The sequence below is a fragment of the Roseburia amylophila genome (assembly GCF_025567465.1).
Taxonomy (GTDB): domain Bacteria; phylum Bacillota; class Clostridia; order Lachnospirales; family Lachnospiraceae; genus Roseburia_C; species Roseburia_C amylophila.
This window is the reverse complement of record NZ_JAOQKI010000019.1, coordinates 1-50,236: the sequence shown is the minus strand read 5'-3', so window position 1 is coordinate 50,236 and position 50,236 is coordinate 1. Positions and strand designations below refer to the sequence as shown.

General features: G+C 40.6%; 44 protein-coding genes, 1 tRNA gene and 1 pseudogene. 7 read left to right on the top strand and 39 right to left on the bottom strand.

Annotated features, from left to right (window positions below; genetic code table 11):
* Positions 1-110 precede the first annotated feature (110 nt).
* The 5 genes from aspS to OCV43_RS11350 form a co-directional block, all read right to left on the bottom strand.
* Positions 111-1,934 (bottom strand): aspartate--tRNA ligase, encoded by a 1,824-nt coding sequence (gene aspS, locus OCV43_RS11370; RefSeq protein WP_022244371.1) that lies wholly within the window; start codon positions 1,932-1,934, stop codon positions 111-113.
* 64 nt (positions 1,935-1,998) lie between these two features.
* Entirely contained in the window at positions 1,999-3,255 is a 1,257-nt protein-coding gene (gene hisS, locus OCV43_RS11365; RefSeq protein WP_262624138.1) for a histidine--tRNA ligase, read from the bottom strand.
* 108 nt (positions 3,256-3,363) lie between these two features.
* Positions 3,364-4,857, bottom strand: a complete 1,494-nt coding sequence (hemZ, locus tag OCV43_RS11360) for a coproporphyrinogen dehydrogenase HemZ (RefSeq protein ID WP_262624137.1) — start codon at positions 4,855-4,857, stop codon at positions 3,364-3,366.
* Positions 4,858-4,866: 9 nt separating this feature from the next.
* Positions 4,867-5,499 carry an MBL fold metallo-hydrolase gene (locus OCV43_RS11355; RefSeq protein ID WP_262624136.1) on the bottom strand — a complete coding sequence of 211 codons (633 nt, stop codon included), beginning with the start codon at positions 5,497-5,499 and terminating at the stop codon, positions 4,867-4,869.
* A 74-nt stretch (positions 5,500-5,573) separates the two neighbouring features.
* On the bottom strand, positions 5,574-7,889 hold the full coding sequence (locus OCV43_RS11350; RefSeq protein ID WP_022244367.1) for a RelA/SpoT family protein: 2,316 nt from the start codon (positions 7,887-7,889) through the stop codon (positions 5,574-5,576).
* Positions 7,890-8,061: 172 nt separating this feature from the next.
* Between OCV43_RS11350 and OCV43_RS11345 the strand changes: the two genes are divergently transcribed.
* A complete protein-coding gene (locus OCV43_RS11345) occupies positions 8,062-8,436 on the top strand; it encodes a DUF3783 domain-containing protein (protein WP_022244366.1) in 375 nt (124 codons plus the stop codon).
* On the opposite strand, the gene OCV43_RS11340 is transcribed toward OCV43_RS11345, so the two are convergent.
* From OCV43_RS11340 to OCV43_RS11330, 3 genes are read right to left on the bottom strand one after another with little or no spacing between them, the layout of a single operon-like run.
* Entirely contained in the window at positions 8,433-9,296 is an 864-nt protein-coding gene (locus tag OCV43_RS11340) for an aldose 1-epimerase family protein (protein ID WP_262624135.1), read from the bottom strand. The genes OCV43_RS11345 and OCV43_RS11340 overlap by 4 nt on opposite strands.
* Positions 9,280-9,873: a M48 family metallopeptidase gene (locus OCV43_RS11335; protein ID WP_022244364.1), complete on the bottom strand. Its 594-nt coding sequence runs from the start codon at positions 9,871-9,873 to the stop codon at positions 9,280-9,282. The genes OCV43_RS11340 and OCV43_RS11335 overlap by 17 nt, the downstream gene beginning before the upstream one ends.
* Positions 9,874-9,929: 56 nt before the next feature.
* The gene (locus OCV43_RS11330) at positions 9,930-10,379 is read right to left on the bottom strand and encodes a hypothetical protein (protein ID WP_022244363.1); all 450 of its coding nucleotides are present in this window, start codon (positions 10,377-10,379) and stop codon (positions 9,930-9,932) included.
* 111 nt (positions 10,380-10,490) lie between these two features.
* Here OCV43_RS11330 and OCV43_RS11325 point away from each other — a divergent pair.
* A tRNA-Gly gene (locus OCV43_RS11325) sits at positions 10,491-10,563 on the top strand.
* A 336-nt stretch (positions 10,564-10,899) separates the two neighbouring features.
* Here OCV43_RS11325 and OCV43_RS11320 read toward each other — a convergent pair.
* From OCV43_RS11320 to hisA, 5 genes and pseudogenes are all read right to left on the bottom strand, one after another.
* Positions 10,900-11,286 (bottom strand): annotated as a pseudogene (locus tag OCV43_RS11320) (GH36-type glycosyl hydrolase domain-containing protein); the annotation flags it as partial.
* A gap of 474 nt (positions 11,287-11,760) precedes the next feature.
* Positions 11,761-12,975: an LL-diaminopimelate aminotransferase gene (locus OCV43_RS11315; protein WP_262624134.1), complete on the bottom strand. Its 1,215-nt coding sequence runs from the start codon at positions 12,973-12,975 to the stop codon at positions 11,761-11,763.
* Positions 12,976-13,031: 56 nt separating this feature from the next.
* Positions 13,032-13,580 (bottom strand): ANTAR domain-containing response regulator, encoded by a 549-nt coding sequence (locus tag OCV43_RS11310; protein WP_022244360.1) that lies wholly within the window; start codon positions 13,578-13,580, stop codon positions 13,032-13,034.
* Positions 13,581-13,613: 33 nt separating this feature from the next.
* A complete protein-coding gene (glnA, locus tag OCV43_RS11305) occupies positions 13,614-14,942 on the bottom strand; it encodes a type I glutamate--ammonia ligase (RefSeq protein WP_262624133.1) in 1,329 nt (442 codons plus the stop codon).
* Between the two features lie 19 nt (positions 14,943-14,961).
* Positions 14,962-15,741 (bottom strand): phosphoribosylformimino-5-aminoimidazole carboxamide ribotide isomerase, encoded by a 780-nt coding sequence (hisA, locus tag OCV43_RS11300; protein WP_262624132.1) that lies wholly within the window; start codon positions 15,739-15,741, stop codon positions 14,962-14,964.
* A gap of 202 nt (positions 15,742-15,943) precedes the next feature.
* Here hisA and guaB point away from each other — a divergent pair, with 202 nt between their 5' ends.
* Entirely contained in the window at positions 15,944-17,401 is a 1,458-nt protein-coding gene (gene guaB / locus OCV43_RS11295; RefSeq protein ID WP_262624131.1) for an IMP dehydrogenase, read from the top strand.
* A 124-nt stretch (positions 17,402-17,525) separates the two neighbouring features.
* On the opposite strand, the gene OCV43_RS11290 is transcribed toward guaB, so the two are convergent.
* The 3 genes from OCV43_RS11290 to spoVAD all read right to left on the bottom strand — a co-directional run bounded on the left by OCV43_RS11290 (position 17,526) and on the right by spoVAD (position 19,456).
* Complete coding sequence (locus OCV43_RS11290) at positions 17,526-17,936, bottom strand: hypothetical protein (protein ID WP_227709921.1); 411 nt, start codon at positions 17,934-17,936, stop codon at positions 17,526-17,528.
* Positions 17,937-18,015: 79 nt separating this feature from the next.
* A complete protein-coding gene (spoVAE, locus tag OCV43_RS11285; RefSeq protein ID WP_117947683.1) occupies positions 18,016-18,372 on the bottom strand; it encodes a stage V sporulation protein AE in 357 nt (118 codons plus the stop codon).
* 70 nt (positions 18,373-18,442) lie between these two features.
* On the bottom strand, positions 18,443-19,456 hold the full coding sequence (gene spoVAD / locus OCV43_RS11280) for a stage V sporulation protein AD (RefSeq protein ID WP_227709922.1): 1,014 nt from the start codon (positions 19,454-19,456) through the stop codon (positions 18,443-18,445).
* Positions 19,457-19,524: 68 nt separating this feature from the next.
* Between spoVAD and OCV43_RS11275 the strand changes: the two genes are divergently transcribed.
* Positions 19,525-20,418, top strand: a complete 894-nt coding sequence (locus OCV43_RS11275) for an ATPase (protein ID WP_262624130.1) — start codon at positions 19,525-19,527, stop codon at positions 20,416-20,418.
* A gap of 453 nt (positions 20,419-20,871) precedes the next feature.
* Here OCV43_RS11275 and OCV43_RS11270 read toward each other — a convergent pair whose 3' ends face one another.
* From OCV43_RS11270 to OCV43_RS11215, 12 genes are all read right to left on the bottom strand, one after another.
* The gene (locus OCV43_RS11270) at positions 20,872-21,396 is read right to left on the bottom strand and encodes a SpoVA/SpoVAEb family sporulation membrane protein (protein ID WP_117841809.1); all 525 of its coding nucleotides are present in this window, start codon (positions 21,394-21,396) and stop codon (positions 20,872-20,874) included.
* A gap of 111 nt (positions 21,397-21,507) precedes the next feature.
* On the bottom strand, positions 21,508-22,569 hold the full coding sequence (locus OCV43_RS11265) for an iron-containing alcohol dehydrogenase family protein (protein WP_022244351.1): 1,062 nt from the start codon (positions 22,567-22,569) through the stop codon (positions 21,508-21,510).
* Positions 22,570-22,756: 187 nt separating this feature from the next.
* Entirely contained in the window at positions 22,757-25,000 is a 2,244-nt protein-coding gene (locus tag OCV43_RS11260; RefSeq protein WP_262624129.1) for a methyl-accepting chemotaxis protein, read from the bottom strand.
* A 132-nt stretch (positions 25,001-25,132) separates the two neighbouring features.
* Positions 25,133-27,091, bottom strand: a complete 1,959-nt coding sequence (locus OCV43_RS11255) for a GGDEF domain-containing protein (protein ID WP_022244349.1) — start codon at positions 27,089-27,091, stop codon at positions 25,133-25,135.
* Between the two features lie 11 nt (positions 27,092-27,102).
* The gene (locus OCV43_RS11250) at positions 27,103-27,420 is read right to left on the bottom strand and encodes a DUF3837 domain-containing protein (protein ID WP_262624128.1); all 318 of its coding nucleotides are present in this window, start codon (positions 27,418-27,420) and stop codon (positions 27,103-27,105) included.
* A gap of 140 nt (positions 27,421-27,560) precedes the next feature.
* Positions 27,561-27,989 (bottom strand): stage V sporulation protein AB, encoded by a 429-nt coding sequence (locus tag OCV43_RS11245; protein WP_022244347.1) that lies wholly within the window; start codon positions 27,987-27,989, stop codon positions 27,561-27,563.
* A complete protein-coding gene (locus OCV43_RS11240) occupies positions 27,979-28,623 on the bottom strand; it encodes a stage V sporulation protein AA (protein WP_262624127.1) in 645 nt (214 codons plus the stop codon). Before OCV43_RS11240 ends, OCV43_RS11245 begins: the two co-directional genes overlap by 11 nt.
* Positions 28,620-28,775 carry a hypothetical protein gene (locus OCV43_RS11235; protein ID WP_022244345.1) on the bottom strand — a complete coding sequence of 52 codons (156 nt, stop codon included), beginning with the start codon at positions 28,773-28,775 and terminating at the stop codon, positions 28,620-28,622. The genes OCV43_RS11240 and OCV43_RS11235 overlap by 4 nt, the downstream gene beginning before the upstream one ends.
* A gap of 64 nt (positions 28,776-28,839) precedes the next feature.
* Complete coding sequence (locus OCV43_RS11230; RefSeq protein WP_022244344.1) at positions 28,840-29,715, bottom strand: PfkB family carbohydrate kinase; 876 nt, start codon at positions 29,713-29,715, stop codon at positions 28,840-28,842.
* A 17-nt stretch (positions 29,716-29,732) separates the two neighbouring features.
* The gene (locus OCV43_RS11225; protein WP_227700321.1) at positions 29,733-30,716 is read right to left on the bottom strand and encodes an SIS domain-containing protein; all 984 of its coding nucleotides are present in this window, start codon (positions 30,714-30,716) and stop codon (positions 29,733-29,735) included.
* A gap of 18 nt (positions 30,717-30,734) precedes the next feature.
* A complete protein-coding gene (locus OCV43_RS11220) occupies positions 30,735-31,979 on the bottom strand; it encodes an MFS transporter (RefSeq protein WP_262624126.1) in 1,245 nt (414 codons plus the stop codon).
* Between the two features lie 13 nt (positions 31,980-31,992).
* Entirely contained in the window at positions 31,993-33,549 is a 1,557-nt protein-coding gene (locus OCV43_RS11215; RefSeq protein WP_262624125.1) for an amidohydrolase, read from the bottom strand.
* Positions 33,550-33,794: 245 nt separating this feature from the next.
* Here OCV43_RS11215 and OCV43_RS11210 point away from each other — a divergent pair, with 245 nt between their 5' ends.
* The gene (locus OCV43_RS11210) at positions 33,795-34,520 is read left to right on the top strand and encodes a GntR family transcriptional regulator (RefSeq protein ID WP_262624123.1); all 726 of its coding nucleotides are present in this window, start codon (positions 33,795-33,797) and stop codon (positions 34,518-34,520) included.
* Between the two features lie 107 nt (positions 34,521-34,627).
* Here OCV43_RS11210 and OCV43_RS11205 read toward each other — a convergent pair whose 3' ends face one another.
* From OCV43_RS11205 to OCV43_RS11175, 7 genes are all read right to left on the bottom strand, one after another.
* Complete coding sequence (locus tag OCV43_RS11205; RefSeq protein WP_117699203.1) at positions 34,628-35,224, bottom strand: ECF transporter S component; 597 nt, start codon at positions 35,222-35,224, stop codon at positions 34,628-34,630.
* Between the two features lie 291 nt (positions 35,225-35,515).
* Positions 35,516-36,559, bottom strand: a complete 1,044-nt coding sequence (locus OCV43_RS11200; RefSeq protein ID WP_117699200.1) for an electron transfer flavoprotein subunit alpha/FixB family protein — start codon at positions 36,557-36,559, stop codon at positions 35,516-35,518.
* A gap of 27 nt (positions 36,560-36,586) precedes the next feature.
* Entirely contained in the window at positions 36,587-37,369 is a 783-nt protein-coding gene (locus OCV43_RS11195; RefSeq protein WP_022244337.1) for an electron transfer flavoprotein subunit beta/FixA family protein, read from the bottom strand.
* An 81-nt stretch (positions 37,370-37,450) separates the two neighbouring features.
* Positions 37,451-38,605, bottom strand: coding sequence for an acyl-CoA dehydrogenase (locus OCV43_RS11190; protein ID WP_022244336.1), 1,155 nt, complete (start codon positions 38,603-38,605; stop codon positions 37,451-37,453).
* A gap of 27 nt (positions 38,606-38,632) precedes the next feature.
* Positions 38,633-39,505, bottom strand: a complete 873-nt coding sequence (locus OCV43_RS11185) for a 3-hydroxyacyl-CoA dehydrogenase family protein (protein ID WP_022244335.1) — start codon at positions 39,503-39,505, stop codon at positions 38,633-38,635.
* Positions 39,506-39,637: 132 nt separating this feature from the next.
* Positions 39,638-40,822: an acetyl-CoA C-acetyltransferase gene (locus OCV43_RS11180; protein WP_227709926.1), complete on the bottom strand. Its 1,185-nt coding sequence runs from the start codon at positions 40,820-40,822 to the stop codon at positions 39,638-39,640.
* 176 nt (positions 40,823-40,998) lie between these two features.
* Positions 40,999-42,279 carry a cell wall hydrolase gene (locus tag OCV43_RS11175; protein ID WP_262624122.1) on the bottom strand — a complete coding sequence of 427 codons (1,281 nt, stop codon included), beginning with the start codon at positions 42,277-42,279 and terminating at the stop codon, positions 40,999-41,001.
* Between the two features lie 192 nt (positions 42,280-42,471).
* Here OCV43_RS11175 and OCV43_RS11170 point away from each other — a divergent pair, with 192 nt between their 5' ends.
* Positions 42,472-43,689 (top strand): HD-GYP domain-containing protein, encoded by a 1,218-nt coding sequence (locus OCV43_RS11170; protein WP_262624121.1) that lies wholly within the window; start codon positions 42,472-42,474, stop codon positions 43,687-43,689.
* 127 nt (positions 43,690-43,816) lie between these two features.
* On the opposite strand, the gene OCV43_RS11165 is transcribed toward OCV43_RS11170, so the two are convergent.
* The 4 genes from OCV43_RS11165 to OCV43_RS11150 form a co-directional block, all read right to left on the bottom strand.
* Positions 43,817-44,647 (bottom strand): AraC family transcriptional regulator, encoded by an 831-nt coding sequence (locus OCV43_RS11165; RefSeq protein ID WP_262624120.1) that lies wholly within the window; start codon positions 44,645-44,647, stop codon positions 43,817-43,819.
* 24 nt (positions 44,648-44,671) lie between these two features.
* Positions 44,672-45,625, bottom strand: a complete 954-nt coding sequence (locus OCV43_RS11160) for a beta-galactosidase small subunit (RefSeq protein WP_262624119.1) — start codon at positions 45,623-45,625, stop codon at positions 44,672-44,674.
* The gene (locus OCV43_RS11155) at positions 45,609-47,510 is read right to left on the bottom strand and encodes a glycoside hydrolase family 2 TIM barrel-domain containing protein (protein WP_262624118.1); all 1,902 of its coding nucleotides are present in this window, start codon (positions 47,508-47,510) and stop codon (positions 45,609-45,611) included. Before OCV43_RS11155 ends, OCV43_RS11160 begins: the two co-directional genes overlap by 17 nt.
* A 76-nt stretch (positions 47,511-47,586) precedes the next feature.
* Entirely contained in the window at positions 47,587-48,957 is a 1,371-nt protein-coding gene (locus OCV43_RS11150; protein WP_262624117.1) for an MFS transporter, read from the bottom strand.
* A gap of 216 nt (positions 48,958-49,173) precedes the next feature.
* Here OCV43_RS11150 and OCV43_RS11145 point away from each other — a divergent pair, with 216 nt between their 5' ends.
* The gene (locus tag OCV43_RS11145) at positions 49,174-50,031 is read left to right on the top strand and encodes a helix-turn-helix domain-containing protein (protein ID WP_262624116.1); all 858 of its coding nucleotides are present in this window, start codon (positions 49,174-49,176) and stop codon (positions 50,029-50,031) included.
* Positions 50,032-50,236: the final 205 nt, after the last annotated feature.

The following is a 50,236-nucleotide window of genomic DNA, read 5'->3' as shown; positions in this document are numbered from 1 at the left end:
AGATTAAACCGCCTTCAGCCCTTTATTTTCAAGGCTTGAAAGCGGTTTTCATCAACACATTTTGTCCTATAACTCTTTATTTATGTGAGAAACATGCTTTATCTGTTTCTTTATTTTTCTGCAGCTTCTTCTGCTTCTTTTTCTTCTACTTCTTTCTCATCCACTTTGATGCACAGTTCCTCTAACTGCTTCTCATCTACGATATCCGGGGCATTGGACATAAGGTCGGATGCATCCTTTACTTTCGGGAAGGCGATGACATCACGGATGGAATCTGCATGTACCATATGCATAACCAGACGGTCAAGACCATAAGCCAGTCCTGCGTGTGGTGGTACACCATAGGAGAATGCATCCAGAAGGAATCCAAACTGCTCATGTGCTCTCTCTTTTGTAAAGCCAAGAACCTCAAACATTTTCTCCTGAATATCACTCTGGTGGATACGGACAGAACCACCGCCTAACTCGGTACCATTTAATACGATGTCATATGCTTTGGCACGTACTGCACCCGGATCTGTATCAATCTTATCCCAGTCCTCTTCCATTGGCATGGTAAACGGATGATGCATTGCCATATAACGATTCTCTTCGTCTGACCACTCTAACAATGGGAACTCTGTAATCCAGAGGAAATTATACTGGTTCGGGTCTAAGAGGTCTAATTCTTTGGCAATTTCAAGACGAAGTGCACCTAATACATTCCATACAATTTTATTCTTGTCTGCTGCAAATAAAAGCAGGTCTCCCGGCTTTCCGTCCATTGCTGCTACCAGATTCTTCAATTCCTCTTCTGTCATGAATTTTGCAAAGGATGATTTATAGCTGCCATCTTCCTGTACAGAAAGATAAGCAAGTCCCTTTGCTCCATAGCCTTTTGCAAACTCTACCAGCTTGTCAATCTTCTTTCTTGGCATTGCGCCCTGTCCTTCCGCATTGATACCACGGACAGAACCACCCTGCTCTAACGCACTGGTAAATACACCAAAACCGCAATCTTTTACAATATCAGATACATCCTTTAATTCCATTCCAAAACGGGTATCCGGCTTATCAGAACCAAAACGATCCATTGCTTCCTGCCAAGGCATTCTCTTAAGTGGAAGTTCTACATCTACACCGATGGCTTCTTTGAAAATGTATTTTAACAGACGCTCATTGACATCTAATACATCATCAATATCTACAAAGGAAAGCTCCATATCTGCCTGGGTAAATTCCGGCTGACGGTCTGCACGTAAATCCTCATCACGGAAACATTTTGCAATCTGGAAATAACGGTCATATCCGGATGCCATCAGAAGCTGTTTGAAAAGCTGTGGTGACTGCGGCAATGCATAAAAGCTGCCCGGATGTATACGGCTTGGCACCAGATAATCTCTTGCACCTTCCGGTGTAGACTTACAAAGAATCGGAGTCTCAATCTCTAAGAAACCCTCTTTTGCCATAAAATCACGCATCAGATATGCTACTTTACTACGCAGCATCAGGTTACGCTGGATATCCGGTCTACGTAAATCAAGATAACGATATTTTAAACGAATCTCATCTTTGGTCTGGCTGTTCTCTTCAATCTGAAATGGCGGTGTCTGTGATTCTGAAAGAATACGGATACTCTCAGCAATTACCTCAATATCACCGGTCTTTAAATTCTCATTAACTGCTGCAGAACGCTTCTGCACGGTTCCTTCGACTGCAATAACAAACTCGCTACGCAGTGTTCCCGCTTTGGCAAAGCCTTCGCTTCCTACCTTTGGCTCGTCGAATACAAGCTGCAGAATTCCGGAACGGTCTCTTAAATCTATGAATATAAGACTTCCTAAATTTCTTCTTTTCTGTACCCATCCCATGACGGTAACTTTTTCTCCAATATTGGCATTGGATACTTCTGTACATCTATGGGTTCTGTGTAATCCCTGCATGGATTCTGACATTTTCTTATCCTCCTAAAAATCTTATCAAAATTATTCCATTTTCTGCTTCTTGCAGAAAAACAGACTATCTGTTAAAAAACTCCACAAACTCTTCATAACCCTCTGCCGTAAGCTTCTCCTTCTGGAACTTCTTGTTCTTATTCATACGAACCACTAATACCTGGGTTCCTTCGGAACGTTCCTTCTGAGCCTGTGCAATTACCTCCTGCAGCTTGTCAGCCGGATATCCCTTTTCGATGAGATATGCCTTCTTCGCTGCCTGTCCCGGAATCTTAAATCCGCCCTCTAAGAGCAGAAGAATGATTCTTTCAAAACCGATGGAAAATCCACATGCAGGTACATCGTTGCCGGTAAATCTTCCAACCATCTTATCATAACGACCACCTCCGCCACAGCTTCCGCCGAACTCCGGCATAGCTATTTCAAAAATAGTTCCTGTATAATAACCCATGCCACGCACTAAAGTCGGGTCAAATACCATTTTAAAGTCTGCTGCTTTGGTTGCTTCTACGCTGTCGATAATCTCTGTCAGGTTCTGCTTTACTTCTTCCTCTAAAAATCCAGCTTCAATTAATGTATCACATAAGGTAACCAGTCCGTTTTCGGTACCTTCTGCTTTTTCAAATAAGGATAAGTACTTATCGACCGCTTCTTCTGCAAAGCCTTCCTTTTTCAGTTCTTCTGCGACTCCGTCCAGCCCAATCTTGTCCATCTTGTCTAAGATGATAAATACAAGGTCGTAGCTTTCTTCCGGAAATCCGCTGTAAGCTGCCATTGCTTTTAAAATGCGGCGTTCATTGATTCGGATTTCAAAATTCTTAAATCCAATCTTGCCGAGGGTTGTAGTTGTTGCAAGAATCAGCTCAATCTCTGCCAGATTGGACGGCTCTCCTAAAATGTCAATATCGCACTGCATGAACTGACGATAACGCCCTCTCTGAGGACGGTCAGCACGCCACACATTTCCCATCTGTAATGCCTTAAACGGGGATGGGAGCTGGTTACTGTTATTGGAATAGAATCTTACCAGCGGAACGGTAAGGTCGTAACGCATACCAAAATCCACTACATCTTCTTCTTTTTCTGCTGTCTCTAAGTTCAGCTTTTCACCACGTTTTAATACTTTGAAAATGAGTTTTTCATTTTCTCCACCCTGTTTGCTGGTGAGGTTTGCAATATTCTCCATACAAGGAGTTTCAATTGGTGTAAATCCAAAACTCCGGTAGGTCTCTTTGATTACATTCTGCACATAATCACGAATCTGCATCTCCTCCGGTAAAATATCCTTCATGCCTGTAACCGGCTTCTTACTCAATGCCATGAAATTTCCTCCATTTTCCGAGATAAGCATTTTATCTATTTTTCTTATTATATATTTGTATTCATACAGAACTATTATATTTTTCGTGTTCTGATATGTCAACCGCTTTTATTCCTTTGTAAAGAGCCGGCTCTTCCGTTCAATCATCTCATCAATCCTTGTGATATACTGTGCCACATCCTTGACATTCTCGGCACGTTCAATCCGGTGTGTGCCATCGGGATTTGGCTGTACCCAGACACGCTTCGTGGATGCACCAGCACCACAGGCTACAATACTCTGTTTCTCTTCCATAATAAGAACATTGTATACACCGGCTTTTCCCGGTGCTGCATAGCCTACGTTTTCAAAATTGCCTGCCATATTCTTCTGGCGGTATAAATAATATGGGAAAAGGCCCATTTCTTCTGCCACTTTCGAAGTCAGTGCGATATGGTCTGCGGTATTGACAATTTCAAAATCCTGATAACGCTCTCTTTGTATATTCAGCCTTGCTGCACGCTTAATGGCAAGTGAGTGAACCGTCAGATTATCCGGTGCTAACTTCCGGATTACTTCCATGGTATCTGCTACATCCGAAAGACTTTCTCCCGGAAGTCCTACGATTAAATCCATATTGATATTATCAAAGCCTAATTCTCTTGCCAGATAAAAGCTGTCAATGGTCTGCTGTACGGTATGATGCCGTCCAATCAAATCCAGAGTTTCCTGTTTCATGGTCTGTGGATTAATGGAAATTCTGCTGATATCATGATTGCGAAGCACCATAAGCTTCTCTTTTGTAATACTGTCCGGTCTTCCGGCTTCCACTGTAAATTCCACTAAATCAGATAAATCAAAACTACATTTGATTTTTCGAATCAATCTGTCTAACTGCTTTGGATTTAATGTGGTCGGTGTTCCACCACCAATATAAATGCTGTTTAATTTCTTATGTGCAAATTTGACCGCTGTATAATCCAGTTCCTTTTCCAGTGCACTTAAGTAGTCATCCATGCGGTTTTTCCAGGCTGACATGGAATAAGAAGTAAAGGAACAGTAAAGGCAGGTCGTTGGACAGAATGGAATTCCAATATAAAGGCTGTAGCCTTCTTCGTAGTCTAATTTGTGTAAAAGTTCCAACTCCCGCTCTGCAATTTCAATACTGAGCTTTATCTTCTCATCGGAGGTAAAATACGTTTCCTTCATATAGCGGGCAATTTCTTCCTCGCTCTTACCCTCTTCTAAAAGTGCCATCGGAATCTTCGTCGGACGGATACCGGTAAGATTTCCCCACGGAAGCTCCACTCCGGTATATTCTGACAATAACCGATACAGTGTCCGCTTTAAACTGTTCTTGGTCTCCTTGCGGTTTGTATAATCTACTGCTACACATTTTGTAATTCCGTTCTGATTCGCATTGTCTTCCGAAGCCTCCACCCGTTTCCAGGAAAAAATGATTTCTTCCGGTGCAAACTGTACATCCATGTGATAATGTACCGGCTCTTCTTTTTTCTCCTTATCCTTCGTGGAAACATATACCTCTTCCTTCGGATAAAATGCCTTTACCAGCGAATGGATATCATATTCAAATTCTGCTTTATCTAATAATACTGTTATCATGGTTCGTCCTTATAAATACGGATTATGCATCCGCTCATAGCCTATTAAAGTGCTTTCGTCATGTCCGGTATACACGGTCACATCATCCGGCAGCGGCATCAGTTTTTCTCTGATTGCCCGGATTAAATCCGATGCACTTCCTCTTGGGAAATCGGTTCTTCCCACAGATTCCTGAAACAGCGTATCTCCGCTGAAAAGAATCTTCTCATCTGCAATATAATAGCAGCATCCGCCAATGGTATGCCCCGGTGTAAAAAATACACGGATGGAAAATCCTGCAAGATTTAATACTTCTTCGTCTTTTACGAAAATATCTGCATGATAGACCTTATGCTCTCCTATCATCCCGCAAAGGTTAAGTCCCGGGTCTTCCAAGGTCTCCCTCTCTGCCTCATGGGCATAAATGGAAATCTGGTATTTATCTGCAAGTTCTTCTGCTGCTCCTGCATGGTCAAAATGTCCATGGGTCAGAAGGATTGCCACCGGTTTTGCCCCGGTTTTCTCAATCTGCTTTTCAATCAACTGTGCCTGGTCTCCCGGGTCTACCACAAGAAGTTCTCCTGTCTTATGATTTACCAGAAGATAGCAGTTGGTGCAGACCGGTCCCACAATATATCGTAATACTTCTGTCTGTTCTGTCATAATTTTCCTCTTCTATAATAATAACTGACTTTGACTTTTTTCATAAATCAGCAATTTATTTTGCTAATGCTCTATCAGCCGGTAGTACGTTCAATATCAATCACGCTCTCTACCTGACGGATTTTTTCTATTAAGCTGCTCAATTCCTCTTTGCCTTTGGTATTAAAGGAAATAGAAATGGTCGCAACTCCCTGTTTGCTGGTCTTGGAATTAATGGAACTGATATCGATTTCCCGCTCAGTGAAAATTCTGGTAATATCTACTAAAAGTCCGGTACGGTTGTTACCAAATATTTTAATCTCAGCAAGATAAAGTCCATTGTCACCCTGCTCTGCACCCTGCTGCCACTCTGCATCAATCAAACGCACTTTTTCCAGCTCGGAAAGGTTCATGATATTAATGCAATCGGTACGATGAATAGAAACACCACGGCCTCTTGTGACAAATCCTACAATTTCATCTCCCGGCACCGGGCTGCAGCATTTGGAAAAATGCACTGCCACATCATAAAGTCCTTTTACAATGATACCACTCTTGGATTTCTGTGGAACTGCCTTATCCTTATTCTCGGAAGACACATTGTTCAATACATCCTCATCGGTAAGCTGGATTGGGTGGTCTTTCCGGTATTCCTCCAGCATCTTATTCACAACCTGGCCTTCTTTCAGTCCGCCGTGTCCTAAGGTTGCCAGTGCGGAATCCCAGTCATGGAATCCATATTTCCGCATAACCTTACTCTGATATTCCGGTTTGTTAATATCCGTAAGATTAATGGATTTTGCCTTACAATACTGGGCAATCAGTTCCTTGCCCTTTACGATATTTTCTTCTTTTAACTCACTCCGGAACCACTGGTTAATCTTATTTTTTGCCTGTGTACTCTTAACAATATTTAACCAGTCACGGCTCGGTCCCTTGGAATTCTGGGACGTGATAATCTCAATACGGTCACCGTTCTGAATCTCGTAATCAATTGGAACTAATTTACCATTTACCTTGGCTCCAATCATCTTATTTCCAACTGCCGAGTGGATACTGTACGCAAAGTCTACCGGTGTGGAACCCGTTGGCAGGTTCTTTACATCTCCGGACGGAGTAAAGCAGAATACCGTATCGGAAAAGAGGTTCAAATCACTCTTTAACAGGCTCATGAACTCTTTATTATCTGACATGTCTTTCTGCCATTCCAGAATCTGGCGCAGCCAGCTTAACTTCTCTTCCTCTGATTTGGTGGTAGCCACTGTGCCGCCGTTATTGGCAGCTTCCTTATATTTCCAGTGGGCAGCGATACCATATTCTGCGGTACGATGCATCTCAAAGGTACGAATCTGAATCTCAAACGGCTGTCCGGTCGGTCCAATCAGTGTGGTGTGGAGGGACTGATACATATTCGGCTTTGGCATAGCGATATAATCTTTAAAACGTCCCGGGATTGGTTTATACATCTCATGGATGACACCCAGTGCTGCATAGCAGTCCTTGACATTATCCACGATAATTCTTATGGCAAATAAATCATAAATCTGGTCTAAGGTCTTATGCTGATTGACCATTTTCTTATAAATGGAAAAGAAATGCTTTGCTCTTCCGTCAATCTGTGCCTTGATTCCTGCATTTTCAATATGTTTACTCACTTCTTTTACAAGGCTCTGCACATAATCATCACGGACACTCTTACGAAGTGCAACCTTTTCTACCAGATCATAATATGCTTCCGGCTCCAGATACTTTAAGGAAAGGTCATCTAATTCGATTTTAATTTTAGAAATACCAAGACGCTGTGCAATCGGCGCATAGATGTCCATGGTCTCTCTCGCTTTTTCCTTCTGCTTCTCCGGTGTCATATATTTTAACGTACGCATATTGTGCAGCCGGTCTGCCAGCTTGATTAAGATAACACGGATATCCTTTGCCATGGCAAGGAACATTTTTCTTAAGTTCTCTGCCTGAACCTCGACTTTATCCGCATCATAAGATAACTGACCCAGCTTTGTAACGCCATCCACCAAAAGGGCAATCTCTTCTGAGAACTCTGAAGCAATTTCCTCTACTGTCATGACGGTATCCTCTACGACATCATGAAGCAGTCCGGCTACGATAGTCTCTTTATCCAGCTCCAGCTCCGCTAAAATAATTGCCACACACAACGGATGAATGATATATGCTTCACCGGATTTTCGTACCTGTCCCTTATGTGCCGTATCCGCTGTCTTATATGCCTTTTCAATCAAAGAAATATCTGTCGACGGGTGATATTTCTTCACGCTTGCAATCAGCTCCTGATACAGGCTCTCCGGACTGACGAATTCCTGCATGGTCTTTATGTTGTCATCCTTAGACACCACTTCATTTTCTAATTCTTCTAATTCTTCTGTTGTAATATCTGCCATAATTCACACCAACTTTTTTGCGTTTTATCCCACTTTTAACTATGATTTTTCATTATAATAAAAAATATATAAAAATGCAATCTTTTATACTTGCCATTTTCCCCCGGAAACCTTATACTTTATGGCTGAATGGCAGATATTTTCTATCTCTTTTAGAAAGGAGTTTTCCCTTATGCATCCAGTTATATTATTTTACAATTTAGAAAACAGCAAAGGCAGAACATTAAAAATGCTCTGCCTCCGGTTAAAAATAAAAATCCGTATTATCACCAAAGAACAATATAACCAGACTTTAGGTGCCCTCGCAGGGATTGATGGCTTCCCTTTGAAAGAAGAGGTCTATACCGGCGATGGTTTCACCGACGAAATGCTGGTATTCAAAGGCTTTGATAATGCTCTTTTAGACCGTTTCCTGGTGGAATTTAAAAAGCTTCATCTTACCAGAATCGGACTGAAAGCCGTTCTCACGGAGCACAATATCAACTGGGATTCCATTGCACTTCATGAAGAACTCTTAGCGGAAGATAAGAAAATGCATGAAAATTAATCTTCTCCTGCAATTTCTATGGTGTATGCTGCCTGAAAGCATGCACCCTGCGCTAACGCATGTCCCCATTCCCTTTCTTCCAAGCTTCCGTTAAAATCCTCTTTATCGCATCTTCCAAACCAAGGTTCAATGGCTGCATATGGTGCATTCTTCTTCTCTGCTGACCAGAGTCCAAATAACGGAGCTTCCGGGAAATACACATTTAAGTAATTCTTTCCTTCCGGATCACGCAAGGATACTTCATGAGTCTGGTTATTCTCTATCACATAAGCACCATTGTCAAAGAAATCCTTCGTAAATGCTGCAAATCCATTTTCTAACTTAAGCTCACTTTTGCTGTTTAATGCCAGTCCGGATTCTACGTCAAAATCACGACAGATGACATTTCCATTCATATGCATGTCATAGCCATAACCGCTCTTGTCCGCTTCGCCATGTACCGGGCAGGAGAAGCATGGATGGAATCCACAGGAAAAATACATTTTTTCCTTGCCGGTATTCTTAATGTTCCATGTGATTTCCAGTCTGTTGCCATTCATATGATAGATTAATTCCATCTCATAATCGAAGGGATATTTTTCTTTTGTTGTATCATCGGACTGATGGGTAAAAACGAGTGTGTTTTCATCTTTTTTCTCCACCTTCCACTCTACATCACGGACATAGCCGTGCTGTCCCATCTTGTAAGACTTTCCCTGATAATGATAGACTCCGTCTTTTAAGCTTCCAACAATCGGAAACAGGTTTGGTGCACTCCGTTTGTAATACTCCGGATTGCTGCACCACATGTACTCAATGTTACTTTTCTTTCCAAGCACAGATTTCAGTTCTGCCCCAAGGGACTCAACTTCCACCTTCATGCTCGCGTTTTCCATGGAATAACGCATATTCTCTCAACCTCTTTTCTCGTATTCTATGATCTGACATCACAGTATCCAGCACCTGATAAAATCGTCTGCTGTGATTTGCTTCTACCAGGTGTGCCAGTTCATGAGCAGCAACATATTCTGCGCATTCTAACGGAAGGTCTGCCAGTACTTTATTCAAAGTAATGGATGCCTTTGCCTTGCAGCAGCTTCCATAGCGGCTGGTCATGCTGCGGAATCTGACCGTTGGCATAGAAATATGATAAGCCCGAAACAGTTCATACTCCTGCAGCAGTATATCTCTTAAATACTGCTCTTTCTGCCGGTTCCACTCCAGTGCATCCACATCTATCCTCTGCTGATTTGCAAGCTTCTTTTGCATCATGCGGATCCACTCCGCCTTGCTCTGCACAAATGCATCCACTTTCTTTTTGCTCATGCGATAGGGCATCGTTACTGCTACTACGCCATTGGCTTTTACCCGGATGATAATATTCTTTACTTTTTTTGGTGTCAGTTCATATTGTATTGTATTCTCCATTTCATTATTATAGCTTTTTGGTCCCGGCACTGACAAGCCTTTTTCTTGTTTTCCTTTTGCTATTTCTGTCGTATCATTTTATACTGTTACTCCGCCTCTGTCTCCGGGGCAGCCGCTGCTTTTTCCAGGGCATCATCAATGGCGTGAATCAGCACCATGGACGTATACTGGTTATCATCGGAATAGCTGAGATTATCCGTTGACTGATTTTCATATATCTGTTCTTTCAAATTATCCAGTGCCGGCTGCATCAACGGATACATTGCGGTTACAGTTTCATCGAGATTTACCAGAGAAATGGAATTGATTTTATTCTCATCCACCACAACCTCCACATCCACGGTTTTATCATTAAATATGATGGAAGACGTATATACCCCTGCCACATATTTCATGGTCTCCCGGCTCTCCTCATCTTTATCCGGAGAAAACATATAGACCAACAATAATACCAGTAATATTCCAAGTACCGCAAAAATTCCTGTGTAAATCAGTTCCTTCATATGAAGCACTACAATCTTTGTCTTTGCACTCAAGGGAGTCCTCCTGCTTTCTTGCTTATTGTATTTTATGTGAAAACTTTTCTAATATTACACTTGACAAACCCTTTTTCTTATAGTATAGTAAATTTCGTGTTCAGCACAAATGCGATAGTGGCGTAGTTGGTAACGCGCGACCTTGCCAAGGTCGAGACCGCGGGTTCGAGCCCCGTCTATCGCTCTATTTTTTTGGATGCTGTAAGCCTTGATTTATGCGGGTTTACAGCATTTTTCTAATTCTTAAATTCTTGCTTTCTTAACCAGATTTTCGCTATTTTTGGTTAAGAAAATGTCTTTCATTTAATGCCTGTTTTGCAACCGCTAAATTTGTTCCTACATAATAGTTCTTTCCTGCAACCTTTGGTGTGTTTCCAAATATGGTTGATGCTAAAATAATGTTTCCGTTTGTCGCATTTATTACTTCCGTAAGAAGGTTTTTCAGGAAAAGAATACTTTGATAAAATTTTTAACCTTTCTGTCATTTCATGTGCCAATCGGACATCTTCGGGTAAAATTTTATCTTAACAACTAAGGTCTGCTCTGCTGCAATTCCTTTGTAATCACAGCTGTATTTGGAATAACTCATTCCATGACGGCAGGTATATTTTGCTTCATCCAGTGATTTGCCAACTGGCTGCCAGGAAACACTCCAGTAATCTCCGTCTTCTTCATCGCGGATATATACATAATGTCCCGGACGATCCATTGGAACTCCATTCGCCCGGAATCTTGTTACACGATGATACTCCGGTGTCTTGTAAAACATATAGCCCCCCCCCGCTGTATGATTTACAACCACACAGGTATCTTTTACGCCAAGGTAGTTTGTCCAGGATGCCGGCAAATCCACCCGGTCAATTACATATTCTCTTTTCTCATTGTCAAAATGTCCGTATTGCTTGATGGTAAACTGTCTTTCCAATGTTTGACAGAGGCACTGTATTGTTCGTCAACTACAGATGCATGATAAGGTCTGTTAGGGGCACTTAGAATTTCGTCTGTTATCCGGCAACGCTGGCACAGGGAAGTGCCAGCGAGGCGCATTTGAACATGGATGTGAATTTGCGCCGGTTGCCGGAATGGATACTATTTATAACGAAATTCTTAGTGCCCCTTGCAGATTTTATGTTGCATCCGTAGTTGACGGACAGTGCAGTGCCCCCGTCAAAGCAACGGAAAGACAGTTTACCATCAGGCAAAACCGATATTTAAGAACTGCTGGCATTCCAGTGCATATCATCCAGATGTTCTTAGATATCCAAACTTTTTAAAATAAATATATTTTTCTTCCCAATTGCCTGTTATATCGGATGCCAAAAAGAGACAGCAATTAAAATCGCTGTCCCTTCTATATTTCGTATATCCTTATGATACTGACTTATAATGCCTTAATTCTCTCTAATGCTGCAACTGAATTCTCATATGTTCCGAATGCTGTCAGTCTGAAGTATCCTTCTCCACTTGGTCCGAATCCGGATCCCGGTGTTCCTACTACATTGGCATTTTCTAAGAGGTAATCAAAGAAATCCCAGGATGTCATCTGCTCCGGTGTCTTTAACCAGATATATGGTGCATTTACGCCACCGAATACTTCGAATCCTGCTTCTTTAAGACCGGTTTTGATTACGCTTGCATTTTTCATGTAATATGCAACCTGTTCTTTCAACTGTGCTTTTCCAGCTTCGGAATATACTGCTTCACCGGCACGCTGTACGATATAAGGTGCGCCGTTGAATTTGGTGCCGTGACGTCTTGCCCACATATCATGTAAAGATACGCCATTGCATTTCAAATCCTTTGGTACTACAGTATATCCAAGACGTACTCCGGTAAATCCTGCATTCTTTGAAAAGCTCTTAATCTCGATGGCACAGGTCTGTGCTCCTTCACATTCGTAAATGGTATGAGCAACATCTGCTTCTGAAATGTATGCTTCATAAGCACCATCATAAATGATCAATGCACCTTCTTTATTGGCATAATCTACCCATTCCTGTAACTGTGCTTTGGTGATGGTTGTTCCGGTTGGGTTATTTGGCAGGCACAGATAAATTACATCTGGTGTCTCCTTCGGGAATTCCGGCACGAAATTATTTTCTCTGGTACATGGCATATAAATTACATTGCTCCACATCTGGGTATCCGGGTTATATGTACCGGTTCTTCCAGCCATAACATTGGAATCCACATATACCGGGTATACCGGGTCACATACAGCAATTCTTATATCCGGTCCGAATAATTCCTGAATATTTCCAGAATCACTCTTTGCTCCATCGGATACGAAAATTTCATCTGCTTCGATTGCACATCCTCTTGCCTGATAATCATTTTTTACAATAGCATTACGCAGGAAATCATATCCCAAATCCGGTGCATATCCATGGAAGGTTGCAGGATCTGCCATCTCATCAACTGCCTTATGTAAAGCCTCAATAATTGCCGGAGCGATTGGCTGGGTGACATCCCCGATTCCAAGACGGATGATATTCTTATCCGGATTTGCCTGGGTAAATGCATTTACCTTTTTGGCAATGGTACTGAATAAATAGCTTCCTGGTAATTTCTGGTAGTTTTCATTAATCTGATACATAATATCTCCTTTTCTTCTCTCTAAATAATCTACTATATTTAACCTATTTTTCATACTTATGCATGCATAAGGCTCAAAATCATCTGTGCCGTCTCGATGAGTCCGGTTCCATTATCCATACTTCGTTTCTGGATATACCGGTGTGCTTCTTCTTCACTCATGTTATTTCGTACCATCAGAAGTTCTTTAGCATCCTGTAACATGCGTTTTTCCTCTTCGCTCCGTACCTTCGGTTCCGTACGCCGTTTCTTACGCATTCTGGTAATAGTATAAGACATGGTCTCTACCGTCTGTATCAGTTCGTGCACTTTAAGCGGCATGGAAAGGCACATAATATCAGCAACTTCATGCTCATTACAGATATCCGGCGAAGCAACAAGAAGCATCTGAAATGTAGCAGGAATATATTCATGCAGTTCTGTATACATCATGTCCACAAATCTTGGACTGCAGACCAATATACCTCCATCTAACGAATTCGCATACTGCAATGCCTGAGCCCCTGTTGTGACTGCTGCATCTACATGAAATCCACTGCGCACAAGTATATTTTTTATACTTTTGGCATTTTCTATCTTAGGGAATGCAACAATAACATTAATCAAGTTCTTATCTCCTGTAGCATTTTCTTACATCTACTAAATCTTATACAGATACTCATCAATCTCCCACTGTGTCACCTGGGCTCTGTAGTCCGCCCACTCAGCCTTCTTGGCTTCTGCATATTTCTCTGTAATATGTGGTCCTAAAACCCCTTTGATATAATCATCGTGTTCAAACTCTTCGATTGCTTCCATTAAATCTCCCGGAAGTGATTCAATACCCTTTTCCGCTTTCCTGGAAAGTCTCATTTCAAATACATTTTCTCTTACCTCTTCCGGTGGCATAATCTTATTTTCAATTCCATCTAAGCCTGCTGCAAGGCATACTGCCAATGCCAGATATGGATTGGCTGCCGGGTCCGGACATCTTAATTCCACCCTGGTTCCTGCCCCTCTGGATGCCGGAATACGAATCAGCGGACTGCGGTTCGTTGCAGACCATGCAATGTAAATCGGTGCTTCATAGCCCGGAACCAGTCTCTTATAGGAATTTACCAGCGGATTGGTAATCGCTGACATGCCTTTCATATGTTTCATTATTCCGCCAATGAAATAATATGCTTCTTTGCTCAAACCAAGTTCACCGGATGGGTCATCAAATATATTTTTTCCATTCTGGGAAAGTGACATATTAATATGCATGCCGGAACCGTTGATTCCATATTTTGGCTTTGGCATAAAGCTTGCAAATAAGCCATGACGCTTTGCAATGGTCTTAACTGCCAGTTTAAAAGTCATAATCTTATCGGCTGTTGCCAATGCTTCATCATAACGGAAATCAATTTCATGCTGTGCCGGTGCTACTTCATGATGGGATGCCTCGATTTCAAATCCCATATCCTCTAAAGTCAGCACCATATCACGTCTCGCATTTTCACCTAAGTCTACCGGTCCTAAGTCAAAGTATCCTGCTTTCTCATGGGAAACGGTTGTGGGCTGGCCATTGTCATCGGTATGGAATAAGAAAAATTCACACTCTGGTCCTACATCAAAGGTATAGCCCATCTTTGCTGCACGCGTAATCTCTTTCCGCAATACGTATCTTGGGTCTCCTTCGAAAGGTGTTCCGTCTGCACAATAAACGTCACAGATAATTCTTGCAACTTTTCCCTGCTGTGGTCTCCATGGGAAAATAGTAAATGTGTCTAAATCCGGGTAAAGATACATATCGGACTCCTCAATCCGGACAAAGCCTTCTATGGATGAGCCGTCAAACATACACTGATTATTCAGTGCCTTCTCTAACTGACTTCGTGTAATTGCCACATTTTTTAAGGTTCCAAACATATCCGTAAACTGAAGCCGGATAAATTCCACATCTTCTTCATCTGCCATACGGATAATATCCTGTTTTGTATACTTCATACTGCCGCTCTCCTTTTCCTTATACTTGATTTATATACTGCAGAACCTCTTTATATGCCATTCTGCCGCCAAACAGGTCTAATGCACTGCCTATCGTCACATTAAGCCTGCCTTTTCCATGTTCTTTTAACCGCTTTAAATCTTCAAAACTGCCGACTCCTCCGGCATATGTAATTGGAATTCTGCCCCAGTCTCCTAACATTTCTGCCAGTGGGACTTCAATGCCGGATGCTTTTCCCTCTACATCTACTGCATGTACTAAAAATTCATCCGCATATTCCTTTAATTTATCTAATAACTCCGGCGTGATTTTCTCTTCGGTAAATTTCTGCCAGCGGTCTGTCACTATATAGTAGTCGCCATCTTTTTTCCGGCAGCTTAAATCCAGAACCAGATGCTCTTTTCCTACTGCTGCAAGAATTTTCTCCAGATTATTATAATTTACTTTTCCATCCTTAAATACATAGGATGTCACAATTACATGACTGGCTCCTGCCTCGATAAATTCTTTGGCATTCTCTGCATGAATGCCGCCGCCAACCTGCATACCGCCCGGATATGTGCGAAGTGCAAGCAGTGCCTGACGTTTCGTTTCTTTATAATAAGAACTGTCTGACGGATTCAGCAGAATGATATGTCCGCCACGAATCTTATCTTTTTTATAAAATTCTGCAAAATAAGCGGCATCCTGTTCCGCCACAAAATTCTCTTTTGCCTGATTTCCTTCATCCTTAAGACTTCCGCCCACAATCTGCTTGACCTTGCCATTATGGATGTCTATGCACGGTCGAAATTCCATCCTTTTTCCCCCTCTGTTTGAAAAAAGGACAACGTTCACCCTTGGTTGACCCCGTTGTCCGTCTAAAAGAATAACATATTTTTGTATAAAATGGAATAGTTGTTTTAACAATTGACAGTATATTATTTTTTTGCTAGAATTGAGAAATTAAAGGCTTTATTATATTACACACTTTTTAATAAGAAAGAGAGGAAACGAGAAAATGGGTAAAATTATCGGTGAAGGAATTACATTTGATGATGTTTTGCTGGTTCCTGCATATTCGGAAGTTACTCCTAATATGATTGATCTTACCACTTACCTGACTAAGAAAATCAAATTGAACATTCCAATGATGAGTGCTGGAATGGACACAGTAACTGAACATCGCATGGCAATAGCTATGGCAAGACAGGGTGGTATCGGAATCATCCACAAAAACATGTCTATCGAGGCTCAGGCGGAGGAAGTGGACAAGGTAAAACGTTCCGAAAATGGAGTTATCACAGACCCATTTTTCTTATCCCCAGATCATACATTAGCTGACGCAGAAGATTTAATGCACAACTTCCGCATTTCCGGAGTTCCTATTACAGAAAACGGAAAATTAGTCGGCATCATCACCAATCGTGATTTGAAATTCGAAACAGATTATACAAAGAAAATTAAAGAAAGCATGACTTCCGATGGTCTTATTACTGCTCCGGAAGGAATCACATTAGACGAAGCGAAAAAAATTCTCGCTAAGGCAAGAAAAGAAAAACTTCCAATTGTTGATAAAGATTTTCACTTAAAAGGTCTTATCACAATCAAAGATATTGAAAAACAGATTAAATATCCATTATCCGCAAAGGATGACCAGGGCAGACTGCTTTGTGGTGCTGCTGTTGGTATTACTGCTAACATGATGGACCGTATCGATGCACTGGTAAAATCCCATGTCGATGTAATCGTTGTAGATTCCGCACATGGACATTCCTTAAATATCTTAAATGCAGTTAGGAAAATCAAAGCTGCTTATCCTGATCTTCAGGTTATCGCAGGTAACGTAGCAACTGGTGAAGCAACCAAGTCTTTAATTGAAGCTGGTGCTGATGCTGTTAAGGTTGGTATCGGACCTGGTTCTATCTGTACTACCCGTGTGGTTGCAGGTATTGGTGTTCCTCAGATTACTGCTGTCATGGATGCCTTTGCAGTTGCAAAAGAATATGGTATTCCAATCATCGCCGATGGTGGTATCAAGTACTCCGGAGACATGACCAAGGCTTTAGCTGCCGGCGGTAATGTATGTATGATGGGAAGCATGTTCGCAGGATGTGACGAAGCTCCTGGAACCTTCGAATTATATCAGGGAAGAAAATACAAAGTTTACCGTGGTATGGGTTCTCTTGCAGCTATGGAAAACGGAAGCAAAGACCGTTACTTCCAGGAAGGTGCTAAGAAGCTTGTTCCGGAAGGTGTTGAAGGTCGTGTGGCTTACAAGGGAAGCCTTGAAGATACCGTATTCCAGTTAATCGGTGGTATCCGTTCCGGTATGGGTTACTGCGGATGTCCTACTATTCCAGAATTACAGGAAAGAGGCCGTTTCGTTAAGATTACTGCTGCTTCCTTAAAGGAAAGTCATCCACATGACATTCATATCACAAAAGAAGCACCAAACTACAGTATTGATGACAAATAAATTTTTCACCAAGAGAAACAATTTTATATGAGTCATCGTGGTACTCATATTATACAAAACAGGATTGAAAACTTTTCATTGAGTTTTCAATCCTGTTTTTGCATTTAAAAATCTTTATTCAAAACTATCTTGCTGTTTTTGCATTATTATTACCATTTCCATTGGTTCCGGTTGTCGCATCATCCACAGCATCTTTAATTCCGGTTCCGGCATCATCTACTGCATCATCTACACCATCTACAATATCTTCTGCGCCATCTACTACTCCATCTGTCACATCATTTACCACACCGTCGCCATTATCTCCATTGTTTGTAGTATTGTCACGATTATCCTTGTCGTTATCTGTGGTACCGTTATTCTTGTCATTTGTGTTATTCTTATTGTCTGTGTCATTCTTATTGGTGGTATTGTTACTTCCTGCTCCGTTTTCCGTGGTATTTTCCTCATTTCCATTCCTATTACCACAGGCTGCCATACTGCCAAAGAGGCACACTACCATCATGGTCAACACCAGTTTTCTTAATTTCTTCATGTTCAATATCTCCTTTTTATTGATTTCAAGTTTATTGTTTCCAACCTATCCTTTTCTATGCATCTTCTGTGTGGATTTTCTACTTTCTCATCTTTGGTTCAAATATCAGAGATGCCAGATAGGCAAATACCAATGCAGCAGAGATTCCTACCGCCGTTGCCGTAAATCCACCCATGAAGATTCCGATAAATCCATTGGTATCAACTGCTTCCTTAATTCCCTTAAACAGCGTATTGCCAAAGCCTAACAATGGCACCGATGCTCCCGCCCCTGCAAATTCCACGAAAGGCGGATATACACCGATTGCTCCCAAAACAGCTCCGGAACATACCAATAGCACCATAATCCGTCCCGGCTGCATTTTCGTCTTTTCCATTAAAATCTGGCAGAGGGCACATATCAGGCCTCCTACCCAGAATGCATTCACATAATCCATGTGTTCTTTTCCTTTCTTCCATCATTCTTATCAAAACTATTATTACTTTTTATTATCTACCAGGCTTTTGTTACGGCACATACTCAAGCATTACTCCATGGGCAATTCCCGGTACATTTTTCCCTTCGTTATAACTCACTGTGGAAAGCAATGCTCCGGTTGGCACAAATAACACCTTTTTCCATTCCCCTGAAATAATCTTCGGCAGATAATAGGCAGATAAAACAGAAGCACTGCAGCCACAGCCACTTCCGCCAGCATCCGTATCCTGTTCTTTTGCATCAAAAATTTCGATTCCGCAATCTGAATGATTGTTCTCGATGTCATAGCCCTTTTTCTTAAGCAAATCAAATAGGATTTCCTGTCCGACAGTTCCTAAATCCCCAGTTATAATACGGTCATATTCTTCCGGCTTGCTTCCAAAATCCGCAAAATGTGCTGCTATGGTATCTGCTGCTGCCGGAGCCATCGCTGCTCCCATATTTAAGGAATCATGAATTCCATAGTCCACAATTTTTCCGGTGGTGATTCCACTGATTTTTACATGAGTCCGTTGGGTGGACAATACATAGGCACCACTTCCGGTAACCGTCCAGGTAGCCGACATGGGACGCTGATTCCCATATTCCAACGGAAATCGGAACTGTTTCTCCGCGCTGGCAAAATGACTAGATGTAATCGTCAGGACATTTTCTGCAAATCCTGCCGCCACGCACATTGCTCCAAGTGACATGGATTCCCCTGCCGTAGAGCAGGCTCCATACACACCAAACAGCGGAATTTCAAAGTCGAGAAGTCCAAAGGATGTTGCTATAGTCTGACCCAACAGGTCTCCTGCAAAAATATAACGGATTTCTTCCGGCGTAAGCCCAGATTTTCCCAATGCCAGGGTTGCTGCTTCCTTCTGCAAGGTACTTTCTGCTTCCTCCCATGACTCACATCCAAATTTGTCATCATTTCCAATCACATCAAAATACTCTCCCAGTGGTCCTTCTCCTTCTTTCTTTCCGACCACCGATGCCGAATTTAAAATAAAAGGAGTCTTCGCAAAGCGAAGACTCTGTTTTCCCTTTACCTCAGACATGTCATCACTCCTTTTTGTGATTAGCATGTCCAGGTTCTGGCATTTTATGTATTTTTCAGAAATTTTTCATGTTTCTTTTCTTTACTTCTATCTACGGTTATGCTGTAATAAATCCATGGCAGCAATTAATTTCAACATTTTTCAATATTTCCATTGAACTTTTTGAGAAAGGAGAAACTGACATCTATAATAAACTATTATCTCATTATAAGAATCTTACGGAGCAAATCTCTGCCATTCAGGATGAACTTTCCACTCTGCCACCCGGCACTCTTTATTGTACCCACAATGGCAACTATACCAAGTGGTATCATCAACTTCTATCCCAACAGTTTTATATTCCCAAGAAAGAGAAAAATTTTGCTCAAGTCATGGCCCGGAAAAAATATTTAGAACTAAAACTGCAGTCCCTCTCTTTTGAGCGACAGACAATCCGCACCTGTATTGACACCCTTGCCTCACATCCTTCTAAAATTGAAACTCTTTTTCAAGAATCTTCTCCCTATTGTGAATTATTTCACACTGTCCTCCAACCCATTTCCACAGAATTAAATCAATGGATGAATGCTGATTTTGAATACAATATCAAATACCCGGAACAACGGATTCACAAATCTGCTTCCGGTCTGATGGTCCGTTCCAAATCAGAAGCACTGATTGCAACACTGCTCTCACATAACCGTATTCCTTTTCGTTATGAATGTGCACTGTGTTTAGGCGAAACTACCCTGCACCCTGATTTCACGCTTCGTCATCCTAAAACAGGAGCATTTTATTACTGGGAGCATTTTGGTCTGATGGATTTTCCTTCTTATCGAAAGAATGTCTTTTCCAAGCTTCAGTTTTACACCGCACATAACATTATCCCATCCATTCAATTAATTACTACTTATGAAACAAGTGAGCATCCCTTTGATTCTGCTTATGCCGAGCAATTAATTCATTACTATTTTGGGGATTAGCGGGAAGCTGACTTTGTGAATTTGTTTTTCTTCTCCTTTTGGGCAAAACACTCTTATTTCACAATGATTTTGCCCAATTTACCGCGGGACACGGCTCCTCTTCCTTGGTGAAGTCTTGCTTTTCTACTTCTTTTGGGCAAAATTCTCTTGTTTCTCAACGATTTTGCCCAATTTACCGCGGGACACGGCTCCTCTTCCTTGATAAAGTCTTGCTTTTCTACTTCTTTTGGGCAAAACACTCTTATTTCACAATGATTTTGCCCAATCTACCACCGAACACGGCTCCTCTTCCTTGGTGAAGTCTCTCTTTTCTACTTCTTTTGGGCAAAACTCTCTTGTTTCTCAACGATTTTGCCCAATTTACCACGGGACACGGCTCCTCTTCCTTGGTGAAGTCTTGCTTTTCTACTTCTTTTGGCAAAACACTCTTATTTCACAATGATTTTGCCCAATTTACCTCGCTATCAGCTGATATATCCAGTATATGACCCCAAGTAGCCAGCTTGTAAAGATTCCATAAAGAATTACCGGACCCGCAATGGTAAAAATTTTGCAGCCAATCCCAAAAACCTGACCTTCCTTTTTGAATTCGATGGCAGGAGCCGCCACTGAATTGGCAAATCCGGTGATTGGAACGAGGGCTCCTGCCCCGCCAAATTTTGCAATTGATGGATAAATATTAAGACCGGTAAGAATTACGCTCATGAGGACAAGGATCATACTGCACCAGCCGCCGGAAGTATCTTTATCCAGTCCTGCGTTCTGTGCAATATTTAAAATCACCTGGCCAATACAACAAATAATTCCGCCGGTCACAAATGCTTTTAACATTTTCAGGGCAAGATTATGCGTTGGTGTTACCTGCTTTACATATTCGTTATATGCCTGGTTTCTTTCCGCAACATCCTGCTCCTGTACTGTTTTATTCAGATTTTCATTTTTTTGCCGCATATCTTTTTCTGATTCACTTTTTGCCATGCTAAAACCTTCCTAAATAATATAATATTTTTCTCTTAGTATGGCAAAAATTGTTTCTTTTATACATACACCGGCAGCTTCTTACGGATGCCCGGCAGTTCCTTATGAATGTCAGTCAACCAATATACGATTTAAGATTTCATCTTCTCTCACCAGACGCTTTGCTTCTTCCCGGTATTTTTCTTCGTGAAGGTAAGTGTGACGGAATGGCTTAATAGACGGTGCCAAATCAATTGCCGCAAGGAAATCGCTCTTTTTCATCTGAAGTGTTGCTGCAAAATCAAAAAATCCGGTCTCTTCCAATACGGTCTGTACCCGCACATATCTGTGATTGTGCACCTTGCTCATGATATAGGTTGCAATGCCGACCTGAATACCGTGTAACTGTGGTGCTTCCAATAATTTGTCCAGTGCGTGGGAAATCAAATGCTCGCTTCCACTGGTCGGTGCGCTGCTTCCGGCTATTTCATTGGCAATTCCGCTCATGGCTAGAGAATCCACCAGTTCTTTTAAAAACAATTCATCCTTTATGCTCTGATATGGAGTCCGGACAAAACTGTTCACCGCTTTCTTCGCTATCATAACCGCAAAATCATTTACCGTAGAGTAACCACATTTTTCCTCATAAATCCAGTCATATAATGCTGTGATTTTTGAAATCATATCTCCGATACCGGAATAAATAAATTTCTCCGGTGCCGTGCGGATAATCTGCGTATCCACCACAATGCCATAAGCCAGTTTTGCCGGAACCGAAGTTCTCTTGCCATGCACCAGAAGGGAGGCGCTGGCACTAGAAAATCCATCACTGGAGCTGGAGGTCGGTACGCTGATAAATGGAATATTTCTTAAAAATGCGGCATATTTTCCGGCATCGATTACTTTTCCGCCACCAATTGAAATAACTGCCTGCGTTTTATTCGGCATGGAAAATGCAAGCGTTATAATATCATCAATATCAACGGTATCCAGTTCGCTATACTCCAATACTGTAATTTCTTCTTTTTTCAGTGATTCCATTACAGTCTCACCAAACATATCAATCAAACCATTTCCAAGGAAAATAACTACCTGCTTTAGACCTTCTCCCTTTAAATAACTTCCCAGTTGATTTAACGTGCCATTTCCGACTTTCAGAATTGCCGGAACTGAAATTGCTTTTCCTGTCTGCATATTTATTTCTCCTCTTTTCTATCTCAACTTCTTAGATTTCTCAAACTTTTGAAATACTCTGACTTTTATTATATGTATTCTATGCCATAATATCAAGCTCGCTCTACAGAACCTGTCACTGGCAGCTTCTTACGGATTCTTTGCGAAAAAAACGGCAGCCAGAAACCTGACTGCCGAATTATATTCCTTACTGTACCTTGAAGATACTTACTGATGTATCCAGATCCTCTGCATCCATCTGAAGCCGTTTTACCGCATCATTTAATACTTCTACTGCCTGTAACTGTTTCTCTGTACTACGGGCAAGTTCTTCAGATGCAGATTCTGTCTGGTTAGAGGTTGTTGAAATACTTTCGATGGCATTCATGGTATCTTCTTTTGCCTGTTCGATACCCCCCACACTCTGGGTAATCTTCTCAACATCCTCTGCCAGCTTGCTTACCTGCTGACTGATATTCTTAAATACATCAACGGTATTATTCAATGCTTCTGTCTGGAATGCAACGCTCTCGCCTGCAAGCCCAGCTGTCTCGATGGTAGCTGCCAGACGTTCCTGAATATGATTGATAATCTCACCAATCTGATTACCCGCATTTCCGGACTGTTCTGCCAGTTTACGGATTTCTTCAGAAACTACTGCAAATCCTCTTCCTGCTTCACCGGCTCTCGCCGCCTCAATTGATGCATTTAAGGACAAAAGATTGGTCTGTTCTGCAATCTCATTGATTGTTCCAATGATGCTGTTAATTGCAATAGATTCTTTGTTCAGTTCTCTGATTTCCCGGATGATGGTCTCTGTTACTTCCGTTGTACCCTGAACTTTTTCACCAAGGTTTGCTACGATAACCATACCATTTTCAATTGCTCCCTGGGCTTCCTGGGCAATTTCGCTGATTTCATCAGTATTCTCATGTACAACATTGATTCTTTCTGCCAGACCATTCATCTGCTCCAGGCAGCTTTCCGTATCCTGTGCCTGCTGGGAAATACCACTGTTGATATAATCCACTGCTTCCGTAATATTCTTTGTTACTTCCAATAAAACTTCGGAGTTGGTTCCTACCTGGACTGCCGAATCAGAAACATGACCGCTGACATTGGTCATCTTGAGAATCAGATCCTTCATACTGCCAATCATATTGGTAATGCTGGATGACAACACATTAAACTCATCCTTACGCTTCATGCTGATCTGTCCGGTCAAATCTCCATCGGAGGTCTTTTTTAAGACACGGTTAACCTTACGGATTGCTTTGGAAATTCCGCTTGCAAGAACGGAACCTACCACGATTGCAATAACTGCACATATTGCTACGGCAATTAACGTATATCTGAGAATCGCCTGTGCACCTGCCATAATCTCTTTCTGCGGAACCATGGCACATACCAGCATATTCGTACCTTCAATCCTGCTGTATGTAAACAGATAATCTGCGCCCTCATAAGACACTTCTTTAGAACCCTGCAGATTTTCTCCTGCTAATGCTTCCTGATAAAAGTCCGTATCTGTAAATTTTATATCACTATCTCCACTTAACACCTGGCTTCCATCCTCTAATACAAAGCCCTTGATGCTGTTATCACTAATCTGTGCATTATCTAATATATCCTGGATAAAGCTTGTCTTAACATCAATGATGATATATCCAACAGATTTATTGCTATTATTCTTAAGAACGGTAACAAGAGATAATGCATACTCATCACTGTCATATCCGGTGACTTCATCAATGGCTGGGTGGCTGCTGATCCACATACTTCCCATGCCAATCTCAGACTCTACATTCTTTCCTTCTTCCGACTCAACAAACGCATTATATACATCTCCACGGATTGCACCCTTTTCACTGCATGCTGTTCCACTCTTCGCACAAACTATAATGTGATCGATGAATTTGTCTGCAGTAGATTCATTGCTCAATGCAACCTTTGTATCCATCAGCATAGACTCTGACTTTACTTCTGAACCTGTATAATAACTTGTAATTGCAGAATTAATAGAAAGACGTGTTGCCATCAGTTCAATATTCTCAAAACCAAGTCCGAGATACTCTTCCAATGTACCAACACTGGTATTTGCAGAAGCCTCGTATGTACTATTCAAGGTAGTACTGCACTTTGAATAAATCATAAAACCGATGATAACAAACAGGATAACCGGAATCATAAATGCCCCGATTAATTTCACCTGAATGCCACGAAGCCCCATTCCCTTATCCTTCGCAGCCTTTCTACTGTTACCTGTTTTCTTCGGCTGTGGTTTTCTTACCTTTTCTTTCTTTAACTTTTCCTTTTTTGGCTTTACTTTCTTAAGCTTCTCTTTCTTTACTTCCAACTGCTTTCTTTCTTCCCTTTTTTCTACTTTAAGCTGCCGAGTTTCCTGCATTTCTTCTGGCCTTTCCTGACGAATTTTCTGCTTTCTTGTCTTCATCCGTATTACCCCGTTTTCCCAATTGTAAGCATATCTTTCTCCCCGCTGTTTCTGTCTTCATTTGCATGGAAACGTTACCATATGATTTGTTTTATTCTAGCATATTTTCGTTTGTTTTTCAACACCGGCTTATTACGAATTCTCGAAATTTACATTACGGCAGACTGTCTTGCGCCGTTTCTTTTTTTCCTCATACAGATATTCATCAGCATGCTTAAACATCTCAATAAAATCAATCTTCTTTTCACAGACAAATTCTACTACTCCAACTGAAATTCCAACATAATACGGTTTCATGGAATGTTCATTGTACTGTTCACATTTCTGGTGAATATTGTAAATGAGCTGTTCCTTCTCTTCCATCTCGCTATATCTTACAATGCCTGCAAATTCGTCCCCTCCGAATCTTCCCACATCTCCATACTGTCCAAAGACTTCTTTTACAATTCCTGCTGCTGTCCGGATTGCGCAGTCTCCTTCCGCATGGCCAAAATTATCATTGATTTCCTTTAAATGGTCAAGGTCCGCTATCATAAGACAAGCTTTTTTTCCTAAATTATCCTGATTAAACCGGACCAGACTCTCCATCAGTCCCCTACGGTTATAGATTCCGGTCAGTTCATCGTAAATTGCAATAAAATTTAATACTTCATTCTTTTCCCGCAGCCGGTCACGATATTTTTTCTGTTTAATATTTGCTTCCAGAAAGCGGAGAGATGTTCCAAGCTGCAATGCCAGTATATAATAAAAAGAAATCTCTTCCGGTTCAATCTCAAGCATCAATAGTCCGTACTGCCGCTTTCCATCAATTAATAGAAAGCTGATATAAGAAAAATGATCTTCACCGGAGCTGCAACAATCCAGTACACCAAAGCTTCCATCTATATATGGACGTTCCTGTTTCTCAAATACCTGAATATTTTCCCTGTATTGGTGCATAGTTAAATACATCCTTTGGGGCATCTTCCATTTCTGTCCATTTTCATAGGTAACCGGCTGCTCCAACAGATAAAGCATGGAACTGCGTATACCCAGATGATAAAATACTTCTCCACTTTTCCGGTAGAAAGATTTCTCATTCTCTGCTTCCTGCATCAGGTCCCGGATCAGAAATGGTCCAAGCCACGATTTATGCTGAAAAAGCCTTAATTCATCAATAATATGAAGCAGTTCTGTTTTCTCATCTGCCTTTTCTTTCGCTCTTCGTGTTACTTTGCAGCCACAGGATTCCCGGATTATAAGTTCTGCATCCAACCGGACAGATTCCACTGGTCTGCCTGCACAGATATCTACTGCCTTTTCTACCGCTATCTGCCCCATTTTATAAGCATCCTGGGAGGCAGTCGTCAGTGGTGGATTACTATAACGTGCCCTCTCCACATCATCAAAACCGGTAATCAAAATGTCTTTTCCTATCCGGAGTCCATGGGCTTTGCATACACGATAACACGCCACTGTCATTTCATCATTAGCTGATATAATTGCTTCGGCATCCGGATTGTCCTTTAGCAGCTGTTCTACAAGATTATCCACGAATTCCGAATAATCTCCCACCGCCATCATTTCCGGTGTCACGGGCAGATGATGTTCTGCCATAACATTTAAAAATGCTGCTTTTCGCTCTATGGCATCCTGATTGTCTTCCGGTCCCCCAAGATAAACCAGATGCTTTAAATGATGTTCTATAATAAGATGCTCCACACATTTTTGCATACCACCAAAGTTATCCACCATGACATAGATACCCCGTGGATCATCCGTCGCATCTTCTAACAGTACATATGGTATTCCTGCAAATTTATCCAGAAATGCCTGTTTATCTTCATTTTTCTGAAAAATGCAAAGAGAGCCATATGCTATAATCAATACATCTACTTTCGCTAATTTTGCATAATCATAGACGGTATTATACTGATAATCAAAATCCTCCAGTGCAAACTTCTGGTTGAAACGCACACTCTGCGTTCCCAGAAAATAAATCACATTAACATCCATCCCGCTTGCTGCTGCCCGAATCCCTCTCATCAGGTCCTTCGGATGTGCTGTATGCACATTTCCAATCAATACCCCAATTGTAAATTTCTTCCCCATATCATCGCTTCCTATTCCTGCCACAAACGCTGTTCTGTCTGTCCCTCCTGAAATAATTCACGCATTTGTTCATCTAGTTTATCATCCGGTTCGTAATCTTTTAACATCCGAATCAGATGCTGCTCCCGCACATCATCTGTCATATAGTCTGCCAGCATCCGGTTGACCTCTTCAATTAACTGCTGTGGTTGTAAAATCCCTGTTGCCATATTTCCGGTCAGTTTGTATGCAAGACCCGCCGCATAATAGAATTCATAGTTTCCCATCATAATAGATGCCTGCAGATTACATTTGATTACAACACTCTGACGTGCAATTGACTGTATCATTTTTTCACTTCTTCCTTACGGATTTTTATATTTTCATTTTATAACATTTCACGAAAAACATCAACCCGAACTGCATATTGTTCTACCAATTCCTATCAATTATCTTTTCTCACTATTTTACCCTTTACAGTGTTTTTACTTCAAGAATCTGATAACCGTCTTATAAAATAGAAAAGTGAGCCTGCTGTCTTTCCCAATGCCATAAACCAGAGAATCACCCACAATCCCACTTTTACTTTCGTTCTGCGGAAGATAACCGGGAAGGTCTTTAAAATTTCCGCCAACGCTACTGCCACACAGCCTACGAATAATCCTGCACAGATTCCATATACTCCAAGGAAAATATGTCCCAGCGGAATCCGCATCATAAGGAAAACTGATAAGAGGTTTCCTCCGATTCCACCTAATACAATCATATTCTCGTAAAGACAAATCCGGGCGGCAGTCTTCGTCTTTCCAATCATCCGGGGAATGATATTTAACATAATCAGAAATGCAAAGGTTCCTCCAGCCACCGCAGCGCCGGCGGTCAGTCCTGCCAGTCCCAGGAAAACATGTCTAATCCACATCAATCGTCTTGCCTCCCCGTCCGCAGTTGGCAATGTAAGTATCATCTACATCTTTTTCGTACTTACGCATCTCCACCTGGATTGGTGTCGGGTCGTTTGTTATCTTGCTGTTTCCAAAATGGTTAAAGAAAATGATAACTCCCACAGGCAGACCAATGCTATAGCAGATTTCCAGCTCCGTAATGCCGGTGGATTCTTTCCCCATCACCTGATAATAAAGCTTCTGGAACAGTTCCGTCACAGAAATGTCATTATTAAATGCCATGATGGTAAACGCCGCTCCAAAGAAAACCAGCACACATAAAACAGCTGTTTTTGCATACTCTGCTGTTTGGGAAGGCTGCAATGCCGGTTCATATTCAATCACAAAATCCGCTTCTCCTTCATTGGTAATGTCCACATTGGGATACTGTGCCTGTATCATTTCAAAAATTTTTAGGGAAGTCATCACCTGAACATATTCTGTTTTCTTTGTTTTCTGTGGAAAGGAATAGATTTTCATCTGCTTCAACTGGCGTATCATTGCTTCATCCGTTCCTGTCATCCTGGCAACATCCGATAACTTGACATGGCGGTCTTTGACCATGGAATTCTTTTCGATTTTAATATAAAGACTTGTCTGCTGACTACTCATGAAAATGGCATCCTTTCTACGAATTTTGTTACAAATGTTCCTTCGCCCTTCGTACTTTTATTTCCATTTTCATTGGTATAATAAAGAATGCCTCCTATCACGGCGATTATCACCAGTGAAAGGAGGCAGATACGATACGTCTTATGCTTCATACTATTCCGCCTCATTTCCTGTATTTTCCGGAATAGTATGTGTTACGATTCGTTTTTTATTCTTTTATTTCGTTTTCAGGGCATCTATCTGAACTTCTTTTCCATGTCCAAATGCACCTTCCATCTGACATACTTTTGCAGCAAACTTTGCAGCCTCTTTTATGCTCTCTTTGATTGCCACATCATCATGCATACCCTTTTTCTTGCGGTCGAGATAACCTACCATAAAAGTTGTAATAAGAGAGTCTCCTGCACCCATTGTATCTATTGCCTTTTCAATCGGGTAAGCTGACTGTTCAAAGAACTCATGATTAGCATAGAGCATACAGCCTTTTGCCCCTCTTGATGCACATACAATTTTCGGTCCATAAGATGCTACCTTCTGAAGATGCTCCTTTACTTCATCATCTGTTCCATCAAAGGAGCAGAATGCATATGTTACCAATGGAGCTATTTTTTCATAATATTCCGGTTCAGAGTCATCAGAAAAGTCAAAGGATAACGGAAGTCCTGCTGCTTTAATCTTTGGAAGCTGTGACTCCATATAACAGTAATTTCCACTGTGTACCAGATCAAATTCTGCAAGATATTCCAAGTCAAATTCATCCAGATCATAAATATGTCTGCTCCGGACTCCACCTTCATTATAATCTAAGAATACACGGTCACCATCTTCTAAGGTACATCTGGAATAACCATTTTCTCCCTCAATTTTCTTACACTTTACCAGTTCAATCTGTTCTTCCCTCAACGCAGAAATAACATGATCTGCATTTTTATCAGTACCAAAATAGCCCATATAGGCACACCTTTTTGCACCAAACATTTTGGCATACACAGCAAGATTTACACAATTTCCACCTGGATACTGTACATTCTCGTGAGTATAAATATCTACCACGTTATCCCCAAAGCCTACCACACTTACGTCATATTTCATACTGTTTCTCCTTTCGTCTAGTACTCTACAACTCCCATATACCGGCGCATATCCAATGGGTGTCCGCTCTTATTCTGAATTGCAGTACGGTATAACACGCTCATTTCATAGAACAATGGAGCATTAAAATAATCTACGCAGGAATCATCTATTGCATCCATTCCACAATCTGCTGCATCAATAATCTCATATTTTTCCGCATATTTATTTAAAAATACTTCTGCTCTTTCATCAATCATTCTTGTTTTTCCTACCGATTTTAAGAGGATATAAATATGGTCTTTATCTGTTACCTCAAATGGTCCATGGAAATATTCTGCGGAATCAAGATAACAGCAGTCCATCCACTGCATCTCCTGAAGAGAACAGATTGCAAATCCGTATGCCTGTGCATATGCAGAACCGGATGCCATAATATATAAAAATGGTGCATTATAATAATGTTCTGCAAAATTCCATGCCTTATTCTGAAACTTCTTTGTTGCATTACGGATAATTGCATCGCATTTAGTGATTCCATCCTTCATTCCTTCATAAAGTTTATACTCCGGCTCCTGTCTGTGAATCAACTCATTTATAATACTGTAATTTAATCCTAATGGTCTATCCTTCTGTAATGTTTCCGGCTCCCAATCATAGACAATTGCATGGAATTTTTCACTGTCGCAGGCACTGCCCGGTGTATGTGTATATGTAATTACAAATGCACCTTCCTTTACACCAAGTTCTGCTGCTTCTACCGTTTCTTTTGTATTTCCACCATGTGAACAGATAATGACAACGGAGTGTTTTCCAAGTTTCTTTGGAGGGGTTAAAACAAATTCTTTACTGGTAATCCACTCTGCTGTCATAGTGGATGATTCTCGGTTAATAAAGTAACATGAAGAATAAAGGTCAACCAGAGAGCCTCCACAGGCCACAAAATATACTTCACTGATTGTTCCATTTTCCTTTTCAATTATATCAACAAATTTTTCTACGTTAAATTCTGATGCATGCATTTTTAAATACCTTCTTTCTTAGTTATTTTTCTTAATCAGTTTTCTCATTAAAATTGTTATAACCATACCAAGTACAGCAGTTCCCATCAGGAAGCCAAAAATCATTGGATAAGCATTATTTCCAAATTTATCCATCCACTTTCCAAAAATTATATAGTAAAAAGAATCTGGCAAATATCCGATAATAGATGCAATTCCAATTACAGTTCCTGCATATATCGGTTTAAATTTACATTCCTGTAATCCCGACCAGATTACTCCGTAAAGCATCATACCAATTGCACTTGGTAACAAAGAAACAATTGTTGCCAGTACCGGACTGATGCTGGATGGCATTATCAATACTCCACCATAAATCACAATTGTAATTCCAAATGCAGTAATATACCATTTTGTAGAAGATTTAAAAATCTTATCTACGATAATTCCACCAATCGGACATAAAAGGTTCATAAGATTACTTCTCACAATACTGATAAAAGATGAATGTACCAACGGTATACCAAGTACATCCGTCAGATATGGTGAAAAATAGGATACACTTGTATACAGACCATATGCACATAATACCATCAGTGAAAAGAGCCAGGTCATCGGATTCTTTAACGCTTCACCGACATATTTAATTTTAAATTCTTCATCAGAAGATTTTGTCTGTGTAATACTTTTTTCTTTAAAAAATATCATTGTCAGAATTAAAGCAACTGCTGTAAATGCTACCATTGCCCATACTGCAATACTAAAGGAAGTAGATGGGTCATCTGATAAACGGCTTACCTGTAAACATACTGCATTTAAAATTGCAGAAATAATACCTGATGCAGCATAATAAATTCCATAACACATTCCCTGCTCTTCTGCTGTGCCAACCTGACCTACTGCTTTGGTTATTGCTGCCCAGAATACAAAAATTGTAGACACACCAAGTCCAGCCCATAATACGCAGGCTACTGCAAAATTCATGGTAAGTGCATAAATAATTCCGATAACTACAGAACCCAGAATAGAGCCTACTAGACATTTTTTCACAGACCACTTATCAGCTAATATTCCACCGGGAATCAATGTAATCGTATTTGCTGCCGCATAAATTGTCATTAAAATTCCTGACTGGGTATTTGTAATTCCCATAGCTGCAATCTGCTGATCATAAAACACATATCTGATATAAGGGAAACAATACATAACTGCATTTACAAGTCCCAGAATAAAAAGTACCCATAACGTTTTTGCACTCAAATGTGCTTTTGTTTTGTCACTCATCACAAAACCTCCTTTACCTATTCTCCATTTCTTTATAAACATCCTGTCCAGCACATATGGTTCTTAAAACATGTGCCTTTCGAATTTCTTCAATATCTGTTTTGAGAAGATTCCTGTCAAAAACTACTATATCAGCCTGCTTACCGCTTTCCAGCGTTCCTAATATATGTTCCTGTTCCATGGCATACTGGCTTCCAATTGTCCAGGTTTTTAACATTTCCGGTATTGTCAGACCATTTTCCGGCTGAACCGGTTCTTTTCCATCTGCGGCATAGGTTCCGCATCCATAATAAATTGCCTCAGGTATATCCGGTATTAACATCGGGAGATCCGTTGCACCACTTAAAATCACACCATGATCTGCCATTGAACGATAATTCATATAACGGCTCCGCCTGCTACCAAGTTTTTCATCATAGTCTTGTTTCCAATTTTCACAGGAATCCAACTTATAAACCTGTGTATAAATCTCACCAAAGACTCCAAGCTGTGCCATTTTTTCTTCGTCCACTGCACCCGTCAATTCCAAATCAGTAATTCCATGTCGATTCTTTAATCTTCCATTTTCCTTTTCACATTTATCATAAATCTGAAGAATTTTATGGAAGGAACCATCCCCTTCAGAATGCAATGTAAATCTGAATCCTTCACGGTCTGCTGTAAGTACATCTTCTTCTAATAATGCATAATCAATATTCTTTTGGCAACAATAATCTTTTCCCTCATATGGCTCCATCAGATCTGCCTCTTCTGAGACAATCAATCCATCTGTCATCCGATTATAACCGGAAAACCTTAAAAAATCAGAATGATATTTCTTCTTCATTTCTTTTCCATATGCTAAATCCATTTTCTTTCCTACTGGTTGTGACATAAAGGAAATCCGAAGGCTCAATTCTGCTTTCTGTTCCAATTCAGCCAATATATCTGTAAATCCATAAAAATTATCAAATCCCATTTCTTTTACAGATGTTATTCCATGGCTGTTTAACATAGACATATATGCCTTAAACTGTGGAATAATAAAATCTCTATCATTCAGATAAATTTTCATAATTTTATAAATTGCCTCTGAACTTCCGCATGTATCTGGTGTAAACCCAAACACTTCTTCTGCAACTTTGTTCATAGCACAATACCCATGTCCGGCAGTAAATAAAATAACCGGTCTTTTAACCTGTTCCAATTCACCTCCCTTATTTATTTTTTCTGCCAGCTCCGGTTGTAAATGATTTCCAAATAGAACGACCGTCTCCGGATTCATTTCCAGATTTTCTGATAACCGTTCAACTATTTGTTTCAGATTAACTGCTTCTGATAAATCCACACCAAGATAATCCACTACATATCCTGTGAAAAATGTATGGGTATCACCAAATCCCGGGCAAATGGTTCCCTCTCCATAGTCCACAACTTCAGTAGATTCACCCACCAGTTCATTTGGGATATCTCCACATCCGACTTCAAGAATCTGTTTTCCTTTTATTGCCACATATCCTGGATATGCCTCTTCTGAAACAGAATCAAAAATACAGGTTGATTGAAATATCTTGTCTGCTTCTTTTTGCATTTTTCCACCTCCTTTTGTTAAATTGATTATACCATCATATAACGTTATATTACAATATTGTTTCTTTTTCTCAAATCACTTTCAGCATTCTCAACATTTTATTATCTATTTTTTATACTTTCCCTTTACTTTTTATTACTTTTTATACAATTTTTCACATAATCTTTTCAATATAATGTTTTTTAAATTCATATTGTCATGCAAAACATTATATGTTATTATAACGTTTGTGAGGTGATATTATTATGAAATTGAACACAACCAGTGATATACCACTGTTTGAACAGTTAAAAAATGATTTACTCGAACAAATAAAAAAAGGAATTTATATTTCCGGTCAGCAAATCCCGACAGAAACTGAATTGTCTGAACTATATCATGTGAGCCGTATTACCATAAGGCGTGCAATTACTGAATTATGTAATGAAGGGGTCTTAATTAAGAAACAGGGAAAAGGAACCTTTGTAAAAGAGCGGAAAATTTTTCGTAAACTGGAACATACTCTCAGCTTTTCTGATGCATGCAAAACCAATCAAATGGAAGCTTCTACTATTGTAACAAAACGCGAAGTCATACCTTACGAACAATATCATTTGGATAATGCCAAACTTTTTGAGGGTGATTCTATTGTTTATATCCAGCGTATCCGATATGCCGATGCCACACCTATTATGATTGAAAACAATTATTATCCCTGCCATAAATTTTCATTTTTGCTGACGGAACCTTTAGACGGCTCTCTATATCAGCTTTTTCGTGAGAATTATGATATCTGCATTGGTTGTTCACAAAATTCTTATATTGATGCTGTAAAAGCTTCTACGGAACAAGCCAATCTTCTTCATATTTCACCTGGTGACCCACTGTTTCTTTTTCATACAGAAATGTATGATATCCACAATGAACTTATCCATATAGGATATGAATATATCTGCGGCAGTAAATATCGTTTCTGCTATGACAATTCATAACCTATAGAACCAGTTTCTTCTTACGGAAGTCTATCAACTCGAAAAAATGCTCTGTTTTCTATTTTGAAAACAGAGCATTCTTCTTTTCATCCGAAACAGATATTCTTTTACTTATTTTTCATTGCAACCTGCAATGCCTTGGTAATTGCACTTCCTACCACGAAGCAGGCTGCTGCTTCAACCAGTCCGTTGACACCTACAAAGGCAATGACAAAACGGAATGGATTTAATCCGCCTGCCAGTGACTGTATGTAATCGGAGCTGAAGAAAAAGATTACCAGTGTTGACATGAAGAAAAAGGTATTTAAGATTGGACCTGCCAGGTTGGCAATTAAAATCTTCCAGTTCTTCATTTTTGGGAATTTGGATAATCCCTTATAGATAAGTCCGGTCAACCAGCCCATCAGAATTCTTGATACTACACATACCACGAAGGTTCCGAATGGATTGATGCCAAGAAGTACTGCTCCAAAAGGACTCATTCCAAAGCACTGGATAAAGCTTGTGATTCCAAATACTGCTCCTAATACTGCTCCGCCCAATGGTCCTAAAATAATGGCACCAATTGTAACTGGAACTACAATCAATGTAATTTCCAGACCAAGTGTCTTAATATAACCAAGTGGGGTAAAAGCCAGAATCAGAATGATTGCAACCAACAGAGCCATCTCAACGAGTTTCACTGTTCTGCTACTTCTATTCATAGTCTCTTCCTCTTTTCTGCATCTGTCTGCCGATGCCGCAATATTATTTGTCTGCCACACTGCCAAAACAGTTTCCTGCAAACCTTGTTTAGAATACCACTTTTTTCCACTGTATACAATGTATGTACCCAAAAAAATACCTGCGGTTTAACTACAGGCAACAGACTTTGCAAATTTCCCGTCAGGTGCATAAAAAGGGCATCACACAAATCTTCCGGTTTGCATGACACCCTTTTATCACACATCTCAAATGAGACTCATCCAAGATGAAATATTACATCCGTAAACGGATTATTTTGCAGCCATTTCCTCTTTTAAAGCTTTTGTAAGAGCTGGAACGATCTTGTTTAAGTCTCCTACTAAACCGTAATCTGCAACGTCGAAGATTGGAGCATCTTCGTCTTTGTTGATTGCGATGATGAGATCAGAATCTTCCATACCAGCTACGTGCTGGATTGCTCCGGAAATACCGATTGCAAAGTAAATCTGAGGACGAACTGTCTTTCCTGTCTGACCTACCTGTAAGTCAACTGGAAGCCATCCATTCTCTACAACTGCACGGGAGCAGCTTACTGTTCCACCAAGAACTTCTGCTAAGTCCTCTAACAGTTTGAAGTTTTCTTTAGAACCAACTCCACGGCCTCCGGATACTAAGATCTTAGCGTCCATGATGTTTGCTGTATTCTTAACTTCTTTTACGATATCCATGATTTCAACATATCTGTTGTTTGGTGTAAATCCTGGATTGAACTCGATAACTTCTGCTTTTGCACCTTTGATTGGAGCAATTTTCTGCATAACGCCTGGACGTACAGTAGCCATCTGAGGACGGTTATCCGGACAAGCGATTGTTGCAATGGTATTTCCACCGAATGCAGGACGTGTCATCAGTAACTGATTGTGTTTCTGCTCCTGGTTTCCAACCGGATTGATTGGGAAATCACCAATCTCAAGAACAGTACAGTCAGCTGTCAGACCTGTTGCAACTCTTGCAGATACAGTAGGACCAAGGTCACGACCGATTGCTGTTGCACCAACTAACATAACTTCTGGTTTGAATTCGTTGATTACAGATGCTAATGCATGTGCATATGGCTCTGTTCTGTAGTTCTTCAGTTCCGGATCATCTACTACGATAACTTTATCAGCGCCGTACTCAGCAAGCTGATCTGCAAGACCTTTCACATCAGAACCAATTAATACTGCAGTTACTTCTGTATTTAAATCTTTTGCAAGTTCTTTGCCCTTTCCAAGTAACTCAAAAGCAACACCATTTAATGTGTTGTCTACCTGCTGTGCAAAGACAAATACTCCTTTATACTCTTCTAAACCCATTTTATTCACCACTTTTCCTTATTTTTATTAGATGATATGTTTCTCTTTGAATTTGCCAATTAAGTAAGATACTGCTTCGTCGGTATCGAGAGCAACCTTCTCGCCTGCACCTTTACGAACTTTGTCAGATGCTTTTGCGATTTTGGTCGGTGAACCTTTCAGACCAAGGTTAGAATCATCTACGTCTTTAAGGTCAGCTCTGCCCCATACAGTTACTTCTTTGTCAAATGCATCGAAGATTCCGCCTGGAGTCATGTAACGCGGCTCGTTTAATTCAGATAATGCTGTAACTAAGCAAGGCATTTTTGCTTTTAATACATGATATCCATCTTCAAACTGACGCTCAACGATTACGCTGTCACCTTCTACTTTGATATCCTGTGCATAGGAAATAACCGGAAGTCCAAGATGCTCTGCGATCTGAGGACCAACCTGTGCGGTATCTCCATCGATAGCCTGACGGCCTGTGATAATTAAATCATAGTCAAGGTTTCTTAATGCACCAGCGATTGTAGTAGAAGTAGCCCAGGTATCTGCACCACCTAATACACGGTCTGTTACAAGGATTCCCTTGTCAGCGCCCATTGCCATTGCTTCACGAAGAACTTCATCAGCCTTTGGAAGTCCCATGGTAAGTACAGTAACTTCTGCACCGTACTGATCTTTTAATCTTAATGCTGCTTCCAGACCTGCTTTGTCATCTGGGTTCATGATAGTGAGCATTGCAGCTCTATCCAAAGTACCATCCGGATTAAATTTTACTCCGCCTTTTGTATCTGGTACCTGTTTTACACATACAACTATTTTCACGGTATATTCACTCCTTATATTTTTAATTTGTGTGCGCCATGATTTTTCGTTTAAAATCCTTTTGCGCCGATCTGTCAGAAACTATTTTAATAATGCGCCAGAAATAACCATTCTCTGAACTTCGCTTGTTCCTTCGTAGATCTCTGTAATCTTAGCATCACGCATCATACGCTCTACATCGTATTCTCTGATGTATCCGTATCCACCGAATAACTGAACTACTTCTGTAGTAACTGCCATTGCGGTTTCTGCTGCGAATAATTTTGCTTTTGCTGCTTCTACAGAATATACCTTCTGTGTTGCTTTAGCCATAGCAGCTTTGTAAACCAGCATCTGAGCTGCTTCAATTCTGGTTGCCATATCAGCAAGCTTGAACTGGGTATTCTGCTGCTGAGCGATAGAACGACCAAACTGTTTTCTTTCTTTGGTGTATGCAACTGCTCTGTCTAATGCACCTTCTGCAATACCAAGTGCCTGAGCTGCAATACCGATACGTCCGCCATCCAGAGTATGCATAGCGATTGGGAATCCTTTTCCTTCCGGTCCTAACAGATTTTCCTTTGGAATTCTGCAGTCTTCGAAGATTAACTCGTATGTAGATGATCCACGGATACCCATTTTCTTTTCTTTTGTTCCGAAGGAGAATCCAGGAGCTCCCTTGTCCACGATGAATGCAGAGAAGTTCTTCTTCTTTCTTCCTCTCTTATCTTCGGTAACACTTGTGATTGCGATTACGATATAAACGTCTGCAACTTTACCGTTTGTAATAAAGCATTTAGATCCGTTTAATACCCACTCATCACCATCTAATACAGCCTTGGTCTGTGCTCCCTGGGCATCTGTACCAGCACCAGGCTCTGTTAATGCGAATGCACCAAGCTTCTCACCTGTTGCAAGTGGTTTTACATATTTCTGTTTCTGCTCTTCTGTACCGTAAGTCATAATTGGGTCGATACAAAGAGAAGTATGTGCAGATACGATAACACCTGTTGTACCACAAACTTTAGATAACTCTTCTACACACATAACATAGGTTAATGGGTCACATCCCTGTCCGCCGTACTCCTTTGGTACCGGAATTCCCATGAAACCAAATTTTGCCATTTTATCAACTGTTCCCTGTGGGAATACTTCTGTCTCATCAACTTCCTGAGCCAGAGGTTTTACTTCGTTTTCTGCGAAATCTCTGAACAGAGTTCTCGCCATTTCATGTTTCTTATCTAAACTGAAATCCATGTTCTGAAATCCTCCATAAATTTTATTTTACTGAGCGTCAACCGGGGTCTTTGTACGGTCAGCGTTGTATACATAGAATCCTTTTCCGCTCTTAGCGCCGAGGTTACCACCACGAACCATTTTACGGATTAATGGACATGCACGATATTTGCTGTCGCCTGTCTCGTTGTAAAGTACATCCATGATTGCAAGGCAGATGTCAAGACCAATGAAGTCACCTAACTCAAGAGGTCCCATTGGATGATTTGCGCCAAGCTTCATAGCTGCGTCGATACCTGCGATATCAGATACACCTTCCATTTTGATAAATGCAGCTTCGTTAATCATTGGGATTAAGATACGGTTTACTACGAAACCTGCAGCTTCATTTACCTGTACCGGAGTTTTTCCGATTTCTACAGAGATTTTCTTAATAGCTTCTACTGTTTCAGCAGGAGTATTTACACCAGCGATAACTTCGATTAATTTCATTCTGTCTGCCGGGTTGAAGAAATGCATACCTACCATTGGACGGGTAAGACCATTTCCGATTTCTGTAATAGAAAGACTGGATGTATTAGAAGCAAAGATACATTCTGGTTTAGCAATCTTATCAAGTTCCTGGAATGTTGTCTTCTTAACGCCCATATCTTCGAATGCTGCTTCTACGATTAAATCGCAGTCTGCGCAAAGATTCTCTTTTAAACCTGGTGTGATTTTAGCAAGGATTCCGTCAACAGTTTCCTGTGTCATTTTTCCTTTTTCTACCAGTCTTGCATATCCTTTTGCGATTTTCTCTTTTCCGCCATCAGCCCATTCCTGCTTGATGTCGCAAAGAGCTACTTCATATCCTTCTACCTGAGCAAATGCTTTTGCAATGCCCTGTCCCATGGTACCTGCACCAATAACGCCAACTTTCATGTTAGTCCTCCTTAAAAATTTATGTATTATATTTACCCGAAAACGAAAGCCTTCTGGGTTATAACTTGCAACGCAAGACCCGAGAAGCGTTTTTCACTTCCCGGGTATATTTACTTATTCAGAAAGAGTGAATTAGTCTCTCTCAACGATTGTTGAGCAACCCATTCCACCACCGATACACAGAGTAGCAAGACCTTTCTTAGCGTCTCTCTTCTGCATCTCATGAAGCAATGTAACTAAGATACGGCATCCAGATGCTCCAACAGGATGTCCAAGTGCGATTGCACCACCGTTTACGTTTACCTTAGACATATCAAATCCAAGATCTCTTGCAACTGCGATTGACTGAGCAGCGAATGCTTCGTTTGCCTCGATTAAGTCGAAATCATCGATAGACATTCCGGTTCTTGCAAGAACTTTCTTTGTAGAAGCAACAGGTCCAACACCCATGATTTCCGGCTCAACTCCGCCAAGTGCTCCTGCAACCCATGTAGCCATTGGTTTAACACCAAGCTCTTTTGCTTTTTCTTCGCTCATAACAACGATTGCTGCTGCGCCATCGTTGATACCGGAAGCGTTACCTGCAGTAACAAGTCCGCCCTCTTTACCAGAGCAGCATCTTAATTTGCTTAATGACTCAGCAGTTGTGCCTGGACGTGGTCCCTCATCTTTGTCAAACATAACAGTTTCTTTCTTAACCTTAACAGGTACAGGAACGATTTCGTCTTTGAATCTGCCTTCAGCAATTGCTTTTTCACATTTCTGCTGGCTGTTTGCTGAGAACTCGTCTAACTCTTCACGGGTAATTCCGTATTTGTCACATACGTTCTCTGCTGTAATCATCATATGATAATGATTAAATGCGTCTGTTAATGCATCATTTACCATGGTATCGATAATTGTTGCATTGTTCATACGATATCCAAAACGAGCTTTTGTCATAGCGTAAGGTGCCATAGACATGTTCTCCATACCACCTGCAACAACGATGTCTGCCTGACCAGCCATAATCATGTTTGCAGCTTCGTTTACACATTTCAAACCAGAACCACAAACTACGTTTAATGTAAATGCAGGAACCTCGATTGGTAAACCTGCTTTGATAGAAGCCTGACGTGCAACGTTCTGTCCCTGTGCTGCCTGGATTACACATCCCATCATTACTTCATCAACCTGTTCTGGTTTAACACCAGCTCTGTTTAATGCTTCTTTGATTACGATTGCGCCTAAATCTGCGGCTGGAGTATTGCTTAAAGCTCCTCCCATTTTACCGATTGCGGTACGACATGCGCCTGCTAAAACTACTTTCTGTGCCATTTTCTCGTCTCCTTCTGAATTAAATTTGCCTTTTACTATTGTTATTTTTTTAACAATCTTTTGTAAAAAAAATAAAAGAAAGCCTTTCCGGCTCTTTCCCGACAATCTGATGTTATCATAGAAAGGGGATTTTTGCAAGTGAAACTTGCTTTATTGAGCCGGATTTTCAGCTTTCCTTAATAAAATACATGGTTTCCGATTACAGTTCCATTAATCAGTCCGTTGTTTCTGCGGAAATATAAGCAGTTTAAGGTTCTTGTGCCTGCTAATACTTCTGTGGCAGCCTGCACACAGGACGCATCTGCTCCGGATGAAAGCACTACTGCGAAACGACCGCTGGCTACCGGTGAGAACTGCCCGCTCTGATAGATGACACCTACCACGGTATCCGGGAAATAACTGCTGTCCACACGGTTCATGACCACGCTTCCAACGGCAAGCTTCCCTTCATAGCTTTCGTCGCCTGCTTCGCACTGGATCAGTGCTGCCAGCATGGCAACATCACTGGCATTCACTGTCCCGCCACCGGAAGTGCCGTTGTCCGAAGTTCCGCCACCGGAAGCATCGCTTCCTGTAGTAGTATCCCCGGTGGATGTCCCATCCGGATTTGCATTATTATCTGAAGCAGCTGGCTGCTGACTGTTAATAAGTTCCTCTTCCTGACGCTTAATCTCCTCCTGACGGGCAGCATCTTCTTTCGCCTTCTGTGTCTCTAATTCTTCCTCATAGGCTTTCTGTCTTGCGATTTCCGCATCTGTGTCTGCTATTTCCGTCTCTGCATCTGCTACATCCGACTTTGCTGCGCTTATTTTTTCCTGCTGGGCTGCCACCAGACTGTCTGCCTTACTCTTCTGCTCCTGCTTCGTCTGTTCTGCCGCCAGCAGTTCTTCTTTTGCCGTCTCTAAATCTTCCTTCTGCTGTTTTAATTCAGCCAGTGTATCCTGATAATCAGAAAGCTCCTGCCTATCATAATCATAAATGGATTTGGCATATTCCATCCGGTTTAAAAAATCCGAAAAAGAGCTTGCTCCAAGCAGCAGCTCCAGGTAAGACTGATTGCCATTTTCGTACATATATTGTACTCTTTTCTTCATGGCTTCGTACTGGCTCTCAGAACGTGTTGTCAGCTCTGCAATCCGGCTTTCTGCTGCTTCAATCTCCACATTTTTCGCCGCAATTTCATCCTGGGTATCCGCCAGTTCGTTGCTGATTTCCTGCAATCCATTATTTAATTCCGTCAGTTCATCGGAAAGATTTATCTGATATTCTTTCAAGGAATCAAGCTGTGACTGCTGTTCCTCTCTCTGACGTTCCAGCTCTTCCACGCTGCTTCCGGTGTCCTCAGATGCCAGATCCACCCTTTCCTTGGTGCCTGTGTCTGCCTGCACCGTCATCTGTATCATCAGAAACAGTATCAGCAATGCAGAAAACATACGTCGTTTACTGTTTTTCTTCATATCTTTATCCTCTTTTATGGATTTATCACGCCTCTTGTTTTCTTTCTTTATTATAGACGGCATTCTTATGAAAATGCAACGAAAAACTACACTTCTTTTTCAATCCCAAGATTGTTTTTCCTCTCTGCTTGTGCTATATTTGAACTAGGAATTTTAACGGAGAAAAACATATTTTGTAAGGAGGTAACCGCTATGCTATTTATACGGACAGATGACTTAAAACCCGGCATGCGTCTTGCTAAACCTATCTATAATAAATTGGGCGTCATGCTTTATGACCGCGACACCAGACTGACCCGGCAGGGTATCGAAAGTATCCGGAATTTCGAGCTGATTGGTATTTATATTCTGGAGCCTGCTGAACCGGTTCCGCCATTATCCGACGAGGATATTGCTTTCGAACAGTTCCAGACCATTTCCATGTTCCAGCTTCGCGACTGCATGGATATGATTCGTAAAGGCAGACAGCCGGACAAGCTTCCAACGCTGGTCTCTTCGATTCTGTCCCAGTATGGCCGTCTTGACCACAAGCTGAACTTTGCGCAGAATTTAAGAAGCTCTGCGGATTATGTATACAAGCATTCCATCAGCGTTGCTATTCTGGTCGCCATGCTGACTCACCAGTTAAATATGCCGGATGATTTTCAGCAGACCTGTGTAACGGCTGCTCTGCTCTATGATTTTGGCTGGCTTTTAGTTCCGACCGAGCTTGCTGAAAAAACGGATCCTTTAACAGAAGAAGACGAAAAGAAAATCCTTGCCTGCCGTATCAAGAGCTTAGATTATCTGAATCCGCAGACTCACAGTATAAAGTTATCACCGGATGCTTTAAGAATCATTACCCAGTTTATTACACTCTCCGCTCCGGAAGAGGCTGCTGAGCCATCCAAGATTTTCCGCAGCAGCGGCACAAAACTTTTACAGGTTGCAGATGCCTTTGACCGGATGACCGCCATGAGCCTAACCAATGAGCCGATTTCCGAAATCGTTGCCATGAAATATTTGCAGGAGTTTCCGGAAAAATATGATACAAAGATTGTCCGTGCACTTTCTCTTTGCATCCACATTCTTCCGAGAGGTGCCTGTGTAGATTTATCCAATGGCGAAAAGGCGATGATTCTTGAAGATAACCCGGAGGATTATTCCAAACCTCTTATCTTACAGTTTACTAATAATGAAATCTTTGATTTGCGTGACCCGCACATCTATGACATTATCCAGATTCAGGATATCATGAAGACCATGGATAACCGGATTGCCATTGATGAAAATACTTTAAAGCATTTTACCTCAGACAAATATATCAAAGATGTAGCCGACCGGTTCCGCAAGCGCCAGAATCAGGCTGCCGCAGCAGCCGCTGCCGAGCCGGCACCAAAGAAAAAGGCTGCAAGAAAGAAGCTGGTGTAGGATTCGACAATACAAAAAGGCCCATGTATGTTCAATCTAAAATATTGAACATACATGGTTTTCTTTTAACCACATATCCAATAACCAGATAATACTAATGCTCCAAAATTTTAATGCCACATTCCACTTACCTCTTCCCCCCTCTATCATTCACTACTACGCTTTTATTAATAAGTCCTCTCCTTTTTCTGTACTCTCTTGGTGTAATCTTATATCTATCCTTAAAAACACGGTTAAAAGTTCTTTGACTTTCAAACCCACAATCAAGGCATATATTTGTAATGGAATCCATTGTGTTTTCCAGCGCAGTAACTGCATAATTTAACCGGACTCCATTCACATATTTACTAAAATTACAGTGAAAGGTTTTTGCAAACATTCTTGATAACACATATCTGCTTACGCACAAATCGTATGCCATTTTTTCAAGACTGATTTTCTCTCTAAAATTTTTAGCTACATATTCTACCGCATTATAAATGAGGTCATCACTCCCTACTGTGCTTTTATCAACCATTGGCATTTCTGTGAAAACATGGGCAAGAATCATCTGTACATAAGCCTGTATCAGCATGGGATTCCCCTCTGTTATTCCTGCCAGATATTTTATGGCATTTACTACATCAGGATGCACTTGCTCTTTTTTTACAACCGGATTCTTCGGGCTGTATATCTGCAACTCCTTGTAATAGGATGGAAACAGCGTTGGATCAAGATACAAGTATATTACCTTATTTTCTTTTTTCCCAAACACCTGATAATGATGTATTACATTCGGGAACACGATTGCAAAATCGCCCTCATCCATATGATACAATTCTTGTCCAACTCCAAGCTCAATATCCCCATCCGTTACATACACTACCTCTATTGCTTCATGTAAATGTGGTGGAAAATGCACTGTTTTTTTCCACTCTGCCACTATTCCATCTATTCTGTTCTCATATACCAATAACACTCGCAAGCAACTCCTCAAACAAACTTAGCGGATAATGAAGGAATAGTGAATGTCTTTTTCTGCACTAATCCGATAATCATCTTCCACATCACTTCCCCAGCTATCAATTCCACCGACTCCTCTTACTGCACCATAGACACAAAGGACTGTTCTTCTTGCTGGTGGCAGTTCCTCATGGTGTGTTGCGTTTTCAACCTCTGATGCCGTATAAGGCAGACACGAAAAAGCAAATGTCTTGTCGTTTTTCTCTATTCGTAATGTCTGTGGTGAACTATCCGTTCTGCTATTATTCAGACTTGTATGTCTTGTAATCTCCAACCACTCTGTATCCATTCTCATACCACATTCCTGTGGAACCAGATATGGTGTCAGGCTCAAATCTGATACCTCATAAATTCCTTTTTCTGCCCCTGCCTTTCTGTCCGGATAGGTTTCCCCCGATAATCCCTTGTACATATATTTATCTGCAAGTGTCGGCATAATAAACCTCATTCCGAATACCGGAAGTTCCGGCAGTCCCTTTACTCCTGTGTAATCCACATCCACCTTGATATTTCCAGTTACATCAATGGTATAAGATACAATGACTGTTGTGGCTGGATTGCTGACAGTCTCATAGGTATATTTCACAATTATTTCCCCAGCAGCTACATCACCGCCATAGCTGTTATTGTCCGGAGCATACTGCTTTTGCAGTTCACCGTCCATAATAACTTCCGTTTTTTTACAGTCAATGAACATATCCGATGCGAGCCAGCTTCCACTTTTAATATGAAACCTGCTGCCTCTGTCATTATCTGTTAATGCTCTCCAAAAAGTAGGTCTTGGACAACGATACAACCATTCATAACCGTTTTTTACTACAGACTCCAGACCGCCCTGTGAATAAGAGAATATATAGTCAAACCCTTCTCCATGTACTCCAAGTGTATAATCTCCATATACAACTCTCAATTTATTCTTATCTGTATAAGCCATAGTAATACCTCACTTCCTGCATAGCTGGTTTTTCCTTACGGTCTGCAAATACAATTCCATTTCCTGAAAACTCATAATCAGAAGGCTTATCATCAAAGTCTCCGCCATAACGCAAAACTTCTTTTCCTGTCACTTCATCTTTCACGAGAAGTGCCTGATCAATGAAATCCCAGATAAATCCACCGTGGTACATCTCATACTTATCTATTAACTTCATATAAGTACCAAGTCCTCCCATCGAATTACCCATATCATGCATATACTCACACAAAAGATAAGGTTTCTTTGGATTATTATTTAAATATTCCTCCACTTCATAAGGCTTTGCATACATTCTGCTCTCTACATCTGATATGGTTTCCTCATAATTACGGTCATAGAAAGAACTTTCATAATGAACAAATCTGCCATCCTGCTTTTCCTTGAAGTAAGTATTCATTGCTTCTATGTCATCACCCGCATAAGATTCATTTCCTAAAGACCAGAAAAGAATTGCTGTGTGGTTTTTAAAAGTTTCAAAATTACTCCTAGCCCTGTCAACAACAGCCGCCCGCCATTGTGGAATAGAACAAGGTATGCTGCACGATGGTTCAATCGTACCAAGTTTCTGGAATGTTCCATGACTTTCCATATTCGTTTCTGCCATTACATAAATGCCTGCTTTATCACACAGGTAATACCACGGTATCTGATCCGGATAATGGCAGGTGCGTACTGCATTGATATTATTTCTAATCATACAATCAATGTCTGCTGTCATTTCATCCATACTGATGCTTCTTCCCGTCTTTGCACTCCACTCATGACGGTTTACTCCGGTAATGACAAGACGTTTACCATTTAAATAGATTACCTTGTCAATCATTTCCAGTCTTCTGAAACCTATGTCATATGGAATTATCTCTAATATTTCTCCATCTTCGCCTCTAAGCTCTACATATGCGTGATACAGATATGGGCAGTGATTATCCCATGCCTTAACACTTCCAACCTCAGTATCCATCACTCCTACAAGACTTCCATCTTTTTCCTCTAAGGTGATATTATCCTCTGCCACCTGATTATTCTCCCGGTCTTTTAACACAAAATGGGCAGCTACTTTTTTTCCTTCTGGAGCAGTTACTTTTATCTTTACCGATACCCTGCCGCTTGCATTATCCTTGTTTAGTGTCGGTTGAAACCATACATCTTCCAAATGCACCTCTGGCACTGCTTTTAAAGTTACATTTCTGAAAATTCCAAAAAAACGGAAAAAATCCTGATCCTCCAAAAATGCTGCTGTACTCATTTTGTGAACCTGAACTGCCAGCACATTTCCTTTTTCTCTGATAAATGGTGTCAGATCAAATTCTGACGGTGTAAAACTATCCTCTGCATATCCTACAAACTGACCATTCAGCCACAGATACATCGCTTCTTCCACACCTTCAAAACAAATACGGATTTTCTTTTTACGCATTTGCTCACTCAGATCAAATCGTTTGATATAAGAGCCGACCGGATTATACTCTGCCTCAGAAAACATTCCTGCCTCGTCCCCGGTACTCCCCATACTATACGCACCCCTGTGATATTCTTTTCCCTCCCACTGATACATCGTATTGATATAGCGTATTTTGTCATAACCTGCCAGCTCAATATGTCCAGGAACCATAATCTTATCAAATGAAGATGCATCAAAATTTTCCTCATAGAAATTTTCCGGTCGGTCCATTACATTTTTACTAAAAGCAAACTCCCATTGTCCATTCAATGATTGTGTCAACGGATTATCTGATTTTTCCATATCTGTATAATCCATATAGTAACAATGGTCACTATGTGCGTCCAACTGGTTTACACGAAACACTTCCGGATTGTCTAACCACTTCATATCAGCGTTCATAATAATCCTCCTCATATCTTTTCTTATTTTCTTTTTCTATATAACCCCTAAAGCAAATTTCGAGAGGCTATTTTCTTTACTGATTCAGCATATTTTCTTTTAATTTCATATTTGCCCGTTCTACATTAAGGAATGAAAGAATGACTGCAATAACTATGTCAAATATAAATGGAAGCCACAGATACATAAAATACATCATATTGATACAACTATCCGGCTGAACCGCATTGTCAAGATTAATATATCCGCTTATATCAAGCAGCCAGCCTGAAAGTGCAACACCAATACCTCCACCGAGCTTTACACCTAACGAAGTACAGGAGAACATGGAACCATCAATCCGCTTTCCGCTCTTTAAATAAGTATATTCTGAACATTGTGCAATTACTGCACTCATATCTCCCTGCCAAGGTCCTTCTCCGAAGGATGTAAGAACTGTAAATAACAGCATTAATGGAACACTACCCAGATAACCTGCCACTGCAACCATCAAACGGCATACTGTAGCAAACATATAACTATACTTATTTAACTTATACATTCCTTTCATTTTTGAAACCAGTACAGGTGTAACAGCAAGTGCAATAATCAAAGGAATGTTATTTGCCCATGAAAATATACCGAACAAATTCTTATTCAGTAATACATATGTCATAAAAAAGATTCCTACATTCACCATAGCTGCACGAAGCTGCTGAAGAATATAGATTACGCAAATCATTGAAAAATATTTATTGCTAAAGAGAAGTTTTATTGTCTTCTTAAAAGAAAGTTTGTCATCTTCCTCTCCTGCTACTCTGTCATCTTTTAATTCTTCGTCCGGCAGTTCTTTTACTGAAAATACAGCAAGTGTATTGGTAATAATACCTATAATACAGTAAATAGCTGCGATAGTTCTCCATGCGGCCGCACCACCACCAAACATTTCTACTGCGCCAACAGTAGCAGACTGGATGACCAGATTTGTACCAAATGAGAACATGAAACGGAAAGAACCCATCTGAACACGCTCTTTACTATTTTTTGTTACCAGTGATGTCAACGCTGCATACGCAATATTATTAGCAGTATAAAACACAGCATTAAGTAATGTATATGCTATAAAAAACCATGCATACTGTGCTGTTTTTCCAAGACTGGTTGGAATTGCAAATACACCAAACAGTGTAACAGCACAGCCAAAGAATCCATAGAACATCCACGGTCTTGCTTTTCCCATCCTACTCTTTGTACGGTCAATCATTGTACCGAAAAATATATCCGTAACTCCATCAAATAATTTTGATACTGCTATCAATGTGCCTACTATGCCCGAATTTAACCCAACTGTATTTGTCAGATAAATCATGACAAATGATGATAAAAAAGCATATACTACATTTCCTGCAATATCTCCCGTTCCGTAACCTACTTTGTTATACCATTTCAGGTATGTTTTTTCTTCCATGAGAATTTCTCCTTCCACAAGTACTTTTCCTTTTGCTTTGTTTTGCCCCACAGCTTTATTATGGTTAGTATATAAAAAATAAGTACAAAATGGCATATCATAAATTGGACAAAATATGCACAAAATGATAAAATTAATGAACATAAGGATTATATTGGACAGATTTTTAGCCATTTTTGACATACACTTTTTATATTTCAATACAAGGAGGCACACATGTACACAAATAATGCATATCTCAACCACTCAACGATGGATAGAAAAGATAAATCCCAGCCGCTTATTGTAACTATGTGTGGAACATATAAGTTATACACGCATCCTAAGCTACCTACCTGGAGGCCTCGTGGCAGACTCGATTTTCAGTTGATTTATATTGCTGCCGGAAAAGCGCATTTCCACTTTGGCCGCAATAGTGAAGATGAAACTATTGTTCATGCCGGACATATGATTTTATATCGTCCAAAGGAGCCTCAAAAATATGAATATTATGCAGAAGATCAAACTGAAGTCTACTGGGTTCATTTTACAGGCAGTGATGTAACAAATATATTACGCTCTTATGGATTGACCGATGACAAAAGGGTATTTTACTGTGGTTCTGGTCCCTCCTATCAAAATCTTTTTCGTACAATGATAAATGAATTGCAGATGTGTAAGGATAGTTATCAGGAAATGCTTGAAATGTATTTAAGACAGATATTTATAAAACTGCAACGACACTTTAATAACAGCATAAGGATAGATAATTCCCGTGCTGCTGAAACTATTGACATGGCTATTGCCTATTTTAATGAACATTATAGCGAATCAATCAGTATTGAAGAATACGCCAAAAAAATTCATGTAAGCACAAGCTGGTTTATACGCAACTTCAAACTTTATGTCGGCTCTACACCCATGCATTTCATTTTGCAAAAACGCATTTGTAATGCAGAAGCCCTGCTCTTGAATACGGAATATAACATAAATGAAATTGCACAAATTGTTGGTTATGATAATGCTTTATATTTCAGCCGCATATTCAAAAAAATAAAAGGCATATCTCCCTCAGAATATCGTAAAAATATATAAAAAAGAGACCGTTTCAAGTTTTGTGTAAACGTTAAAAACTGATATAAGATTTGTGAATAGTTACAAATGGGCAGAGCCGCTTTTTCAGGTTCTGCCCATATCTGCATTATACAGAAGTTTTTAGGCATGTCAATAAGACCTGCCTAAAACAAGCTGTTTTTTACAGGTTTCGTCCGGTCAGACGTTCTTCAAAATAGATTTCCAG

What these genes read in the sequence shown, in the direction of transcription:
- aspS (WP_022244371.1), bottom strand. Translation starts at nt 1,934, where the DNA reads ATGTCAGAATCCATGCAGGGATTACACAGAACCCATAGATGTACAGAA.
- hisS (WP_262624138.1), bottom strand. Translation starts at nt 3,255, where the DNA reads ATGGCATTGAGTAAGAAGCCGGTTACAGGCATGAAGGATATTTTACCG.
- hemZ (WP_262624137.1), bottom strand. Translation starts at nt 4,857, where the DNA reads ATGATAACAGTATTATTAGATAAAGCAGAATTTGAATATGATATCCAT.
- OCV43_RS11355 (WP_262624136.1), bottom strand. Translation starts at nt 5,499, where the DNA reads ATGACAGAACAGACAGAAGTATTACGATATATTGTGGGACCGGTCTGC.
- OCV43_RS11350 (WP_022244367.1), bottom strand. Translation starts at nt 7,889, where the DNA reads ATGGCAGATATTACAACAGAAGAATTAGAAGAATTAGAAAATGAAGTG.
- OCV43_RS11345 (WP_022244366.1), top strand. Translation starts at nt 8,062, where the DNA reads ATGCATCCAGTTATATTATTTTACAATTTAGAAAACAGCAAAGGCAGA.
- OCV43_RS11340 (WP_262624135.1), bottom strand. Translation starts at nt 9,296, where the DNA reads ATGAAGGTGGAAGTTGAGTCCCTTGGGGCAGAACTGAAATCTGTGCTT.
- OCV43_RS11315 (WP_262624134.1), bottom strand. Translation starts at nt 12,975, where the DNA reads ATGTATCAGATTAATGAAAACTACCAGAAATTACCAGGAAGCTATTTA.
- glnA (WP_262624133.1), bottom strand. Translation starts at nt 14,942, where the DNA reads ATGAAGTATACAAAACAGGATATTATCCGTATGGCAGATGAAGAAGAT.
- hisA (WP_262624132.1), bottom strand. Translation starts at nt 15,741, where the DNA reads ATGGAATTTCGACCGTGCATAGACATCCATAATGGCAAGGTCAAGCAG.
- guaB (WP_262624131.1), top strand. Translation starts at nt 15,944, where the DNA reads ATGGGTAAAATTATCGGTGAAGGAATTACATTTGATGATGTTTTGCTG.
- OCV43_RS11290 (WP_227709921.1), bottom strand. Translation starts at nt 17,936, where the DNA reads ATGAAGAAATTAAGAAAACTGGTGTTGACCATGATGGTAGTGTGCCTC.
- spoVAE (WP_117947683.1), bottom strand. Translation starts at nt 18,372, where the DNA reads ATGGATTATGTGAATGCATTCTGGGTAGGAGGCCTGATATGTGCCCTC.
- spoVAD (WP_227709922.1), bottom strand. Translation starts at nt 19,456, where the DNA reads ATGTCTGAGGTAAAGGGAAAACAGAGTCTTCGCTTTGCGAAGACTCCT.
- OCV43_RS11275 (WP_262624130.1), top strand. Translation starts at nt 19,525, where the DNA reads ATGTTTCTTTTCTTTACTTCTATCTACGGTTATGCTGTAATAAATCCA.
- OCV43_RS11270 (WP_117841809.1), bottom strand. Translation starts at nt 21,396, where the DNA reads ATGGCAAAAAGTGAATCAGAAAAAGATATGCGGCAAAAAAATGAAAAT.
- OCV43_RS11265 (WP_022244351.1), bottom strand. Translation starts at nt 22,569, where the DNA reads ATGCAGACAGGAAAAGCAATTTCAGTTCCGGCAATTCTGAAAGTCGGA.
- OCV43_RS11260 (WP_262624129.1), bottom strand. Translation starts at nt 25,000, where the DNA reads ATGAAGACAAGAAAGCAGAAAATTCGTCAGGAAAGGCCAGAAGAAATG.
- OCV43_RS11255 (WP_022244349.1), bottom strand. Translation starts at nt 27,091, where the DNA reads ATGGGGAAGAAATTTACAATTGGGGTATTGATTGGAAATGTGCATACA.
- OCV43_RS11250 (WP_262624128.1), bottom strand. Translation starts at nt 27,420, where the DNA reads ATGATACAGTCAATTGCACGTCAGAGTGTTGTAATCAAATGTAATCTG.
- OCV43_RS11245 (WP_022244347.1), bottom strand. Translation starts at nt 27,989, where the DNA reads ATGTGGATTAGACATGTTTTCCTGGGACTGGCAGGACTGACCGCCGGC.
- OCV43_RS11240 (WP_262624127.1), bottom strand. Translation starts at nt 28,623, where the DNA reads ATGAGTAGTCAGCAGACAAGTCTTTATATTAAAATCGAAAAGAATTCC.
- OCV43_RS11235 (WP_022244345.1), bottom strand. Translation starts at nt 28,775, where the DNA reads ATGAAGCATAAGACGTATCGTATCTGCCTCCTTTCACTGGTGATAATC.
- OCV43_RS11230 (WP_022244344.1), bottom strand. Translation starts at nt 29,715, where the DNA reads ATGAAATATGACGTAAGTGTGGTAGGCTTTGGGGATAACGTGGTAGAT.
- OCV43_RS11225 (WP_227700321.1), bottom strand. Translation starts at nt 30,716, where the DNA reads ATGCATGCATCAGAATTTAACGTAGAAAAATTTGTTGATATAATTGAA.
- OCV43_RS11220 (WP_262624126.1), bottom strand. Translation starts at nt 31,979, where the DNA reads ATGAGTGACAAAACAAAAGCACATTTGAGTGCAAAAACGTTATGGGTA.
- OCV43_RS11215 (WP_262624125.1), bottom strand. Translation starts at nt 33,549, where the DNA reads ATGCAAAAAGAAGCAGACAAGATATTTCAATCAACCTGTATTTTTGAT.
- OCV43_RS11210 (WP_262624123.1), top strand. Translation starts at nt 33,795, where the DNA reads ATGAAATTGAACACAACCAGTGATATACCACTGTTTGAACAGTTAAAA.
- OCV43_RS11205 (WP_117699203.1), bottom strand. Translation starts at nt 35,224, where the DNA reads ATGAATAGAAGTAGCAGAACAGTGAAACTCGTTGAGATGGCTCTGTTG.
- OCV43_RS11200 (WP_117699200.1), bottom strand. Translation starts at nt 36,559, where the DNA reads ATGGGTTTAGAAGAGTATAAAGGAGTATTTGTCTTTGCACAGCAGGTA.
- OCV43_RS11190 (WP_022244336.1), bottom strand. Translation starts at nt 38,605, where the DNA reads ATGGATTTCAGTTTAGATAAGAAACATGAAATGGCGAGAACTCTGTTC.
- OCV43_RS11185 (WP_022244335.1), bottom strand. Translation starts at nt 39,505, where the DNA reads ATGAAAGTTGGCGTTATTGGTGCAGGTACCATGGGACAGGGCATTGCA.
- OCV43_RS11180 (WP_227709926.1), bottom strand. Translation starts at nt 40,822, where the DNA reads ATGGCACAGAAAGTAGTTTTAGCAGGCGCATGTCGTACCGCAATCGGT.
- OCV43_RS11175 (WP_262624122.1), bottom strand. Translation starts at nt 42,279, where the DNA reads ATGAAGAAAAACAGTAAACGACGTATGTTTTCTGCATTGCTGATACTG.
- OCV43_RS11170 (WP_262624121.1), top strand. Translation starts at nt 42,472, where the DNA reads ATGCTATTTATACGGACAGATGACTTAAAACCCGGCATGCGTCTTGCT.
- OCV43_RS11160 (WP_262624119.1), bottom strand. Translation starts at nt 45,625, where the DNA reads ATGGCTTATACAGATAAGAATAAATTGAGAGTTGTATATGGAGATTAT.
- OCV43_RS11155 (WP_262624118.1), bottom strand. Translation starts at nt 47,510, where the DNA reads ATGAACGCTGATATGAAGTGGTTAGACAATCCGGAAGTGTTTCGTGTA.
- OCV43_RS11150 (WP_262624117.1), bottom strand. Translation starts at nt 48,957, where the DNA reads ATGGAAGAAAAAACATACCTGAAATGGTATAACAAAGTAGGTTACGGA.
- OCV43_RS11145 (WP_262624116.1), top strand. Translation starts at nt 49,174, where the DNA reads ATGTACACAAATAATGCATATCTCAACCACTCAACGATGGATAGAAAA.